Annotated in this window: 49 protein-coding genes; 27 read left to right on the top strand and 22 right to left on the bottom strand. The window is 57.9% G+C overall.

Features of this window, described 5'->3' with window-relative positions; genetic code table 11:
* Positions 1 to 350 precede the first annotated feature (350 nt).
* From fliL to AO068_RS19275, 22 genes are all read left to right on the top strand, one after another.
* Positions 351 to 851, top strand: coding sequence for a flagellar basal body-associated protein FliL (gene fliL / locus AO068_RS19380; protein WP_058402554.1), 501 nt, complete (start codon positions 351 to 353; stop codon positions 849 to 851).
* A 9-nt stretch (positions 852 to 860) separates the two neighbouring features.
* Positions 861 to 1829, top strand: a complete 969-nt coding sequence (gene fliM, locus AO068_RS19375) for a flagellar motor switch protein FliM (RefSeq protein WP_058402555.1) — start codon at positions 861 to 863, stop codon at positions 1827 to 1829.
* A 61-nt stretch (positions 1830 to 1890) separates the two neighbouring features.
* Entirely contained in the window at positions 1891 to 2349 is a 459-nt protein-coding gene (fliN, locus tag AO068_RS19370) for a flagellar motor switch protein FliN (protein ID WP_002554280.1), read from the top strand.
* Positions 2350 to 2790 carry a flagellar biosynthetic protein FliO gene (gene fliO / locus AO068_RS19365; protein ID WP_058402556.1) on the top strand — a complete coding sequence of 147 codons (441 nt, stop codon included), beginning with the start codon at positions 2350 to 2352 and terminating at the stop codon, positions 2788 to 2790.
* A complete protein-coding gene (fliP, locus tag AO068_RS19360; protein WP_058402557.1) occupies positions 2790 to 3542 on the top strand; it encodes a flagellar type III secretion system pore protein FliP in 753 nt (250 codons plus the stop codon). The genes fliO and fliP overlap by 1 nt, the downstream gene beginning before the upstream one ends.
* 25 nt (positions 3543 to 3567) lie before the next feature.
* Positions 3568 to 3837 carry a flagellar biosynthetic protein FliQ gene (locus AO068_RS19355; protein ID WP_002554277.1) on the top strand — a complete coding sequence of 90 codons (270 nt, stop codon included), beginning with the start codon at positions 3568 to 3570 and terminating at the stop codon, positions 3835 to 3837.
* A gap of 6 nt (positions 3838 to 3843) precedes the next feature.
* On the top strand, positions 3844 to 4629 hold the full coding sequence (fliR, locus tag AO068_RS19350; RefSeq protein ID WP_002554276.1) for a flagellar biosynthetic protein FliR: 786 nt from the start codon (positions 3844 to 3846) through the stop codon (positions 4627 to 4629).
* Between the two features lies 1 nt (position 4630).
* On the top strand, positions 4631 to 5767 hold the full coding sequence (gene flhB, locus AO068_RS19345) for a flagellar biosynthesis protein FlhB (RefSeq protein WP_057403000.1): 1137 nt from the start codon (positions 4631 to 4633) through the stop codon (positions 5765 to 5767).
* A gap of 450 nt (positions 5768 to 6217) precedes the next feature.
* The gene (flhA, locus tag AO068_RS19340) at positions 6218 to 8347 is read left to right on the top strand and encodes a flagellar biosynthesis protein FlhA (RefSeq protein WP_002554274.1); all 2130 of its coding nucleotides are present in this window, start codon (positions 6218 to 6220) and stop codon (positions 8345 to 8347) included.
* Positions 8348 to 8358: 11 nt separating this feature from the next.
* The gene (gene flhF / locus AO068_RS19335) at positions 8359 to 9687 is read left to right on the top strand and encodes a flagellar biosynthesis protein FlhF (RefSeq protein ID WP_058409194.1); all 1329 of its coding nucleotides are present in this window, start codon (positions 8359 to 8361) and stop codon (positions 9685 to 9687) included.
* Positions 9688 to 9802: 115 nt separating this feature from the next.
* Entirely contained in the window at positions 9803 to 10636 is an 834-nt protein-coding gene (gene fleN / locus AO068_RS19330; protein WP_003412391.1) for a flagellar synthesis regulator FleN, read from the top strand.
* Positions 10633 to 11373, top strand: a complete 741-nt coding sequence (gene fliA / locus AO068_RS19325) for an RNA polymerase sigma factor FliA (RefSeq protein WP_002554271.1) — start codon at positions 10633 to 10635, stop codon at positions 11371 to 11373. The genes fleN and fliA overlap by 4 nt, the downstream gene beginning before the upstream one ends.
* Positions 11374 to 11625: 252 nt before the next feature.
* A complete protein-coding gene (locus AO068_RS19320; protein ID WP_011169086.1) occupies positions 11626 to 12000 on the top strand; it encodes a chemotaxis response regulator CheY in 375 nt (124 codons plus the stop codon).
* Between the two features lie 19 nt (positions 12001 to 12019).
* A complete protein-coding gene (locus AO068_RS19315) occupies positions 12020 to 12805 on the top strand; it encodes a protein phosphatase CheZ (RefSeq protein WP_002554269.1) in 786 nt (261 codons plus the stop codon).
* Positions 12806 to 12838: 33 nt separating this feature from the next.
* A complete protein-coding gene (locus AO068_RS19310; protein ID WP_058402388.1) occupies positions 12839 to 15121 on the top strand; it encodes a chemotaxis protein CheA in 2283 nt (760 codons plus the stop codon).
* A 50-nt stretch (positions 15122 to 15171) separates the two neighbouring features.
* On the top strand, positions 15172 to 16332 hold the full coding sequence (locus AO068_RS19305; protein WP_058402389.1) for a protein-glutamate methylesterase/protein-glutamine glutaminase: 1161 nt from the start codon (positions 15172 to 15174) through the stop codon (positions 16330 to 16332).
* A complete protein-coding gene (locus tag AO068_RS19300; protein WP_054987607.1) occupies positions 16332 to 17072 on the top strand; it encodes a flagellar motor protein in 741 nt (246 codons plus the stop codon). The genes AO068_RS19305 and AO068_RS19300 overlap by 1 nt, the downstream gene beginning before the upstream one ends.
* Positions 17073 to 17078: 6 nt before the next feature.
* Positions 17079 to 17966, top strand: coding sequence for a flagellar motor protein MotD (gene motD / locus AO068_RS19295; RefSeq protein WP_004664478.1), 888 nt, complete (start codon positions 17079 to 17081; stop codon positions 17964 to 17966).
* A gap of 44 nt (positions 17967 to 18010) precedes the next feature.
* Positions 18011 to 18799 carry a ParA family protein gene (locus tag AO068_RS19290; protein ID WP_057403002.1) on the top strand — a complete coding sequence of 263 codons (789 nt, stop codon included), beginning with the start codon at positions 18011 to 18013 and terminating at the stop codon, positions 18797 to 18799.
* Positions 18800 to 18874: 75 nt separating this feature from the next.
* Positions 18875 to 19762 (top strand): CheW domain-containing protein, encoded by an 888-nt coding sequence (locus tag AO068_RS19285; RefSeq protein WP_058402390.1) that lies wholly within the window; start codon positions 18875 to 18877, stop codon positions 19760 to 19762.
* 57 nt (positions 19763 to 19819) lie between these two features.
* Positions 19820 to 20299 (top strand): chemotaxis protein CheW, encoded by a 480-nt coding sequence (locus AO068_RS19280; RefSeq protein ID WP_003370201.1) that lies wholly within the window; start codon positions 19820 to 19822, stop codon positions 20297 to 20299.
* The gene (locus AO068_RS19275; RefSeq protein WP_004644274.1) at positions 20300 to 20701 is read left to right on the top strand and encodes a DUF2802 domain-containing protein; all 402 of its coding nucleotides are present in this window, start codon (positions 20300 to 20302) and stop codon (positions 20699 to 20701) included.
* Between the two features lie 524 nt (positions 20702 to 21225).
* Here the strand turns inward: AO068_RS19275 and AO068_RS19270 are convergent.
* Positions 21226 to 21774: an adenine phosphoribosyltransferase gene (locus tag AO068_RS19270; RefSeq protein WP_002554260.1), complete on the bottom strand. Its 549-nt coding sequence runs from the start codon at positions 21772 to 21774 to the stop codon at positions 21226 to 21228.
* A gap of 61 nt (positions 21775 to 21835) precedes the next feature.
* Positions 21836 to 22570: a fumarate/nitrate reduction transcriptional regulator Fnr gene (gene fnr / locus AO068_RS19265; protein WP_005744587.1), complete on the bottom strand. Its 735-nt coding sequence runs from the start codon at positions 22568 to 22570 to the stop codon at positions 21836 to 21838.
* A 152-nt stretch (positions 22571 to 22722) separates the two neighbouring features.
* On the opposite strand from fnr, the gene AO068_RS19260 reads away from it, so the two are divergent.
* The gene (locus AO068_RS19260; RefSeq protein ID WP_058402106.1) at positions 22723 to 23193 is read left to right on the top strand and encodes a hypothetical protein; all 471 of its coding nucleotides are present in this window, start codon (positions 22723 to 22725) and stop codon (positions 23191 to 23193) included.
* A 14-nt stretch (positions 23194 to 23207) separates the two neighbouring features.
* Here the strand turns inward: AO068_RS19260 and hemN are convergent, their stop codons facing one another.
* The 8 genes from hemN to AO068_RS19220 form a co-directional block, all read right to left on the bottom strand.
* Positions 23208 to 24590 carry an oxygen-independent coproporphyrinogen III oxidase gene (gene hemN / locus AO068_RS19255; RefSeq protein ID WP_058409193.1) on the bottom strand — a complete coding sequence of 461 codons (1383 nt, stop codon included), beginning with the start codon at positions 24588 to 24590 and terminating at the stop codon, positions 23208 to 23210.
* Between the two features lie 96 nt (positions 24591 to 24686).
* The gene (locus tag AO068_RS19250) at positions 24687 to 25370 is read right to left on the bottom strand and encodes a sulfite exporter TauE/SafE family protein (RefSeq protein ID WP_058402108.1); all 684 of its coding nucleotides are present in this window, start codon (positions 25368 to 25370) and stop codon (positions 24687 to 24689) included.
* Positions 25363 to 25566: a cbb3-type cytochrome oxidase assembly protein CcoS gene (ccoS, locus tag AO068_RS19245; RefSeq protein WP_058402109.1), complete on the bottom strand. Its 204-nt coding sequence runs from the start codon at positions 25564 to 25566 to the stop codon at positions 25363 to 25365. Before ccoS ends, AO068_RS19250 begins: the two co-directional genes overlap by 8 nt.
* The gene (locus AO068_RS19240; RefSeq protein WP_058409192.1) at positions 25545 to 28019 is read right to left on the bottom strand and encodes a heavy metal translocating P-type ATPase; all 2475 of its coding nucleotides are present in this window, start codon (positions 28017 to 28019) and stop codon (positions 25545 to 25547) included. Before AO068_RS19240 ends, ccoS begins: the two co-directional genes overlap by 22 nt.
* A gap of 2 nt (positions 28020 to 28021) precedes the next feature.
* Positions 28022 to 28558 (bottom strand): FixH family protein, encoded by a 537-nt coding sequence (locus AO068_RS19235; RefSeq protein WP_058402111.1) that lies wholly within the window; start codon positions 28556 to 28558, stop codon positions 28022 to 28024.
* Between the two features lie 10 nt (positions 28559 to 28568).
* The gene (gene ccoG / locus AO068_RS19230; RefSeq protein ID WP_058409191.1) at positions 28569 to 29981 is read right to left on the bottom strand and encodes a cytochrome c oxidase accessory protein CcoG; all 1413 of its coding nucleotides are present in this window, start codon (positions 29979 to 29981) and stop codon (positions 28569 to 28571) included.
* Between the two features lie 64 nt (positions 29982 to 30045).
* Positions 30046 to 30498, bottom strand: a complete 453-nt coding sequence (locus AO068_RS19225; RefSeq protein ID WP_058409190.1) for a type II toxin-antitoxin system VapC family toxin — start codon at positions 30496 to 30498, stop codon at positions 30046 to 30048.
* A complete protein-coding gene (locus tag AO068_RS19220) occupies positions 30498 to 30749 on the bottom strand; it encodes a type II toxin-antitoxin system prevent-host-death family antitoxin (protein WP_002554250.1) in 252 nt (83 codons plus the stop codon). The genes AO068_RS19225 and AO068_RS19220 overlap by 1 nt, the downstream gene beginning before the upstream one ends.
* Before the next feature lie 514 nt (positions 30750 to 31263).
* Here AO068_RS19220 and AO068_RS19215 point away from each other — a divergent pair.
* Complete coding sequence (locus AO068_RS19215) at positions 31264 to 32901, top strand: metallophosphoesterase (RefSeq protein ID WP_058409189.1); 1638 nt, start codon at positions 31264 to 31266, stop codon at positions 32899 to 32901.
* Between the two features lie 71 nt (positions 32902 to 32972).
* On the opposite strand, the gene ccoP is transcribed toward AO068_RS19215, so the two are convergent.
* Genes ccoP through ccoN form a run of 4 tightly spaced genes read right to left on the bottom strand, consistent with a single transcriptional unit; the run spans position 32973 to position 36194 of the window.
* Positions 32973 to 33950, bottom strand: a complete 978-nt coding sequence (ccoP, locus tag AO068_RS19210; protein WP_058409188.1) for a cytochrome-c oxidase, cbb3-type subunit III — start codon at positions 33948 to 33950, stop codon at positions 32973 to 32975.
* On the bottom strand, positions 33947 to 34138 hold the full coding sequence (locus AO068_RS19205) for a CcoQ/FixQ family Cbb3-type cytochrome c oxidase assembly chaperone (protein WP_005744598.1): 192 nt from the start codon (positions 34136 to 34138) through the stop codon (positions 33947 to 33949). The genes ccoP and AO068_RS19205 overlap by 4 nt, the downstream gene beginning before the upstream one ends.
* A 5-nt stretch (positions 34139 to 34143) precedes the next feature.
* Complete coding sequence (gene ccoO, locus AO068_RS19200) at positions 34144 to 34752, bottom strand: cytochrome-c oxidase, cbb3-type subunit II (RefSeq protein ID WP_058409187.1); 609 nt, start codon at positions 34750 to 34752, stop codon at positions 34144 to 34146.
* Complete coding sequence (gene ccoN, locus AO068_RS19195) at positions 34752 to 36194, bottom strand: cytochrome-c oxidase, cbb3-type subunit I (protein ID WP_058409186.1); 1443 nt, start codon at positions 36192 to 36194, stop codon at positions 34752 to 34754. The genes ccoO and ccoN overlap by 1 nt, the downstream gene beginning before the upstream one ends.
* A gap of 666 nt (positions 36195 to 36860) precedes the next feature.
* Here ccoN and AO068_RS19190 point away from each other — a divergent pair.
* Positions 36861 to 37550 carry an alpha/beta family hydrolase gene (locus AO068_RS19190; RefSeq protein WP_058409185.1) on the top strand — a complete coding sequence of 230 codons (690 nt, stop codon included), beginning with the start codon at positions 36861 to 36863 and terminating at the stop codon, positions 37548 to 37550.
* A gap of 1 nt (position 37551) precedes the next feature.
* On the opposite strand, the gene AO068_RS19185 is transcribed toward AO068_RS19190, so the two are convergent.
* The 3 genes from AO068_RS19185 to AO068_RS19175 all read right to left on the bottom strand — a co-directional run bounded on the left by AO068_RS19185 (position 37552) and on the right by AO068_RS19175 (position 41626).
* Positions 37552 to 38010 carry a hypothetical protein gene (locus AO068_RS19185; protein WP_058409184.1) on the bottom strand — a complete coding sequence of 153 codons (459 nt, stop codon included), beginning with the start codon at positions 38008 to 38010 and terminating at the stop codon, positions 37552 to 37554.
* Between the two features lie 91 nt (positions 38011 to 38101).
* On the bottom strand, positions 38102 to 39694 hold the full coding sequence (locus AO068_RS19180; RefSeq protein ID WP_058409183.1) for a hypothetical protein: 1593 nt from the start codon (positions 39692 to 39694) through the stop codon (positions 38102 to 38104).
* 51 nt (positions 39695 to 39745) lie between these two features.
* A complete protein-coding gene (locus AO068_RS19175) occupies positions 39746 to 41626 on the bottom strand; it encodes a hypothetical protein (protein WP_058409182.1) in 1881 nt (626 codons plus the stop codon).
* Between the two features lie 765 nt (positions 41627 to 42391).
* On the opposite strand from AO068_RS19175, the gene AO068_RS19165 reads away from it, so the two are divergent.
* Entirely contained in the window at positions 42392 to 44257 is a 1866-nt protein-coding gene (locus tag AO068_RS19165) for an autotransporter outer membrane beta-barrel domain-containing protein (RefSeq protein ID WP_058409181.1), read from the top strand.
* A 64-nt stretch (positions 44258 to 44321) separates the two neighbouring features.
* Here AO068_RS19165 and AO068_RS19160 read toward each other — a convergent pair whose 3' ends face one another.
* From AO068_RS19160 to acnA, 5 genes are all read right to left on the bottom strand, one after another.
* Positions 44322 to 44846, bottom strand: coding sequence for a hypothetical protein (locus tag AO068_RS19160; RefSeq protein ID WP_058402125.1), 525 nt, complete (start codon positions 44844 to 44846; stop codon positions 44322 to 44324).
* 427 nt (positions 44847 to 45273) lie between these two features.
* Positions 45274 to 45939: a hypothetical protein gene (locus AO068_RS19155; RefSeq protein WP_063611884.1), complete on the bottom strand. Its 666-nt coding sequence runs from the start codon at positions 45937 to 45939 to the stop codon at positions 45274 to 45276.
* Positions 45940 to 46261: 322 nt separating this feature from the next.
* On the bottom strand, positions 46262 to 47827 hold the full coding sequence (locus AO068_RS19150) for a methyl-accepting chemotaxis protein (protein ID WP_058402127.1): 1566 nt from the start codon (positions 47825 to 47827) through the stop codon (positions 46262 to 46264).
* Between the two features lie 96 nt (positions 47828 to 47923).
* A complete protein-coding gene (locus tag AO068_RS19145) occupies positions 47924 to 48715 on the bottom strand; it encodes a CPBP family intramembrane glutamic endopeptidase (protein ID WP_058409180.1) in 792 nt (263 codons plus the stop codon).
* Between the two features lie 130 nt (positions 48716 to 48845).
* Entirely contained in the window at positions 48846 to 51590 is a 2745-nt protein-coding gene (gene acnA / locus AO068_RS19140; protein ID WP_058409179.1) for an aconitate hydratase AcnA, read from the bottom strand.
* Between the two features lie 192 nt (positions 51591 to 51782).
* On the opposite strand from acnA, the gene rlmM reads away from it, so the two are divergent.
* Positions 51783 to 52856, top strand: a complete 1074-nt coding sequence (gene rlmM / locus AO068_RS19135; protein ID WP_058409178.1) for a 23S rRNA (cytidine(2498)-2'-O)-methyltransferase RlmM — start codon at positions 51783 to 51785, stop codon at positions 52854 to 52856.
* Positions 52857 to 53044: the final 188 nt, after the last annotated feature.

Here is a 53044-nt window from a genome sequence, read left to right as displayed (position 1 = left end):
CTGTGTGACGCAGAGCGTCACGAAAGGCATTACCACGCGGAGCGTGGGAACGAGGATCTGGGCCGAACGCCAATCTACCTGACACCACAGAACCGCTGTGTGACGCAGAGCGTCACGAACGGCATTACCACGCGGAGCGTGGGAACGATAGTCAAAAGGGGGATTTGAGTCGTGCGCTCATATCACTGACGCAGCAGAACCGCTCCATGACCTAAACTCTCATAAGCCGCACGCCCAGCCACGTAACCGGTTGTGTCCAATACATCGTCATCTTGTACAACTCTGGCATAACACTTGCTCTGCCTCTGTCACGTATTGAAGAACCTCTTGAATAGTGACGGATTATTGGCATGGCGAAGAGCGAAGAAGTTAAAGACCCGGCAACCAAAGGCAAACTCAAGCTCATCATCCTCGCCGTTGTGGCGTTGCTGCTGGCGGTAGGTTTGTCGGTGGGCGCGACCTGGTTCCTCATGCACAAGAGCGAAAGCACACCAGACCCGGCTGCTGCCGCTGCCGCAGCCAACGTCAAGCCAGTGGCGGTGTTCGAACCCATGACCCCGGCCTTCGTGGTCAACTTCAACTCCAATGGTCGCCAGCGCTACATGCAGGTCAGTATCACCATGCTGTCGCGCAATGCCGCCGACATGGAAGCGCTGAAGGCGCACATGCCGCTGATCCGCAACAATCTGGTCATGCTGTTTGCAGCTATACCCTTTGAGTCACTGGCCTCGCCGATCGGCCAGGAAATGCTGCGTCAGAAAGCGACCGCGAGCATTCAGGAAGTGGCACAGAAAGAACTCGGCAAGACTGTGATCGAACAGCTGCTCTTCACTAACTTCGTATTGCAGTAGGACTCTCACATGGCCGTGCAAGACCTGCTCTCCCAGGATGAGATCGACGCGCTGCTGCATGGCGTCGACGACGGGATGGTCCAGACCGACACCGTCAGCGAGCCTGGCAGTGTCAAAAGCTACGACCTGACCAGTCAGGACCGGATTGTCCGCGGGCGCATGCCGACGCTGGAAATGATCAACGAGCGATTCGCCCGCTACACGCGTATCAGCATGTTCAACCTGCTGCGCCGCTCGGCGGACGTGGCGGTGGGTGGTGTTCAGGTCATGAAGTTCGGCGAGTACGTGCATTCGCTGTACGTGCCGACCAGCCTCAACCTGGCCAAGATCAAGCCGCTGCGGGGCACTGCGCTGTTCATCCTCGACGCCAAGCTGGTGTTCAAGCTGGTGGACAACTTTTTCGGTGGCGATGGCCGCCACGCCAAGATCGAAGGCCGTGAGTTCACGCCGACCGAACTTCGCGTCGTGCGCATGGTGCTGGATCAGGCTTTTATCGACCTCAAGGAAGCCTGGCAGGCGATCATGGAAGTGAACTTCGAGTACATCAACTCGGAAGTGAACCCGGCCATGGCCAACATCGTCGGGCCGAGCGAGGCCGTGGTCATTTCCACTTTCCATATCGAACTGGATGGCGGTGGCGGCGATCTGCACGTGACCATGCCGTACTCGATGATCGAACCGATCCGCGAAATGCTCGATGCCGGTTTTCAGTCGGATCTGGACGATCAGGACGAGCGCTGGGTCAACGCGCTCAAGGAAGACGTTCTGGACGTCAACGTGCCGCTCACCACGACCATCGCTCAGCGCCAGTTGCCATTGCGGGACATCCTGCACATGCGCCCTGGTGACGTTATTCCGGTGGAACTGAGCGACTCGCTGGTCCTGCGTGCCAATGGCGTACCGTCATTCAAGGTCAAGCTTGGCTCGCACAAGGGCAAGATGGCCCTGCAAGTAATCGAACCCATAGCGCGACGCTGACCTGTCTGGTCAACGTCGGAAATTGTTGCGTAACTGAAATACTGCGTGCAGAGGACAACTGATGGCTGATGAAAACGATATGACGTCTGCTGAAGATCAGGCGTTGGCCGATGAGTGGGCTGCTGCATTGGGCGAAGCTGGCGACAGTCAGGCTGATATTGATGCGTTGCTGGCGGCGGATGCGGGGAATTCGGGTAGCCGGATGACCATGGAAGAGTTCGGCAGCGTGCCGAAAAGCACGGGTCCGGTTTCTCTGGACGGTCCTAACCTGGATGTGATTCTCGACATCCCGGTGTCGATCTCCATGGAAGTGGGCAGCACCGATATCAACATTCGTAACTTGTTGCAGCTTAACCAGGGCTCGGTGATCGAGCTGGATCGCCTGGCTGGCGAACCGCTGGATGTGCTGGTCAACGGCACGCTCATCGCGCATGGCGAGGTGGTGGTGGTCAACGAGAAGTTCGGCATCCGTCTGACCGACGTGATCAGCCCGAGCGAACGCATCAAGAAGCTGCGCTAAGTGAGGCGCTGGCTGAGTGTTCTGCTGACCCTGCCGTCGCTGGCCTGGGCTGCCGAGCCCGCTGCTCAGGCCGCACCTGCGCAAGTGGCCAACACGGTATCCGGCGGTATGGGCGGGCAGTTAGTACAACTGCTTTTCGGTCTGATACTGGTGGTCGGTCTGATTTTCGTGCTCGCATGGCTGATGCGCCGCGTGCAGCGCGTGGGGCCAAACAATGGTCAGGTCATCGAATTGGTGAGTTCGCGCGCGCTCGGTCCGCGTGATCGGCTGGTGCTGGTGCAGATCGGCGGCGAACAGGTGTTGCTGGGTATCACGCCAGGGCGGATCACGCCCCTGCATGTGCTCAAGGAACCGGTACAGGTGCCTGTGCGTGAGCAGGCGACCCCTGAATTCGCTCAGCGCCTTATGGAGCTGATGGGCAAGGATAAGGACAAGAAGTAATGGGCGCGTTGCGTTTCCTGATACTGCTGTTGCTGGTCATGGTGACGCCTGCTGTGCTGGCGGCCGATCCGCTGTCGATACCGGCGATCACGCTGTCCAATGGTGCCGACGGTCAGCAGGAGTATTCGGTCAGTCTGCAGATCCTGCTGATCATGACCGCGCTGAGCTTCATTCCGGCGTTTGTCATGCTGATGACCAGTTTCACCCGGATCATCATCGTCTTCTCGATTCTGCGTCAGGCCCTTGGTTTGCAGCAGACACCTTCGAACCAGATCCTGACGGGCATGGCTTTGTTTCTGACCATGTTCATTATGGCGCCGGTTTTCGACCGTGTGAATCAGGATGCGCTGCAGCCTTATTTGGCTGAAAAACTCACGGCGCAGGATGCGGTCGCCAAGGCGCAAGTGCCAATCAAGGATTTCATGCTGGCACAGACCCGTACCAGTGACCTTGAGTTGTTCATGCGCCTGTCCAAGCGTACCGATATCCCGACACCTGATGCTGCGCCGCTGACCATTCTGGTTCCGGCGTTCGTGATTTCGGAGCTCAAGACAGCGTTTCAGATCGGCTTCATGATCTTCATTCCGTTTCTGATCATCGATCTGGTAGTGGCCAGTGTGCTGATGGCGATGGGTATGATGATGCTGTCGCCGCTGATCATTTCGCTGCCGTTCAAGATCATGCTGTTCGTGCTGGTAGATGGCTGGGCGCTGATTGTCGGCACCCTGGCTGGCAGTTTTGGTGGCGTATGAGCCGTTTCGCTGAGGAGTCTGCCCGATGACGCCGGAAGTAGCTGTCGATCTGTTTCGTGAGGCGCTGTGGCTGACCACCGTGCTGGTCGCGATTCTTGTGGTGCCGAGCCTGTTGTGCGGTCTGCTGGTGGCGATGTTTCAGGCGGCCACGCAGATCAACGAACAGACCCTGAGCTTCCTGCCGCGCCTGTTGGTCATGCTCGTGACCCTGATTGTCATCGGCCCCTGGCTGCTGAAAATATTCATGGAATACATGCTGTCGTTGTACACCAGTATTCCGACGCTGATCGGCTAGCGCCGCATGCAGCCGATGCTTGCGCTGACCGATATCCAGATCAGTACCTGGGTAGCGAGCTTCATGCTGCCGATGTTTCGTATCGTCGCGCTGCTGATGACCATGCCGGTGATCGGCACCACACTGGTACCCCGGCGCGTGCGCCTTTACCTCGCATTTGCCATCACTGTGGTGGTCGCTCCCGCGCTGCCAGCCATGCCGCCGGTTCAGGCGCTTGACCTCAGTGGGCTGTTGCTGATCGGCGAGCAGATCATCATCGGCGCCGGCATGGGGCTGTCCCTGCAGATGTTTTTCCATATCTTCGTGATCGCCGGGCAGATCATCTCGACGCAGATGGGCATGGGCTTTGCCTCGATGGTCGACCCTACCAACGGCGTATCTTCGGCTGTTATCGGCCAGTTTTTTACCATGCTGGTCACGCTGCTGTTCCTGTCCATGAACGGCCATCTGGTGGTGTTGGAGGTGCTTGTCGAAAGCTTCACCACGATGCCGGTGGGTGGCGGTCTGCTGGTCAATAATTTCTGGGAGCTGGCGAACGGGCTAGGCTGGGCGTTGAGTTCAGGGCTCAGGCTGGTGTTACCTGCTATCACTGCATTGCTGATCATCAACATCGCTTTTGGCGTCATGACCCGTGCAGCGCCGCAACTCAACATCTTCTCGATCGGTTTCCCGCTGACCCTTGTGCTGGGCATGGTCATTCTGTGGATGAGCATGGGCGATATTCTCAATCAGTATCAGCCGATTGCCAGTCAGGCACTGCAATCGTTGCGCGACATGGTGAGGGCTCGTTGAGATGGCAGAAAACGAGAATGGCCAGGACAAGACAGAAGACCCCACGGAAAAAAAGGTCAAGGACTCCAGAGCGGATGGGCAGATTGCGCGCTCCAAGGAGCTGACCACGCTGGTGGTCATGCTGATGGGGGCGGGCGGGTTGCTGATGTTCGGCTCAGGCATCGCGCAGATGATGTCCGAGCTGATGCGCGACAATTTTACGATCAGCCGCGAAACCCTCATGGATCAGTCATACATGGGCAAGGCGTTGCTCAGCTCCGGCCTGCACGCACTGGTCGTGATGTTGCCGTTTCTGATCGCCATGCTGGTGGCGGCGCTGGTGGGGCCGATCATGCTTGGCGGCTGGTTGTTCGCAACCAAATCGCTGATGCCCAAATTCAGCCGGATGAACCCGGCGGCAGGGCTCAAGCGCATGTTTTCACCGCATGCGCTGGTTGAGCTGCTCAAATCCTTCGGCAAGTTTCTGATCATTCTGGCGGTTGCGCTGGTGGTCTTGAGCAAGGAGCGCAATGATCTGGTGGCCATCGCTCATGAGCCATTGGAACAGGCGATGATCCACAGCCTGCTGGTGGTCGGCTGGAGCAGCTTCTGGATGGCCTGTGGCCTGATATTTATCGCTGCTGCCGACGTACCCTTTGTGCTGTATGAAGCGCACAAGAAGCTGCTGATGACCAAGCAGGAAGTGCGCGACGAGCACAAGAACAGCGAGGGCAGCCCCGAGGTTAAACAGCGTATTCGCCAGTTGCAGCGCGAAATGTCCCAGCGGCGGATGATGGCGTCGATTCCGGAAGCGGATGTCATCATTACCAACCCGACGCACTTTGCCGTAGCCTTGAAATACGATCCCGAGCAGGGCGGGGCGCCGATGTTGCTGGCCAAGGGCACTGATCTGGTAGCGCTGAAGATTCGCGAAATCGGCGCGCATAACCAGATACTGATTCTGGAATCTGCGGCGTTGGCCCGTTCCATCTACTACAGCACCGAGCTGGACCAGGAAATTCCTGCCGGGCTCTACCTGGCTGTGGCCCAGGTGCTGGCCTACGTCTACCAGATCCGCCAGTTCCGCGCCGGTCAAGGCAAGCGCCCGGATCCACTGGGCGACATCAAGATCCCGCCCGACCTGCAGCGCGATGCGTAGCCCTTTGCTTCGTCGCCAGCAGACCACCCTCGCGCCCGCGCTCCGCATGGGTATGCGGTTCCTGAAGCTCTGCGTCCGCTCTTGGGCGTGTGGTGCGGCGCAGATTTGTGACGCAGAGCGTCACCCACGGCATTCCCACGCTGGAGCGTGAGGAACGATCATCTCAACTATCGTGCGACGCTCCGCATTGCATGCCGTTCCAGGCGCTCTGAGCGTGAGGAACGATCATCTCACTATCGTGCGACGCTCCGCATTGCATGCCGTTCCGGGCGCTCTGCGTCCACTCTTGAAGATTTTCTGACTGCGCAAGGTATGCCGGTTTCACGTTAATTCTGCCTCTAAAGCCTTACCAGCACTGGCTTTGTAAAAGTTGGACAGCTTTTTGCAACAGGGTCGATACAGGTCGCCATCGGCGTCAATGTTTTGATCTAGTGCGCAGGTAAACAATCAGTGGATCGTTCTCAGATATTCAGTAGCGCACGCAGCAATATCACGGGCCTGGGCCGTGGTCAGCTGGGCGTTCCGCTGTTGTTGCTGGTCATGATGGCAATGATGATGTTGCCTATGCCGCCGTTCCTGCTGGACGTGTTCTTCACGTTCAACATTGCACTGTCCATCGTCGTGTTGCTGGTGTGTGTTTATGCTCTGCGGCCGCTGGACTTCTCAGTGTTTCCAACCATTCTGCTGGTCGCCACGCTGTTGCGCCTGGCACTGAACGTCGCTTCCACGCGGGTGGTCATGCTTCACGGTCAGGACGGTCACGCCGCTGCGGGCAAGGTGATTCAGGCCTTCGGTGAGGTGGTGATCGGTGGTAACTATGTCGTCGGTATCGTGGTGTTCGCGATTCTGATGATCATCAACTTCGTGGTAATCACCAAAGGTGCCGGCCGTATTTCCGAGGTCAGCGCGCGTTTCACCCTCGACGCGATGCCAGGCAAACAGATGGCAATCGACGCCGACCTCAACGCCGGTCTCATCGATCAGCCGGAAGCCAAGCGCCGCCGTGCCGAAGTCGCTCAGGAAGCCGAGTTCTACGGTTCCATGGACGGTGCCAGCAAATTCGTGCGTGGCGATGCGATTGCCGGTTTGCTGATTCTGTTCATCAACCTGATCGGCGGCATGCTGGTCGGTATTCTGCAACACAACATGACGTTCGCCGATGCAGGCCGCGTTTACACCCTGCTGACCATCGGTGACGGTTTGGTGGCGCAATTGCCATCACTGCTGCTGTCCACTGCCGCAGCGATCATGGTGACCCGCGCTTCCGGTTCGGAAGAGATGGGCAAGCTGATCAATCGCCAGATGTTCGCCTCGCCCAAGGCACTGGCAGTGTCCGCTGCGATCATGATCGTGATGGGGCTGGTGCCGGGCATGCCGCACTTCTCCTTCATCAGCCTTGGCCTGGTGGCTGCGGGTGGCGCGTATCTGCTCTGGAAGAAAGAGAACCAGGTGAAAGTCGAGGCGCTGGCCGAAGTGCAGCGCCAACAGGACCTGCTGCCTTCGCCGACCCGTGTTCAGGACGCCAAGGAGCTGGGTTGGGATGACGTTACCCCTATCGACATCATTGGCCTGGAAGTGGGTTATCGCCTGATTCCGCTGGTGGACCGCAATCAGGGTGGTCAACTGCTGGCGCGTATCAAGGGCGTGCGCAAGAAGCTTTCGCAGGAGCTGGGCTTCCTGATGCCGACCGTGCACATCCGTGACAACCTTGATCTGGCACCCAGCGCCTACCGTCTGACGCTGATGGGCGTGATCCTGGCCGAGGCCGAGATTTATCCGGATCGCGAGCTGGCGATCAACCCCGGTCAAGTGTTCGGCACCCTGAACGGCATCACCGCCAGAGACCCGGCGTTTGGTCTGGAGGCCGTGTGGATCGAAATCAGCCAGCGCAGCCAGGCGCAGTCGCTGGGTTATACCGTGGTGGACGCCAGTACTGTGGTGGCAACCCACTTGAACCAGATTCTCTACAAGCACTCTCATGAGCTGATTGGTCACGAAGAAGTCCAGCAGTTGATGCAATTGTTGGCCAAAAGCTCGCCCAAACTGGCTGAAGAGCTGGTCCCTGGTGTGCTGTCCCTGTCCTCGCTGCTCAACGTGCTGCAAGCGCTTCTGGCTGAGCATGTACCTGTGCGTGATATTCGTAGCATTGCAGAAGCTATCGCCAACAACGCCGGCAAGAGTCAAGATACCGCCGCTTTGGTGGCTGCGGTGCGAGTGGGTCTGAGCCGCGCAATCGTCCAAAGCATTGTAGGTGTTGAGCCGGAGCTGCCTGTTATCACTCTGGAACCAAGGTTGGAACAGATATTGCTCAATAGTTTGCAGAAGGCTGGTCAGGGTCAGGAAGAAGGCGTTCTTCTTGAGCCAAGCATGGCTGAGAAGCTCCAGCGTTCGTTGATTGAGGCCGCCCAGCGTCAGGAGATGCAAGGGTTGCCGGTAATTCTTCTGGTAGCAGGGCCTGTCCGGGCGATGCTGTCACGATTTGGACGATTGGCTGTACCGAACATGCATGTTCTGGCGTATCAGGAAATTCCGGACAACAAGCAAGTAACCATCGTAGCGACTGTCGGGCCGAACGGCTGAGGTAGTGAGTCATGCAAGTTAAGCGATTTTTCGCCGCCGATATGCGTCAAGCCATGAAACTGGTTCGCGATGAGCTGGGCGCCGAGGCGGCCATCATCGGTAACCGGCGCATTGCCGGTGGCGTAGAGCTGACTGCCGCTCTGGATTACAAGCTGTCCGCCCTGGCACCGCGTGTGCCGAACATGGAGCTCGAAGACGAGCTGCGCAAGACCCAGTCGCGCATCGTCTCCGCTCAGGCCGAATTGAACAACCGCAGCGACAGCGACGCGTCGATCAATCTTCAGCTGTTTTCCGGCAAACCGGTCAGCGCTGCCGATACGCACATCGAGCCGACGCTCGAAGAGCCGCCACGCCCATTCGCTTATACGCCGCCTGCGCCAGCAGAGCCTGCTGTTGGTCAGCGCGCCTATGATTCGATGCGCTCCGAATTGAACGGCCTGCGCGAGCTGCTGGAAGTCCAGCTTGGCTCCCTGGCCTGGAACCAGCTGCAGGGCAGTCGTCCGCAGCAGGCCAATCTGTGGCGCCGTCTGCAACGTGTCGGTTTGTCCGGCCCGCTGTCGCGCGATCTGCTGTCGATGATCCCGGAGATTGACGAGCCTCGTCAGGCCTGGCGCATGCTGCTGGCCCATTTGGCGCGCATGATTGCCGTGCCGGACATCGAGCCGCTCGAAGAGGGTGGTGTCATCGCCATGGTCGGGCCTGCCGGTATGGGCAAGACCACCACGCTGGCCAAACTGGCGGCACGTTACGTGTTGAAGTACGGTCCGCAGAATATCGCACTGGTGAGCATGGACAGTTTCCGCATCGGCGCACAGGAGCAGCTCAAGACCCTTGGGCGCATCCTCAACGTGCCGGTCACCCATGTCGATCCTGGCCAGTCGCTGGTTCAGGCGCTGGAGCCGCTGCTGCGCAAGCGCGTGGTGCTGATCGACACCGCCGGGCTGCAAGCCAGCGATCCTGCGCTGCGCATGCAGCTGGAAAGCCTGGCAGGGCGTGGCATCAAGTCGCGTAACTATCTGGTACTGGCGACCACCAGCCAGAAGCAGGTGCTGACCGCTGCCTATCACAGTTACAAACGTTGTGGCCTGGCCGGATGCATTCTGACCAAGCTTGATGAAACAGCCAGCCTCGGCGAAGTCCTGAGCCTGGCGATCAGTCATGAATTACCTGTGGCCTACCTCACGGACGGACCCCGTATTCCTGACGACCTGCACACCCCGCGTCGTCATCAACTGGTGAGCCGTGCGGTGAGTGTGCAGATGCAGGATGAGCCGAGCGAGGAAGCAATGGCTGATATGTTTGCTGACCTCTATCACACCCCTGGCAAGAGAGTGGGTTAAGTGATGGATATTATTGGAATGTCCCTGCGTCAACGGTCTGCCATGCGGTGTTCATTTGCGAACGTGCAGCCCTCGATGTGGTTTCGGTCTACGCAAGACAAGGTAAAGAAATAACATGGGCAGCATGCATCCCGTACAGGTTATCGCGGTGACCGGTGGCAAAGGTGGCGTCGGTAAGACTAACGTGTCAGTGAATCTTTCACTGGCCCTTGCCGAGCTTGGCCGTCGCGTCATGCTGCTGGACGCCGATCTGGGTCTGGCCAATGTCGACGTTCTGCTTGGGCTGACGCCTAAACGTACGCTTGCCGATGTGATAGAGGGTCGTTGCGAGTTGCGCGACGTTCTGTTACAGGGGCCGGGCGGGGTGCGTATCGTGCCTGCCGCCTCTGGCACCCAGAGCATGGTGCATCTGTCCCCGGCCCAGCATGCGGGTCTGATCCAGGCGTTCAGCGAGATTGGCGACAACCTTGATGTGCTGGTGATCGACACGGCTGCCGGTATCGGCGAATCGGTGGTCAGCTTCGTGCGCGCCGCTCAGGAAGTGTTGCTGGTGGTATGCGACGAGCCCACGTCGATTACCGATGCTTACGCCCTGATCAAACTGCTCAACCGCGACTACGGCATGAACCGCTTCCGGGTGCTGGCCAACATGGCGCAGAGCCCGCAGGAAGGGCGCAATCTGTTCGCCAAACTCACCAAAGTGACTGACCGTTTTCTTGATGTTGCGCTGCAGTATGTAGGTGCCGTGCCGTACGACGAGTGCGTGCGCAAGGCCGTACAGAAACAGCGCGCCGTTTACGAAGCATTCCCGCGATCCAAATGTGCGCTGGCGTTCAAGGCCATTGCCCAGAAGGTTGATACCTGGCCGTTGCCAGCCAATCCGCGGGGTCATCTCGAGTTCTTCGTTGAGCGACTCGTTCACCAGACCAGTGCAGGGCCTGTGCAATGACTGCGAGCGGCTACCAGATGTACAGCAAGGCTTCCCGTAATTCGCAATACGAGTTGATCGAGCGTTATGCGCCATTGGTCAAGCGTATCGCTTATCATCTGTTGGCGCGCTTGCCGGCCAGCGTGCAGGTCGAGGATCTGATCCAGGCCGGCATGATCGGTCTGCTTGAAGTCTCCACCAAATATGATTCAACCAAAGGTGCGAGTTTCGAGACCTACGCCGGCATTCGCATTCGTGGTGCGATGCTGGATGAAGTGCGCAAGGGCGACTGGGCACCACGCTCGGTGCACCGCAATACTCGCATGGTCAGTGACGCAATTCGTGCAATTGAAGCTAAAACCGGCCGTGACGCTAAAGATCACGAGGTTGCGGCCGAACTCCAGTTGAGTCTTGATGATTATTACGGGATTTTGAATGACACCTTGGGCAGCCGCCTCTTCAGTTTCGACGACCTGCTTCAGGACGGCGATCACGAAGGGCTGCATGAGGATGGCGCAAGCGGTTCGCTTGAGCCGTCGCGCGACCTGGAAGACGAGCGCTTCCAGGCAGCGTTGGCCGATGCAATTGCCAATTTGCCAGAGCGTGAGCGTCTGGTGTTGGCGCTGTACTACGACGAAGAGCTGAACCTCAAGGAAATCGGAGAGGTTCTTGGGGTCAGCGAATCGCGGGTCAGTCAGTTACACAGCCAGTGCGCAGCTCGTTTGCGGGGGCGTTTGGGGGAGTGGCGAGCGCGTTGACGGCAGTGCGCGACGTTTGTCGTGCGTTGTCTGCATGCCGGCTGTGCAAAGCGTTACGTGGTAGCAGGATGGACGAGGCAAGGGCCTGTCGGGCAATGTCTCGATGGGCTTTAGTCGCAGTCTTGACTGTCGTTGTGCCAAGCCCGTCGTCGTTTCGTATAGCTGGGGGTGTGCTGTGCCAGTATTGAGTGAACAGCGTGTTCAGGTGCTGAACGCGTTAAAGACTGCTTGGAGGTCGAATTGGACAAGAACATGAAAATCCTCATCGTTGATGACTTCTCAACGATGCGGCGGATCATCAAGAACCTTTTGCGTGATCTGGGGTTTACCAACACATCTGAAGCGGATGACGGTCTGACCGCATTGCCGATGCTGCAGAGCGGTGCCTTTGACTTTCTGGTGACGGACTGGAACATGCCTGGCATGACCGGTATCGACTTGTTGCGTCAGGTCCGTGCGGACGAGCGTCTCAAGAGCCTTCCTGTACTGATGGTTACTGCCGAAGCGAAGCGTGAGCAGATCATTGAAGCTGCCCAGGCCGGGGTGAACGGTTATGTAGTCAAGCCATTCACGGCTCAAGCGCTTAAAGAGAAGATCGAAAAGATCTTTGAACGCGTCAATAGCTGATGCATGCCGCGAGGGCGCTATGGATAACAATGATTCGATGGCCGACTTTGAGTCGACCTTAAAGAGACACGCGCAGGAACTCGTCACCAGCCTTGAAAAGGGCCGCTTCGGTGACGCTGTGCAGCTGATCCATGAACTCAACCAGACACGCGACCGCGGCCTTTATCAGGAAGTGGGCAAGCTGACTCGTGAGCTGCACAGTGCAATCGTCAACTTTCATATTGATCCGCACATGCCTCAAGCCGAGGAAGTGTCGCAGATCACCGACGCAACCGAACGCCTGTCGTATGTGGTGAGGCTGACCGAGAATGCGGCCAACCGTACTATGGACCTGGTCGAGGAAAGCACACCGCTCATGAGCGGTCTGAGCTCCGATGCCAAGGCATTGAGTGACGACTGGGGTCGTTTCATGCGCCGCGAAATCGGTGCTGAAGAATTTCGTGAGCTGGCCAAGCGGGTAGATGGTTTTCTGACGCGTACCGAGCAGGAGGCCGATAGGGTTTCCGGGCATCTCAACGATATTCTGCTTGCCCAGGATTACCAGGACCTTACGGGGCAGGTTATCAAGCGCGTGACGCAACTGGTTACGGAAGTCGAGAGCAATCTGCTCAAACTGGTGCTCATGGCCAGCCATGTCGATCGCTTCGCAGGCATCGAACATGACGAAGAATCCATCCTTGCTGAAAAAGATCCTAAAAAACATCTCGCCAAGGGTGAAGGTCCGCAGATTCATGCCGATAAACGTGAAGACGTCGTATCCGGACAGGATGATGTAGACGATCTGCTATCGAGCCTCGGCTTCTAAGATCTGTTGACGGTTAATTTTAGGGAGCACCCCATGAGCTTCGGCGCCGATGAAGAAATCCTTCAGGATTTTCTGGTAGAGGCCGGCGAAATTCTGGAGCAGTTGTCAGAGCAATTGGTCGAGCTGGAAAGCCGACCGGATGATGCTGATCTGCTCAATGCAATTTTTCGCGGTTTTCACACTGTAAAAGGGGGCGCCGGCTTCCTCCAGCTCCATGAGCTGGTGGAGTGCTGCCACATCGCCGAAAACGTGTTCGACATCCTTCGCAAGGGTGAGCGTCGCGTTGATTCCGAACTGATGGATGTGGTCCTGGAAGCTCTGGACACCGTCAACAGCATGTTCGGTCAGGTACGTGAACGGACTGACGTAACTGCGGCGACGCCAGAACTGCTGGCTGCGCTGTCGCGATTGGCCGAGCCACAATCTGCCGACGAAGTCGCAGCGCCCGAGCCTGAGCCCGAGCCGGTGGTTGAAGCCGCCGCTCCGGTTGCGGTTGCCGAGCAAGCGGCCGGCGATGACATCACCGATGATGAATTCGAGCAGCTGCTCGATTCGCTGCACGGCGCCAGTCCGGTGTCTGCGGCACCATCAGCGGCACCGGCTTCGGCACCTGCGGTCGCGCCAGCTGGCGATGAAATTACCGATCAGGAATTTGAATCCCTGCTTGATCAGTTGCATGGCAAGGGCAAGTTTGCGGCCGATGCTGTAGCCGCTCCAGCCCCTGCGCCTGCGGCACAGAGCAGTGGTGCAGCGCCTGCCGGCGATGAAATCACCGACGACGAATTCGAAGCCTTGCTTGATCAACTGCATGGCAAAGGCTCGTTTGACGGCGCCATAGCCGCTCAGGCGGCTGCTGCACCTGCGGCCGTTGCTGCCAAGGCACCTTCTGCTGCAGCGGCATCGGACGAAATTACCGATCACGAATTCGAAAATCTGCTCGACGAACTGCATGGCAAAGGCAAGTTCGAGCCTGATGCGGTCGTTGCCAAGGCACCTGCTCCGGCAGCCGCCGTAGCTGCTGCTCCGCCACCGGCTGCCAAGCCCGCTGCGGCGCCTGCACCTGCTGCGAAGGCTGAGCCCGCCAAGCCTGCTCCAGCGCCTGCACGTGCTCCAGCGCCCACCGGTGAAAAGCCGGTTGCGACTGAAGCCGAAACCACGGTTCGTGTGGATACCGCCCGACTGGACGAGATCATGAACATGGTCGGCGAACTGGTGCTGGTACGTAACCGCCTGGTGCGTCTGGGTCTCAACAGCGGCGATGAAGCCATGTCCAAGGCGGTTTCCAACCTGGATGTGGTCACCGCCGACCTGCAGACTGCGGTGATGAAAACCCGCATGCAGCCAATCAAGAAAGTCTTTGGCCGCTTCCCGCGTCTGGTTCGTGACCTGGCTCGCCAGCTCAAGAAAGAGATCAACCTGGAGCTGGTCGGTGAAGAGACCGACCTCGACAAGAACCTTGTAGAGGCGCTTGCCGACCCGCTGGTCCACTTGGTGCGCAACGCGGTCGACCACGGTATCGAAACGCCGGAAGAGCGCGAAGCCACGGGCAAGTCTCGTGGTGGTCGGGTGATCCTTTCGGCAGAGCAGGAGGGCGACCATATCCTGCTGTCGATTTCCGATGACGGCAAGGGCATGGACCCTAACGTGCTGCGCTCCATTGCGGTCAAGCGCGGTGTCATGGACAAGGACGCAGCCGATCGGTTGAGTGACACCGATTGCTACAACCTTATCTTCGCACCGGGCTTCTCGACCAAGACCGAGATTTCCGATGTATCGGGTCGCGGTGTGGGCATGGACGTGGTTAAAACCAAGATCTCCCAGCTCAACGGCTCGATCAACATCTACTCGACCAAGGGCCAGGGTTCGAAGATCGTCATCAAGGTCCCGCTGACCCTGGCGATCATGCCGACCCTGATGGTGATGCTGGGCAACCAGGCTTTTGCCTTCCCGTTGGTCAACGTCAACGAAATCTTCCACCTGAACCTGTCCACTACCAACGTGGTTGACGGTCAGGAAGTGGTGATCGTACGTGACAAGGCCTTGCCGCTGTTCTACCTCAAGCGCTGGCTGGTCAGTTCGGCGGCTCATGAAGAGCAGCGAGAAGGGCACGTCGTGATCCTGACGGTCGGCACCCAGCGCATCGGCTTCGTTGTCGATCAACTGGTTGGCCAGGAAGAGGTGGTTATCAAACCGCTGGGCAAGATGCTGCAAGGTACGCCAGGCATGTCGGGCGCCACCATCACCGGTGACGGTCGCATCGCCTTGATTCTCGATGTACCCAGCATGCTCAAGCGTTACGCCGCACGGCGTATCTGAACCCGGGGGTGCGGGCAGCCTGGCTGCCTGCAACACCTATTGGAGTGTTTATGGCAGTCAAGGTCCTGGTGGTGGATGATTCCGGTTTTTTCCGCCGCCGTGTTACGGAAATTCTTTCTTCGGACCCCAACATTGTAGTGGTCGGCACCGCCACCAACGGCAAGGAAGCGATTGAGCAGGCGCTGGCGCTCAAACCTGATGTCATCACCATGGACTACGAAATGCCGATGATGGATGGCATTACGGCAGTTCGCCATATCATGCAGCGTATCCCCACCCCGGTATTGATGTTCTCGTCGCTGACGCACGAAGGTGCGCGCGTGACGCTGGATGCTCTGGACGCCGGTGCGGTGGATTTCCTGCCCAAGAATTTCGAAGATATCTCGCGCAACCCGCAGAAGGTCAAACAACTGCTGTGCGAGAAAATCAACAGTATTTCACGCAGCAACCGCCGCTCAAGCGGTTTTGGTGCGGCGAGCGCTGCATCGGCTGCTCCGGCAGCGCCGACGCTGTCCAGCCGCGCACCTGCGCCCGCCGCCGCGCCAGCCCGTGCTGCGCCGACGCGCACAGCAGCGCCTGCCACGGCACCTGCGGCTCATGCTCACCATGCACCGGCGCACCCGACCACCTCAGGCACGCCCAAGCGCAAGGCTTACAAACTGGTGGCCATCGGCACCTCCACCGGCGGCCCGGTTGCGCTGCAACGGGTACTTACCCAGTTGCCGGCCAGCTTTCCGGCACCGCTGGTGCTGATTCAACACATGCCTGCGGCCTTCACCAAGGCCTTTGCCGAGCGTCTCGACAAGCTCTGCAAGATCAGCGTCAAGGAAGCAGAGGACGGCGACGTTCTGCGCCCTGGTCTGGCGTTGCTGGCACCGGGCGGCAAGCAGATGATGGTGGATGCGCGCGGTACGGTGAAGATTCTGCCGGGTGACGAGCGCCTGAATTACAAACCTTGTGTAGATATCACCTTTGGCTCTGCCGCCAAGTCCTACGGTGACAAGGTGCTGTCGGTGGTATTGACCGGCATGGGTGCCGATGGCCGTGAAGGCGCGCGCCTGCTCAAGCAGGCGGGCAGTACCGTATGGGCGCAGGACGAAGCGAGCTGCGTCATTTACGGCATGCCGATGGCAATCGTCAAGGCTGAGCTTGCAGATGCGATCTACAGTCTGGATGACATGGGTCGGCACCTGGTAGAGGCCTGTCTCTGATGGATGTACTGAGTCTTATTGGTCTGATCCTGGCGTTTGTCGCAATCATTGGCGGCAACTTTCTTGAAGGCGGACACCTCGGTGCATTGCTCAATGGCCCGGCAGCCCTGATCGTACTGGGCGGCACACTGGGTGCTTCGCTGTTGCAGTCACCGATGAGCGCGTTCATGCGCGCCATGAAAATCATCCGCTGGATCATTTTTCCGCCTCGCATCGATTTGCCCGGCGGTGTCGACCGGGTGATCGGCTGGAGCATGACCGCCCGCAAGGAAGGCTTGCTCGGTCTGGAAACGGTCGCCGATTCCGAACCCGACAGTTATGCCCGCAAAGGCTTGCAGCTGTTGGTCGATGGTGCCGAACCTGCAGCGATCCGGAGCATTCTTGAAGTGGATTTCATCACCCAGGAAACCCGCGATATTCAGGCTGCCAAGGTATTCGAAAGCATGGGCGGCTATGCGCCGACCGTGGGCATCATCGGCGCGGTAATGGGTCTGATTCACGTCATGGGCAACCTGGCTGATCCCAGTCAACTGGGCAGCGGCATTGCGGTGGCTTTTGTCGCCACCATCTATGGTGTGGCGACGGCCAACCTGATCCTGTTGCCAGTGGCCAACAAGCTCAAGGCCATTGCCCACCGGCAGTCGCGTTATCGCGAAATGTTGCTCGAAGGTCTGTTGTCCATCGCCGAGGGTGAAAACCCGCGCTCCATCGAACTCAAGCTGCAAGGCTTCATGGAGTAACAGTGCATGGCTCGCCGACGTCAGGCCGAAGAACACGAAAATCATGAACGCTGGCTGGTGTCGTATGCCGACTTCATTACCCTGTTGTTCGCCTTTTTCGTGGTGATGTACTCGATTTCCTCGGTCAACGAAGGCAAATACAAGATTCTGTCCCAGGCATTGGTTGGCGTGTTCAACGATACCGAGCGGACCATGAAGCCGATCCCTATCGGTGAGCAGCGCCCGGTTTCGGTCAAGCCTGCCGAGCCGTTGGTAAAGGACAGCGAACAGACCGATGCCGGCATTGGCCAGGCTTCTGATGATCCGCTGCAGACCATCGCTCAGGATGTGCGCGATGCGTTTGGCGACCTGATCAAGTCCGACCAGATGACGGTGCGCGGCAACGAGTTATGGATCGAGATCGAACTCAATTCCAGTCTGTTGTTCGTCAGCGGCGACGCCATTCCCAGTGACAAGGCCTTCACGATCATTGAAAAGGTCTCTGGAATCGTCAAACGCTTTGATAACCCGATACACGTTGAAGGCTTCACTGACGACCAGCCGATCAGCACTGCACAGTTTCCGACCAACTGGGAACTGTCTTCGGCGCGATCTGCCAGCATTGTGCGCATGCTGGCGATGGACGGAGTCAATCCGGCGCGGCTGGCCTCTGTGGGGTACGGTGAGTTTCAACCGATTGCGCCCAACACCACCGCCGCCGGACGCGCCAAGAACCGCCGCGTAGTGCTGGTCATCTCGCGAAATCTGGATGTACGCCGCAGCCTGACCAGTTCAGGGTCGGCCAATGTGCAGCCGGATGCTGCACTAAGGCGTGCTGGCACACAAACTGCACCGGTGCCAGCAAAGCCGCCGGTACGCGCGAACGCCGTCAATTCTCCGTCACCTGCCCCCTAACATCGTATCGGTATGGTCGTTGCTGTACGCAAGGAAAAACATCAATGAGAGTCTGGGCAGTAGCCAACCAGAAAGGTGGAGTCGGAAAGACCACCACGACCATCGCCCTGGCCGGCTTGCTGGCCGATGCGGGCAAGCGTGTGGTCGTGGTCGATCTGGACCCCCACGGCTCCATGACCAGCTATTTCGGGCATAACCCGGACGAACTGGAACACAGTGCCTTCGATCTGTTTCTCCACAAGGGTGCGGTGCCGGAGGGTCTTCCGGGCCAATTGCTGTTGCCGACCAGTGACCAGCGTATCTCGCTGATACCCTCCAGCACGGCGCTGGCCACACTGGAGCGTCAATCCCCTGGCCAGAGCGGTCTGGGCCTGGTGATTGCTAAAAGTCTGGCGCAGTTGTGGCAGGATTTTGACTATGCGCTGATCGACAGTCCGCCGTTGCTGGGCGTTCTTATGGTCAATGCACTGGCGGCCAGTCAGCAGTTGGCGATACCGGTACAGACAGAATTTCTGGCCGTGAAAGGCCTGGAGCGTATGGTCAATACCCTGACCATGATCAACCGTTCGCGCAAGGTGCCATTGCCTTACACCATCGTGCCGACTTTGTTCGACCGTCGTACCCAAGCGTCTATGGGCACCTTGAAATTGTTGCGCGACAGTTTTCCCGAGCACGTCTGGCAAGCCTACGTGCCGGTCGACACGCGGCTGCGCGATGCCAGCCGTCTGGGGCTTACGCCGTCGCAGAATGACAGCAAGAGTCGCGGTGTGATTGCTTATCGGGCATTGCTCAAGCATATGCTCGCCGAGCAGCTCAATGCTCAGGTGGCCTGACGTGAACGTCCATTCTTTCTACACAGTTTGCTCAAGTGATGCCTCAATGCGGCCGATAACTCTATCAGGTTGCACATGCTCCATTTTTTGTTGGGCCCCGGTATGAACCGCCCTGTAGAAGTAGCAACACGACCCAAACTGGCGTTGCAGTCCTATCTGGACGCATTGCTGTACGACGCGACTGAAGTGCTTGAAGAGCCTGTCAGCAGCATCGATGAATTTCAGGCGGCTGTGCTCGAAGAGCAGGCCTTTGATGCGCGGATGCAAGCGCAGATCAAACCGCTGGCGGTTGCGGTGGCCGCGCCGGCTCCGGTGGCTGTAGCAGTAAAGGTCGCAGCGCCTGCGCCCGTGATTGAAGTCGCTCCGGTGATTGTTGCCGAAGTGGTGAAGGTTGAAGAAGCAGTGTCGACCGTTGAGCTGGTCGAGCCGGTCGCCGAGTTGAGCACACTGGTGACCCAGCGCACGCCGACGCCGCCGCCGACCAGCGATGGTCGCCCGGCATGGGCCGCCGAGCCGTTCGAATGCCTGTTGTTCGACGTGGCCGGGTTGACGCTGGCAGTGCCGCTGGTATGCCTGGGGTCGATTTACCCGCTGGCAGGGCAGGAGCTGACGCCACTGTTCGGTCAGCCGGACTGGTTTCTCGGGATCCTGCCTTGTCAGGCAGGCAACCTGAAAGTGTTGGATACCGCGCGCTGGATCATGCCTGATCGCTACCGCGACGATTTTCGCCAGGGATTGCAGTACGTGATTTCGGTGCAGGGATACGAGTGGGGACTGGCGGTGCATCAAGTCAGCCGTTCGTTGCGTCTTGATCCGAACGAGATCAAATGGCGCACGCAGCGAGGTCAGCGTCCATGGCTGGCGGGCACGGTTATCGAGCACATGTGCGCGTTGCTGGATGTTGCAGAGTTGGCCGAGCTGATAGCCAGTGGCGCGGTCAAGCAGTTGAACAAGTCGAAATAATCATGGGTCGATGCCAGTGGCATCACCTGCAAAGAACACACGTGAGGGGTTGGGGTTATGAATAAGTCGTCTGCACAAGGTTCCGAAGATCCTATCCTGCAATGGGTTACGTTCCGCCTGGACAACGAGTCCTACGGCATCAACGTGATGCAGGTGCAGGAAGTGCTGCGCTACACTGAAATCGCCCCGGTCCCGGGTGCGCCAAGCTACGTACTGGGCATCATCAACCTGCGCGGTAACGTTGTCACCGTGATCGATACCCGTCAGCGCTTTGGCCTGGCTCCGGTTGAAGTCAGCGACAATACGCGTATCGTGATCATCGAAGCCGACAAGCAAGTGGTCGGGATTCTGGTCGACAGCGTGGCTGAAGTGGTTTACTTGCGTCAGTCTGAAGTCGAAACCGCGCCAAACGTGGGTAACGATGAGTCGGCCAAATTCATTCAGGGCGTTTGCAACAAGAACGGCGAACTGTTGATTCTGGTTGAACTGGACAAAATGATGTCCGAAGAAGAGTGGTCCGAACTGGAGAACATCTGATTGATCTTTGAGGTAGCTGTCGTCTTCCTGGGCATTCTCTGGGTAGTCACCCTGTTTATGTTCCTGGCCCATACCAGGCGTCAGCGCAAGCTCGACGCCGAGCGTGATGAGGCGGCTGCCTTGCGTGATCAGCGGATCAAGGAGTTGGCCAGACGCCTGGACAACTACCAGAACGGCACGGTGCGCATGGGCGAAGCGTTGCACGAGCTGCGTGCCATTGTTGCGCCGTTGCCGGACAAGCTCACTGCACTGGAACAGCGCGATCCCTCCACGCTGTCCTTTGCCCAGGCTGCACGCCTGGTCGGCATGGGTGCCAGCATCGATGAGCTGACCCAGTCCTGCGGCCTGACCCAGGCCGAAGCGCAACTGATGACCAAACTGCACAGTAATACTGCGAGCTAGTTTCTCTTTGGTACACGCGTGCGCTGCCCATTCAAGGTCTTACGCAGAGCGTCCAGAACTGCAACGATAATCTCAACTATCGTGCGACGCTCTGGACGCTCTGCGTCCGATTTTGAGTATGATTCTCGTTCCCACGCTCCGCGTGGTAATGCAGTTCGTGACGCTCTGCGTCACACAGCGGTTCTGCGACTTCAGATGCATTGAGGTTCGACTCAGGTCACCTTTTCGCCCCTCGGCGAGTTACTTTGACGGGCCAAAGTAACCAAACCCCCTCGCTCCTGTTTCCGGCCCGACTTCGTCGGGTTCCTTCGTCCTGTCACTGATCCGGGGGTCGCTGCAACGGGCCATCCATGGCCCGGTGCAGCTAGCCTGGCGTCCTGCCAGGCTACCCCCGGATCAGCGCCAGGACTCAGCCGTCACTAAGGTCGCACTCTGCGTCGTCAGTGCCATCGCGATAAAAAAGCGCATTTACGATAGCCGTGAGCGCTGGAGCATTTGGAACCTGTAACTCAGTCCCTGCGCCGTTACTGCTCGTCCAGCGCAAACTCGGTCAGACAGAACGTCGGGATCTTCAGGTCGTTAAGACGCTTGGAGCCGCCCAGTTCCGGCAGGTCGATGATCGCAGCGGCTTCATGTACCTCGGCGCCCATGCGGCGGATGAGGTTGGCGGCGGCGATCAGCGTGCCTCCCGTCGCGATCAGGTCATCGAACATGATGACTGAGTCACCTTCGCACAGACTGTCGGCATGCACTTCCAGATACGCTTCGCCGTATTCGGTCTGATAGGCCTCGGAGAGTACGTCGGCAGGCAATTTGCCTTGTTTGCGAAACAGCACCAGCGGCTTGTTCAGTTGATACGCCACCACCGAACCAATCAGAAAACCACGCGCGTCCATGACGCCGATATGGCTGAAATCGGCTTCTATATAGCGCTGCACGAAGCTGTCGATTACCTGACGGGTAGCCTTGGGCGACTGAAAGAGGGGAGTGATGTCGCGAAAGACCACGCCCGGCTTGGGAAAGTCTATGACCGGGCGTATCAGGGACTTGAAGTTCGATTGATCGAAAGTCATCAGGGGGATCCATGGCAGGTTTGGCCGATAGTTTAAGCCGACCCGCCACAGATCGCACGTATCAGCTTTGCATTGCGCCGCCCGCCAGCGCGCACAGCTCGATCGGGGCGAGGATATGAATCTCTTTGCCTTCTGCAGCAATCAACTGGTTTTGCTGGAACCGGGTGAATACCCGCGACACCGTCTCGACGGCCAGGCCCAGGTGATTACCGATTTCGTTGCGCGACATGCTCAGACGAAACTGATTGGCCGAGAAACCTCTGGCCCGGAAGCGCGCAGACAGATTGATCAGAAACGTGGCAATACGCTCATCGGCGGTCTTCTTCGACAGCAACAGCATCATTTGCTGATCTTCGCGGATCTCGCGGCTCATGACGCGCATCAACTGGCGACGCAGTTGCGGCAACTGCACCGACAGCTCATCCAGGCGTTCAAATGGTATTTCGCACACTGAAGTGGTTTCCAGTGCCTGCGCCGAGACCGGGTAAGCCTGGGCGTCCATGCCTGACATTCCGACCAGCTCGCTGGGCAGATGAAAGCCGGTGAGTTGTTCTTCGCCGTTGTCACTGATGTTGAAGGTCTTCAGCGCACCGGAACGTACTGCGTAGACCGACTCGAAGGTATCTCCCTGGCGGAATAGGAATTCGCCTTTTTTCAGCGGACGGCCCCGTTTGACGATCTGGTCAAGGCAGTCCATGTCTTCCGTATTCAACGAGAGGGGCAGGCAGAGTGGAGCGAGACTGCAATCCTTGCAGTGAGCCTGGTTTTGAGCGCGCAACTTTACTGGCTCGGACATCACTTAATTCCTTGTGGGAAAACACACATAAGCCGTAAGGGTAACTCACCCTTGCTTGTCGGGGCCAGCCTACAAAGACTTCTGCACCATCAAGGTTCCGCAGCGGCTGCCGATACGCCTGTATTCCCTTGGATGAACCAGGATGCCTTGGCATGTCAACGACACTTCCGTTGATCAACAGTATTACGATACGTACTGCGACCTCGCAGATTACGTACAGCAGCCAGACCAGCGAAAGCAGCGTCGAGGCGCCTGCAGGTGAGGCAAAGGGTGTAGAAGTCAATCTGTCGTCAGCGGGCAAGGCCGCAGCTGCGTCGTCTTCCAGAAACGCCGATATCGAGCAGAGCGGCCTGCCGTCTTCGGTGCAGAAGATCCTCAAGGCGATTCGCGAGCTTCAGCGCAGGATCGCGGAAACCATGGAGCAGATCCAGAAGGCTCTGAAGGACCCGAGTCTGAGTCCCGAGGAGCGCCGCACCAAAGCCGCGGCGCTACAGACCGTGCTCACCACATTGCAGGCGCAGGTGAGCAATTCCACGGCCGATTTGTCGACGCTGATGAATAGCCTGAACTCCAGCGACGCCGACAAGATCAAGGCGGGCATGCTGGTTCTGGCCAAAATGTAGAACCAGGCCGCTGGTCATATCACCCGCGAGAACTGCTGTCTGTTCTGCCGGGTCAGGTACGCATCGAAGACCATGCACACAGCACGCACCAGTAACCGGCCTGCCGGTCTGACTTCAATCCCAGCATCGCTCAACGCAATCAGCCCGTCCTTCTCCATGCCAAGCAGTTGTGGCCATGCGTCGCTGAAATAGCATCTGAAATCGATGGAGAATGCTTTTTCAATCTCGGCGAAATCCAGCATGAAGTGGCAGATCAACTGCTGAATGACTGCGCGTCTTATCCGGTCGTCAGCGCTGCACATCAGCCCTCGTCTGGTTGCTGGCTGGTCGCTGTCCAGCAGCCTTTGATAGTCGCTCAGGTCGCTGCTGTTCTGACTGTACAGCTCGCCAATCTGGCTGATGGCCGAGACGCCCAGCCCGATCAGATCACAGTGACCATGCGTGGTGTAGCCCTGAAAATTGCGTTGCAGGGTCAGGTCTTCCTGGGCGATCGCCAGCTCATCGTCGGGCAGGGCGAAATGGTCCATGCCGATGTAGCGATAACCGGCGTTGCCCAGTTGCTCGACGGTGCGCTCGAGCATGAGCAGTTTGCTCCGGGCATCCGGCAGTTCGGCCGTGTCGATGCGTCGCTGCGGCATGAAGCGTTCCGGCAGGTGGGCGTAGTTGAACACAGACAACCGGTCGGGCTGTAATTCGATGATTTCATCCACTGTGCGGCTGAAGGCTTGCGCGGTTTGTCTGGGAAGGCCGTAGATCAGGTCGATATTCACAGAACGAAACTGCAGCGTGCGGGCGGCTTCGACGATGGCGCGGGTTTCCTCCAGGCTTTGCATGCGGTTGATAGCCCGTTGCACGGTCGGGTCCAGGTCCTGCACGCCAAGGCTGACCCGGTTGAAACCCAGCTCGCGCAGCAGGCCCATGGTCGACCAGTCCGCTTCGCGAGGGTCAATCTCGATGCCATAGTCGCCGGAGTCATCTTCCAGCAAATTGAAATGCGCGCGCAGCTGCGCCATCAACCGACGCAGTTCAGCATGACTCAGGAAGGTCGGCGTGCCGCCGCCCAGGTGCAGTTGCTCCACTACCTGACCGGGAGCCAGGTGGCAGGCGAGCATCTGTATTTCGTGTTCGAGCCGCTGCAGGTAAGCCTGCGCGCGTCCGCGGTCCTTGGTGATGACCTTATTGCAGGCACAGTAGTAACAAATGTTCGCGCAGAAGGGCAGATGCACATAGAGCGACAGCGGGCGCAACGCCTTGCGGCTTTCCCGCAGAGCATGCAACAGGTCGAATGCGCCTACCTGTGTGTGAAGTTGCACTGCTGTCGGATAGGACGTATAGCGCGGTCCTGCTACATCATAGCGATGGATCAGGTCTGAATCCCAACGAATGGCGTCAAGCATGCGCACGTTTCCCGGTCAGGCTGGCGATGTCGCGAGCATACGCAGACGCTCAAGGGCGGGCGTTGACGTGGATCAAGCGGTGTGAGCTGCCCGGCCTCAGTGCCCCATCAGCCAATGCTGATGCGGCCCCGGCAAGGTCCAGAGGCCAAAGACGATTACCAGCAACCCTCCGGCCATGCGAACACCTCGTTTGCGCAGCAGGACAGTGGTGCGCTCGGCGGCAAGTCCGGTGGCCAGCAGAACGGGCCAGGTGCCCAGCCCGAAGGCCAGCATCAGCAAGGCGCTATGGAGAGGATTGCCCTGGCTGGCGGCCCAGAGCAGGGCGCTGTAAACCAGCCCGCAGGGCAGCCAGCCCCACAGCGCGCCGAGCAACAAGGCGCGGGGCAGGCTGGACACCGGCAGCAAGCGGCTGGCCAGCGGTTGCAGGTATCGCCACAGGCCTCTGCCCAGGCGCTCGATATGCGTCAGCCCGCTCCACCAGCCAGCCAGATACAGCCCCATCACGATCAGCAACACTGCGGCGATGACCCGCAGACCCGTTGCCAGCGGACTTTGCGCGACTGCCCAGCCGACCAGCCCGGAACCCAGGCCGGCAACCGTGTAACTGAGAATGCGCCCAAGGTTATAGGCCAGCAGCAGCCGGAATCGACGGCTGCGCTGTTCCTTGGGAATGGCCAGTGTCAGCGCTCCCATGAGGCCGCCACACATCCCCAGGCAATGGCCGCCGCCCAGCAGCCCGAGAATGAGTGCCGAGAGCAGCATCGAAGCAAGTTCAAACATCGTGTTTCTCGTCAGCGCCAGGCCGTTGCGGTTCTGACCGGGCATGATCCACCGGCGGCGGATCATCGAACAATATGCTGTGCGCCGGGCCTTCCATATCGTCGTACTGGCCGCTGTCCACCGCCCAGAAGAACACGTAGATCGCGACACCCACCAGCAGCAGCGCAGCAGGGATCATGATGTAAAGCGCGGGCATGAAACCTCCGGGGCAGATTGTGATATGAGGGCGCGGCGCGGCATACGGGTCAGGCGCAAGGCGTTGAGCACTACGGTCAATGAACTGAGCGACATGCCGATGGCCGCCCACACCGGGGTGATCCAGCCCAGTGCCGCGAATGGCAGCATGAGGCCATTGTACAGGCCGGCCCAGAGCAGATTTTCGATAATGACCCTGCGCGTGCGTCGGGCCAGATTCAGTGCGTCGATCAGCACCGGCAAACGGTTGCACAGCAGCACGGCGTCAGCGCTGGTTTTTGCAAGGTCGGTGGCCGAGCCCATTGCCACACTGATGTCGGCAGCGGCCATGACCGGGACGTCATTCACCCCGTCACCGATCATCAGCACTTTGCGTCCTTGGGCCTGAAGTTGTCGCAGCACCTCCAGCTTGTCGTCCGGGCGCATGCCGCCACGCGCTTCGTCTATCCCCAGCGCCTGCGCGACACTGGCGACCATCGGCGAGCTGTCTCCGGACAGCAGCAGCGTTTTCCAGCCTCGCGCCTTGCAGGTCTGTAACAAGGTGCTGGCATCGTCGCGCAGTTGATCGTCGAGTACCAGCCAGGCCAGCGGCCCTTGCGCATCGCCCAGCAATAGCCACTGGCCGGACTCATCGGTGATCACCGGCGCTTCAGTGCCGCTCGGCGCACAGACAAACGCCGCCTGGCCGATGCGCAGCAGTTTCCCGTCAACCCATCCTTCCAGCCCCAGTCCTGGTGTGCTGCGCACCTCTTCGGCAGCCCTTGACGCTCGACCAAAGGCGCGGGCAATGGGGTGCTCGGAACGGTTTTCCAATGCAGCCGCCAGCTCCAGGCAGCGGTTGGCGTCCAGTTCGCGTAGCGGGTGAATGCTGCGCAGCGCCAGACGTCCCTCGGTCAGGGTGCCGGTCTTGTCGAAGATGACTGTGTCGATCTGATTCAGGCCCTCCAGCACATGACCTCGGGTCAGCAACAGACCAAGCTTGTGCAGCGTGCCGGTGGCTGCTGTCAACGCGGTCGGTGTCGCCAACGACAGCGCGCAGGGGCAGGTGGCAACGAGCATTGCCAGGACAATCCAGAACGCGCGGGATGCGTCGATTTGCCACCAGACAACACCGATCAGTGCCGCCGCCATCAGCGAAAACAGCAGAAAGGTCTGTGCCGCCCGGTCGGCGATCTGCGCGAGACGGGGCTTCTGCGCCTGGGCGCGTTCGAGCAGGCGGACAATGGCCGAAAGACGGGTTTCCTGACCCAGCGCCGACACGGCAATGGTCAGCGGACTCTCGACATTCAACGTTCCTGCGGTGACCGCATCGCCCGCGCTGCGCACTTGTGGCAGGTACTCGCCGGTCAGCAGGGACTCATCGATGCTGGAATAACCTTCGAGGATCCTGCCGTCAGCCGGGATCACCGCACCGGGGCGCACCAATATACGATCAGTCAAACGCAGTTCGCTGAGCATGATGCGCTGGCTCCGGCCATCGTCACCGAGGCGCAGGCATGAGGCAGGCAGCAGGTTGACCAGCTGCGCCGTGGCTGCCGCCGTGCGCTCGCGGGCGCGGCGCTCCAGGTAGCGTCCGGCCAGCAGGAACAATGCAAACATGCCCACCGCATCGAAATACAATTCGCCAGCGCCGGTGACCGCAGTCCAGATGCCGGCGACATACGCCGCGCCTATTGCCAGCGACACCGAGACGTCCATCGTCAGTTGACGGCTGCGCAGGTCGCGTAATGCGCCGCGGAAGAACGGTGCGCAACTGTAGAACACGATCGGAGTGGTCAGAAACAGCGCCACCCATCGCAGGATGGTGTGCATCTGCGGGCTGAGATCGATGTTGAACTCCGGCCATGTCGCCATGGTTGCCATCATTGCCTGAAACCACAGCAGGCCAGCGACGCCCAGTTGCCGCAACGCCAGACGGTTTTCACTTGCCAGACGTTCAGCGGCGCGATCAGCCTGCCAGGGGTGAGCGACATAACCAATTGCGTGCAGCTCGCTCAGCAGTTGGCTGAGGGCAAGCTGGTCGCCGCGCCAGCGTACGTGCAGGCGATGGGTGGAGAGGTTCATGCGCGCTTCGGCCACTGCGGGCAAGCGGCTCAGGCGTTTTTCGATCAACCAGCCGCAGGCTGCGCAACTGATGCCCTCGACAAGCAAAGTGGCTTCTGACAAATCGCCGTCGTGGCGCACGAACGGTGCCTGTACTTCAGGGCGGTCGTAGAGTGCCAGCTCATCGATCAATTGCGTGGGCAGGCTTTCCGGGTTGGCCGAGGCCTCGCTGCGATGGCGGTAGTAGCTTTCCAGACCGCTGGCGACGATGGCCTCGGCCACCGCCTGACAGCCGGGGCAGCAAAGCTCTCGGGACTCACCGAGCACAACCGCCGTGAAATGGCCACCGGCTGGAACGGGCAGGCCGCAGTGGTAACAGCGCATTGGAGTGGCAGGGGGCAACGTCGCCATGTTCAGTCTTTCCGGCGTTGTGCGGCTTGCAGGGGTTCGTCGCCCAGGGTCAGGTCAGCAGCGCCGACCTGTTCTTCTTCGAACAGACGCCAGGTCTGGTCGCCTTCGACACCCAGCAGCTCCACAAAGCGCCGACCCTCGACCCGGTCCTGCAACTGCCCGATGTAACGGCCCGGTTCGGACGGACTGCGGGTCAGGAACACGCGGCGATCACTGTCGGGGCGCGTCGGGGAAATGAGGTTCAACTCCAGACGCTCCGGGTTGCTGTTGCCGCTCAGGCGCAGCTCGACTTCGCCGGTCAACTCGTCCAGATGTACACGGGCGTGCAGTTTGAGGTTTTGCGCAAGCATTTCCCTATTCAGCGAGCGATTGATGCCTTTGCCGGCCTCGTAGTAGTTATCGGTGACCAGCGGGTCAGGGTTGCTCACTGCGATGAACACCATCGACAGGCTCAACGTCACCGAGCAGGTCAGAATGGCGATGATGATCCATGGCCAGAGGTGCCTGTACCAAGGGCTTGCAGCAGTCGCAACGGGCATGACGGTGCTCTTAACGAAGAGGTGGGCCGATGAAACGGCTTTTGGTGTCGACATGCGTGTCGCTGTCGATGTCCTTGAGGGTAAAGGTGACTTCGTTGCTGTGTGCCGGGAGTTTTTCCGGCGCGCTGGACAGCTCCACCGGCAGGCTGACGATCTCGCCTGCCGGGACGCTGATTTCCCTGCGCCCCTGCAGTTTCAGGTCGGGCAGGCCGCTGGCCTCCAGCACATAGTCATGATCCACCTGATCCTTGTTCATCACTTTCACGGTGTAGACGTTTTCGATACGGCCTTCGGCGTTTTCCCGGAACAGCATGCGGTCCTTGCTGACATCCAGACCCACCAGGGTGCGCATGCAGAAGGCTGTGGTCAGTAGCCCGATCATCAGCAGCAGGACCAGTGCATAACCGATCAGGCGTGGGCGCAAGGTGCGGGTGCGCTGCCCGGAAAGATTGTGCTCGGTGGTGTAGCGAATCAGTCCGCGAGGGTAATCCATCTTGTCCATGACTGTATCGCAGGCATCGACACAGGCCGCGCAGCCGATGCATTCGACCTGCAGGCCGTCGCGAATGTCGATGCCGGTCGGGCAGACCTGAACGCACATCGTGCAGTCGATGCAGTCGCCCAGGCCCTGAGCACGGTGATCGGCTTCCTTTTTACGCGCCCCGCGGGTTTCGCCACGATTCGGGTCGTAGGAGATGATCAGCGTGTCCTTGTCGAACATCACGCTCTGGAACCGCGCGTAGGGGCACATATAGATGCACACCTGCTCGCGTAGCCAGCCTGCATTGAGGTAAGTGGCCAGGGTGAAGAAGCCGACCCAGAAATACGCCCAGCCATCCGCTTCGCCCGTGAACAGATCAATGCACAAGTCGCGAATGGGAGAGAAGTAACCCACGAAGGTCATGCCCGTGGCAAAGCCGATCAGCAGCCACAGGCTGTGCTTGGCGAGCTTGCGCGCCAGTTTGCCGGTGCTCATCGGGGCATGGTCAAGCCTGATGCGCTGGTTGCGGTCGCCCTCGGTGACTTTCTCGCACCACATGAACATCCAGGTCCAGACGCTTTGCGGGCAGGTGTAGCCGCACCATACCCGTCCGGCATAGACCGTGATGAAGAACAGCCCGAAGGCTGCAACGATCAGAATGCCGGACAACAGGATGAAATCCTGCGGCCAGAACGTCGCGCCGAAGATGTAGAACTTGCGTTGCGGCAGATCCCACCAGACCGCCTGGTGCCCACCTTTATTGAGCCAGACCGTGCCGAAAAAGATCAGCAGCAACACGGCACCGCCCAGCATGCGCACATTGCGAAACAGACCTTTGAACGCGCGGGTGTGGATTTTCTCGCGCGAGGCATAGAGGTCGATGAATTCGCCGCTTTTTTCGGATGGCGGTGTGATGTCGTGTACTGGAATCTGGTTGCTCATTGATGGGTCCAGCGGCGGTGGAGTAGCCCGGGCCGATACAGGTCAGGCAGGTTTACATCCGCGTTCAACGTGACGCACGTGAATAAACGGCCGCTTCTTCATTCAACTGGCTGACCCAAGGGTTGAGCAGCGCGACGCCGCATGACTGAAAGTCGATTGTGTTGCGTGTGACCATGGTCATGCCATGCACCAGCGCAGTAGCCGCGATCAACGCATCGCATTCGCTGCGCGGGTCGGGAACATGCAGTTGGGCGCAGCGCCTTGCGACCTGAGTGTCGACTGTCAGGATACGCCCGGCGAACGCTTTCAATACATGCTGGTCAAGCCACATTCGCAATACTGCGCCCTGTGCCGGGTCGCGGCGTTCGATACGCAGGATACCTGTTTCGAGCTCAAGAATCGTGATGGACGAGATGAACAGGCTGGAGGCCATCTGTGTTCGCGACCAGCGAAGCACATTGGTGTCTGCAGTGCGCTTTCTGAGCTCTGAAACCACGTTGGTGTCGAGCAGGAACATCAGGACAGATCAACCTGTCGCGGGGTGATCACGGCGCGCTGAGGCTCGAATTCGATATCGATGTCAGTGGGCATTATCAGCATGTCGGCGATGCTTGCTGCGCTGCCGGTCAGCTTCAGGTAATCCTCGATGCAAAGCAGCACATGGGCCGGGCGACCTCGGTCGGTAATGAACACCGGGCCTTCATTCGCGGCCTTCTTGGCCCCGCTGGTGTCTTGGTTGAATTCGCGGCTTGAGAGGGTAGTTGTCATGAAAGCGACCTCCGGAATGGGCAGACACATTGTTGTCATAATGAGCAATTCTAAGCGTGTAGAGATGTAACTACAATGCGTGCAGTGACGCAAATTACTACCGCGCACTGCTTGCCTGTATCCCGATGCTAAAAATCCACTGGGTCTGATGGTTCCTGACGCAGCGTATGGGTCAGCTTTGCTGACTACGGCGTATGCAGTGCATATCTGCATGCGCGTCAGTGCGCGTCGCCAGCTTCTCTTGGTATTTCAGATTGCAGAAATGCAAAATTTATTACCGAAGCCCGTCACGTAGGCGTGGAGTAATAAGCAGCCCCTATGACTGGGCTACTTATTAAACGTCGTGCCGTGTGTCACTCAAAGAACTGCCATCGGTATCTAACAGCCCACCTATCAGTTCTGATAGTAGAGTTTCAGCAGATGTTTGTAATAATGAGTACAGCCGAAATGCTCTGAGTAACGCTCTCTGTCCGTGTTTTGGTTCTGGGGTTTTAGTTTTCATGAGGGTTTTGATATGTCTAGCTACAGGCTTTTTCCTTGTGCGTTGTTCAGCACATTGTTATTAATGTGCGGGTGCGTTAGTGATGTGAAAAATGAAAGCCCAGACGCTATGGCGAGCGCGGTCGGGCCTAAGGGCATAATAAGGCATATTATATTTGCTTCTGACCCTCAATACCCTTGGTCAAAGGATAAAAAAAACACAGAGGACAGTCTGGGCGCTTTGCCGCACCGGCAATCGCAGGACGTCCTACTGCAATCCCGCTCCTCGGTTAACGAGGTTAGTACTGAAGACCTCATCAGAAATCAATATTCTGCGATACAAAAATGGCGTGCCGGAGCCATGGGCGGGGCCGGCAATAACCCGGTCATCATAAACGGAGACATGACGGCGTTTGGCCATGACAATGAAAGGGCATTTTTGTACGGGACACTGGATTCAATATTGTCGACGAATTGGTATTTTGGACTGGGTAATCATGATTACAAGAACAATATAGACGGCTGTGGAAATAATGGCTGCGCCCGAGACAATATGGAGGACCTTGTAGGCCGGATGGGCGGTAATCGGATGGATTATAGCGTTAATGAAAGCGGAATTATTCACACCACCAAAAAGTATTCAGGAAGCTTTGCGTACTTTAAGGACTTTGGAGGTGTGCGGTACATTCAGCTGAATTTGGACCCTTCGTATATAAGGTGGTTTTATTCTGGAGGTGTATGGACAACAAATGAGTTTGATATTTTGTCACCCGTTGAGAATGGCTGGCTGGAGAATCAGCTGATTCATGCAAGGGATAATGGAAAATTTGTCATTATTGGTATGCATGACGCAGAGGAATGGACCCGGACATCCGATCCACGTACTCAAGCTATCCTCACTAAATTTCGTAACCTGTTAAAGGAGTATGATGTCTCAGCCATTTTTGCAGGTCACTTTCACACCGCTGCCGGAATATATCCAAGTCCCTATGAAGGGGTGCCTGTTTTTCTGAGTGGTTCGGCAACTGAAGAGACTTTTCTCATCACCGATATTGATGAGAGCTCGAGAAAAATTTCCGTCTGGCTCGTTAGAAATAATACGCCCGAGACCGCGCAACATCTGGGTGTGTTCCCTCTCAAACAATCAGTTAAAACTCCACCAACCGACGAATATGACAATGCGGGGAGTTGGGGGACCTGGGGGCCATCGGCACTGTGTCCAAGTGGACTGTACATAAACGCTTTTGATGTAAAGGGGGAAAAATGGCAGGGCGACGATGACGATACGGCCGTCAATGCGATCGTTATGTACTGCCACGATGATGTCGGCCTGAGAAGCAAAGAAGGAGGATGGGGGACTTTTTCAGGATACAGGAAGTGCCCTGCCGACCGGGCGATCGTTGGATTTCAGTTGAAAATGGAGCCCCGTCAAGGGGACGGAGACGACACAGCAGTGGACTCTGTCAGGTTTGTTTGTGAAGGGGGACAGTCCATAGCCGCAGCCTATGACACAAGTTATGGCGTTTGGAAAAAAACTTACCGCTGTCCTGCCGGAATGGTCGCTATCGGTTTTGAAACACGCGTCGAAGACTATCGGGGGGACGATGATGATAAGTACCACGACGATACGGCTTTGAACGGCATGAGGATGAAGTGCGGTTCCAAGCCTTGATGTGTCGGCAATGGCAGTCGTGAGGGTTTCAGGCCGTCACGACGCCAGGCGCACTGTCTGTAAGAGCCGTATCACTCTTTTTCAGCAGGCTGCTCCTGGCGGGACAGGCTGTAAACATAGGCAGCCAGAATGTGAACCCGGTCATTGCCTTGCAGTGCCTGCTGAGCGGGCATCTGGCCCTGGCGGCCATCACGAATGGTCTGCTGCAACTGAGCGAAGCTGGAGCCGTAGATAAACGCGTTGGGGTGGGTCAGGTCCGGCGCGCCAAGAATCGGCATTCCCTTGCCCTCTGGCCCATGACAGGCAACGCACAGGCTGGCGAAGGTCTTCTGTCCGGCCACCGGGTCAGCTTTCGCATCCTCCGGTAGCGGGCGGGCGTCCAGCTGCGTCAGCACGTAGGCCGATACATCACGCACACCCTGTTCACCCAGCACTTCGCCCAGGGCGGGCATCACGCCCATGCGCCCGGCCATGATCGACGTCTTGATCGCCTGGGCATCGCCGCCCCAACGCCAGTCGGCATCGGTCAGATTGGGAAAGCCGTAGGCGCCTTTCGCGTCAGAGCCATGGCAGACCGAGCAGTTGGAGGCAAACAGGCGAGCACCGATTTTCAGCGCCTGCGGGTCTTTGGCCACCTCCTCGACGGGCATGGCGGCGTATTTGGCGAACAGCGGGCCGTAGTGTGCTTCGGCAACAGCCACTTCCCGTTCCCATTCGTGGACACTGCTCCAGCCTTGCCTGCCGTCGGAGAATTGCATCTTGCTGTCCTTGTCCCGATAGTCGTAACCCGGCAGCAAACCCTGCCAGTTGCCCAGGCCCGGGTACAGGACTAGATAGCCCAGCGCAAAGACGATGGTCGCTACGAATAGATAGAACCACCATCTGGGTAGTGGGTTGTCGTACTCCTCGATACCGTCGAACGTATGGCCGACGGTTTCATCTGTCGGTTCGTCGGGCTGACCTTTGCGCGTGGACAGCAGCAGCCAGAGCATGGCGATGATTGTGCCCAGCGTCAGGACCGCGACGTACAGGCTCCAGAACGTACTCATGGTTGGTCTTCCCGTTCAGCTCTGGCGCGCTCGACCTTGCCGATGGCCTCGGGGTCATCCGCGAAAGGCAACAGGGTCGCATCGTCGAAGTGTGCCTTGCGGGCAGGGCTGAATACCCACAGCATCAGGCCGATGAACGCCACCATCACGACCAGTGTGCCAAGGCCTCGAATCATTCCGATGTCCATCATGTTCACCGTTTGCTCTTGATGAGCGTGCCGAGGCCTTGCAGATAGGCCACCAGCGCGTCCATTTCGGTCTTGCCCTGCACGGCCGCCGCCGCACCGGCGATGTCTGCGTCGGTGTACGGGGTGCCAAGGGTGCGCAGCACTTGCAGCTTTTTCGCCGTCTGCGTGCTGTCGATCTTTTTCTCGGCCAGAAACGGATAGGCGGGCATGATCGACGTTGGGACCACGTCCCGAGGGTTATTCAGATGCACACGGTGCCACTCGTCCGAGTAACGACCGCCGATCCGTGCCAGGTCCGGCCCGGTGCGTTTGGAGCCCCACAGGAAAGGGTGATCCCAGACGCTTTCGCCTGCTACCGAGTAATGCCCGTAGCGTTCGGTTTCGGCGCGTAATGGCCGGATCATCTGCGAGTGGCAGCCTACGCAACCATTGGCGATGAACACATCACGGCCTTCTACTTCAAGCGCGCTGCGTGGCTTCATGCCTTCGATCGGTTGATTGGTCACATCCTGAAAAAACAGCGGGACGATCTGCGTCAGCCCGCCGATGCTCACGGCAACGACCATGAAGAAGGCCAGCAGGCCGATGTTTTTTTCGAGCACATCATGTTTCATCAATGCGCTCCCACGACGGAAATGCGCGCAGCGGCCTCGGCCGCTTGCGGGTCAGAGGCGCGCACGGTACGTATCACGTTGTAGGCCATCAGCAGCATGCCGCTGGTGAAGATGGCGCCGCCGATGGCCCGCACGATGTAGCCCGAGTGACTGGCCTGCATGGTTTCGATGAAGGAATAGGTCAGCGTGCCGTCGTCGTTCACTGCACGCCACATCAAGCCCTGGGTAATGCCATTGACCCACATCGAGGTGATGTACAGCACGGTGCCCACGGTCGCGAGCCAGAAATGCGTGTTGATCAGGCTGACGCTGTGCATGTGCGGACGGGCGTAGAGTTTCGGAATCATGTGATAAACCGACCCGATGGTAATCATCGCCACCCAGCCCAGTGCCCCGGCATGCACGTGACCGATGGTCCAGTCGGTGTAGTGCGACAGCGAGTTGACGGTCTTGATTGCCATCATCGGGCCTTCAAAGGTCGACATGCCATAGAACGCCAGCGAAACCACGAGAAAGCGCAGTATCGAATCGGTCCGCAACTTATGCCATGCACCCGACAGCGTCATCATGCCGTTGATCATCCCGCCCCAGCTGGGTACCAGCAGAATGATCGACATGACCATGCCCAGCGACTGCGCCCAGTCTGGCAGGGCGGTGTAGTGCAGATGGTGCGGACCGGCCCAGATATACAGGGTGATCAATGCCCAGAAGTGCACGATGGACAAACGATAGGAGTACACCGGGCGCTCGGCCTGTTTGGGCACGAAGTAATACATCATGCCGAGAAAGCCGGTGGTCAGGAAAAACCCTACGGCATTGTGCCCGTACCACCACTGAATCATCGCGTCGGTCGCTCCGGCGTAGGCCGAATAGGATTTGAACAGGCTGACCGGCAGCGAGATGTGGTTGACGATGTGCAGCATGCCGGTCACCACGATGAATGCGCCGTAAAACCAGTTGGCGACATAGATATGCCGGGTCCGGCGTTTGACGATGGTGCCGAAAAACACTGCAGCGTAGGCGGCCCAGACGATCGCCAGCAGAATCGCCACCGGCCATTCAAGTTCGGCATATTCCTTGGTGGTGGTATAGCCCATGGGCAGCGTCACGATGGCGCCGACAATTACGGCTTGCCAGCCCCAGAAGGTGAAGGCCGCCAGACCATCGGAAATCAGCCGCGTCTGGCAAGTGCGTTGCACCACGTAATAAGAGGTGGCGAACAGCGCGCAGCCGCCGAAGGCAAAGATCACCAGATTGGTGTGCAGCGGGCGCAGGCGTCCGAAGGTGGTCCATTCAAGTTCCAGGTTAAGCCCTGGCCAGACCAGTTGCGAAGCAATGAACACGCCCAGGCTCATGCCGATCACCCCCCAGACCACGGTCATGATGGCAAACTGGCGCACCACTGTGTAGTTGTAGGTCGTCGGACTGGTTGTTGTGTTCATTACAGACTTCCACGATTCAGATGTTGACCGCAGACGTAATCGGGCTCGGGCGATGCATCGCTGGAAATGGCATCGAAGCACACGAAAAGGCAGGGGCAGGAACAGACAGGCACATTAGCCAGCGTCAAATGGTTGCAGCAGACGTGTGTCGGCGAGTTTAGCTTTGAAAGAAGGGTGTGGGAAGCCGCAGCGCGGAGCGGATAATCTGCGTTGTATTGTCAGCGAGTATTCCGCACCCCGTTGCAGGGTGCGGAGTTCACGCATTGCCGCTGGATTGGCGCAAAACGGTGGCGACCTTCGCGTACAGACGAGTTGATCAGGACTCGCGCAAAGACTGTCACGTATGTTCAATCGGCGGCTGCATCTGTCATAGCCCAGCAAACTGGCCTGAGCAGGCATATGACTCTGGCGACCGACTCAGCGGTTCTGTTGCAATTGTGCGAGGCCAGTACCGTCAATGAAACCGCCCGGCGGTGTCAGGTTTGGGGCGCTCATCGCCTTGGTACTTTTACCTTATGCACCTTGGCAGATTAACCGGGCGGACCTGAATGGTGGCTGTCCGGCAGGGCCTGTCGGTGCGTCCACGCGCTCTGCGCTTGCGCTATTCACGCAGGATTCGCGGTTATAGTAGCGGGCTACTCTGAGACTCATCTGAACGAGGCAAGCATGAGCAAAAGCCCACAGTCCGGCATCGGCAAGGATCAATGGCTGCAACTGATCAACGAAAAAGGCTGGTTATGGACGCCCACCCTGCTGGCAGACCCGCAGGAGGCGCCCACCTTACTGCTGGCACACGGCGCAGGCGCACCGATGGACAGCGATTTCATGAACCGCATGGCCACTGATCTTGCGGCGCAAGGCATCAGCGTTTTGCGCTTCGAGTTTCCTTACATGGCCCTGCGGCGTCACGGCGGCAGCAAGCGTCCGCCCAATCCGCAGGCGCAATTGCTGGAATGCTGGCGAGAGGTCTATGCCTTGGTCAGGCCTTTTGTGGCTGGGCGACTGGCTGTTGGCGGCAAGTCGATGGGCGGGCGAATGGCCAGCCTGATCGCCGATGAGCTGGAGGTGGATGCGCTGGTTTGCCTGGGGTATCCGTTCTACGCCGTGGGCAAGCCGGAGAAACCGCGCGTGGCCCATCTGGCTGAATTGAAGACACCTGCTCTGATCGTTCAGGGCGAGCGCGATGCGTTGGGTAATCGCGAAGCAGTGGAGGGTTATGCGTTGTCCAGCGCCATTCAACTGCACTGGTTGCCGACCGCCAATCACGACCTCAAACCATTGAAAGTCGCAGGTATCAGCCATGAACAATGCCTGGTCGAGTCGGCGCAAGTGATTGCCCGCTTTCTGCGCACCTGATTTATCGGCAATGTACGTCGAAAAAGCCGTTGGTCACTTCGAAATTAATCGATGACATGCTGAAACTGAAGCGTCCGCGCAGGCGCAGAGTATAGGGATTGGCTTCCAACAGGCTCAGGGTGCCGTTTTGAAAGTGTGCTGAATGATAGAGGGTGTTCTGCCGGTGCTGCGTTTCGCTGTAAATCACTTTGATCTGGGCATGGCCTGGCAGATCGTGATCACCGGGTTTCAGGTTGCTGTCCAGAAACAGCCCGATAGTCGTTCGCTTTGTGCCCACCTTGCCGTCGACGATCAGCTTCCATACCCACTGCTCGGGGGCCTGCTCCAGCTCTGCCCGCAAGGTCAACTGGCCCGCCAGGGCAAGCACCTTGAACGGTCGCTTGTTGACGCTGGCCTGAAAACTGCCTTCACAGGACGGTGGACGAACAAAGCGTTTGGCTGGGGATGTGGTGTGGTGCATGGCCTGACTCTGTAGAACGTATGAATAGAAGCAGGGCGTTGCCCTCTCGGGTAACGCCCTGTTTGATGATTACAGGTTCATCAGTTTTCGATCATCTGATGCCAACGCCAAGACTGGAGTTGTGGCTCTTCAGCTTGAAGTTTCCGCCAGAGACCATGTTTTTCACGTAGTACCAGTTCCAGCCCCCGATGCCGGCGCTTGAAACAGTGGACGACCAATAATTACCGTTGCCCATCGGCCAGCGATTGCCGTACAGGTTATAGATCTCCACCAGTTCGTGAATGGTCGGAATCCTTGCGCCGTTGTTGCCTGCGTTTTTGCTGATCTGAGAAAAGCTCCCGCTGCCCAGGCCGATGCAATGGATGACGCCGACGACGGTGATCAGGTAGCTTTTACTCGCGCCCGAGGCATCGGACGCCGTAATGGTGGCCATGCCGTTGCCTCGAACCGAGGCCAGCCCGTTGCTGTCCACTTTCGCGACCAGCGGGTTGCTCGATGTGTACTGATAGGGTGCCTGTCCGCCGCTGGCCTGACGCTGAAGGGTGGTGTCGGCCGGGAAGTTCGGCAGCAGGTCCGGCGAGCCTGGAAGCAGATAAACCTTGCCGGCCAGCGTGACCGGCGAGGTGTCCAGCACCAGCTCGGGCTGCCCCATCAGAATCTGCAGCGCCAGTGTGTCGGATACCTGTACCAGACCATTGATGCGATTGACGACATAAGAAATCGCCACCGTCTGCCCGGCGTTTGCCGTTACCAGAGCAAACGCAAACAGCATCTCCAGCGTCTTGCCGGCTTCTGCGCTCGACAGGGTCTTTTCCTTGGTGTCACTGCCGTTCGGCCCTTGCCATTGCACGATCACCTGATCACCGGCTTTCAGGTTGGCGGTGGCGTCGATCACCACGGTTGCCCCGGATGGGGCGTTAGCCGGGTCTAGCGTGTTGCCGGTGGCTTCTTTTATGGTTGGGGTGGGCAGGGGCGTTGCTTGCGCGAGTTGCAGCTTCACGTCCACCGCCTCCGAGGCCATGGACAGATTCCCTGCCATATCTGTAATCGTGTAGTAAACCGGCGCCTCAATGTCGCCAATCAACTCCAGGAACGGTCTGGCGAAGTCGACCATTGTTCGCTTGAGACCCACGTCATCACTGCTCACCACCGCCATCGGACCGGGCAGATCATTCCAGTAGGTGCGGACAACATCACCCTCCTGCATGCCGTTGTAGCTGGCAATCGTCCCTGAAAGCACGTTACCCATGGTTTGCAGTTCTTCTGAGGTCAGACCGTTCTGTACCTGCGTGGGGAAAATGATGGGGGCGAGGAGTGGGTCGCCAGGTGGGGTAAGGTCTACGATGACAACTGTCTCGGCAGAAAACTCGACGACCATATTAATAGGGTTTTCGACCGCGTAAGCCACCGAGTGACGGCCTTCGGTCAACAGCTCGGATGGAATGTGCAGCATGAGGTCGTCACCTGGCATCTGCGAAAGCAGGATCTCTTTCTTGAGACCAATAAGCACGCCATCGAAGTACAGCTGATAGGTATAGCCGGGGCGCGCGCCTTGCCAGACGTTCAACAGCACTTCGAGGGGCGTGTTCAAACTGTCGATGGGTAATAGCCCATCGTTCAAGGCGGCTGCGATGACTGGCGAAGTCAGCACGTTTTCTTTTTTTTCAGTCGCAAGGTTATACATGGGCGTTCCTTATATGTGTAAAAGTTGCGGGCCTTGTGAGCCCGCAACGGTTTAGCGACTCAGACAGGTAAAGTCGGTAGGTTTAAGCATATGCACGATGACGCGAGTGACCGTGGAGTTTGCCGGACTTTGATTGCTGCCTTCGACAGGGTCGACGGTATAACTCGCCTCCGCAAACCCTGTGCAAATAAGCAGTGTGTTGATCTGAGGGACCTTGAATACATGCCCTTGCACAACATCCACTTCATCCAGCTTACGAGTCGTCACATAAGTAGCGGCTTCGATGGGATTATTGAAGTCGTCAAAACCCTTGAACGTGAAGGTGATCTTCTGGCCCTCGGCAATATTTACATAAGGTGAAACTTTTACATCGGCACCGTCCGGATTTTCATTGGGGCCCAGCACTCCGTTGGGCGTGAGATTGAACGTGGGCCCGGTCAATCCGTTTTCGCCCCCGGGTTGCTCTTCTCGAGACCGTACTGTTACAGGCTGAGTCGGACTCGTCATACTGTTTGGGTTTCCTGTGCGCGTGACTGTGAAGTACACCGGAATGGCCTCGCCGGTGCCTTGCAACTTCATCAGCTCGTTATCAATCGGAATAATCAAGTCTCTTGTCGCTGCAACGTCGCTAGACCGTATTTGATACCACTGCGTTTTTACCTGGTTACCCCAATACAGGTTCAGATCATCATTGATTTCGAACCCTGTATTCCAGAGTACTACTCCTCTGCCGTTCAACTCGTAATCGTCTTCGTCGATGAAGTTGTCCTGGGTGTTCGGGTTTTGTACGCTCGTTCCTTGTACCGTCAAGTTGCTCAAGGGGGTGGGGAAGGGAAGTGTTGTAAAAACGTCTATGTGGGTGTCCAGCGATGTGCCCGTCAGTTCGCCGTTGCGAGACACTTCATAATGAACCGCTGCGTCGCCTTGCGGACCTTGGGCAATGGCCTCGAATGGCAGCTTCAACGTGAGTATGACGGCTTCATCTTCGTCGCCAGGTGCAACGAAGACAGGGGTCAAGGGATTATTGGTGCCCCAGAACAGCTGGATGCTATCAAGCGCCGCTGCGCCCGGATAATGGGGGATGTCGACCAATACTCCGGCCTGAGCTTCCTGATAATCAATCAGATCGCCTAGCGCTTGATCAATCACAGGTGCCGGATAATCAGAAGGCAAGTCTTTCAGCCTTAATTTCACCGCTACAGTGTTCGAGAGGATTGAAGGGTTGCCCGCACGGTCGATGACCTGGTAACACACCTGCTTTTCTTCCTCCCCCAACGTTTGTAGAAACGCTCGTGTAAAAGTGACCGAGACCTTGTCCAGCCCCATATCGGTTTCGTTGACGACAGCAGTGGGGCCTACGATATCTCCCCACCTGGTCAGAATGCGGTCATGCTTGGCCATACCGGTGTAACCGGCAATCTGTACATCAAGTTGGCCACCCAGTTGATCGAGCTCGGCGGCAGTAAGACCGTTCTGGATCTCGGCTGGGAACTGTATGGCAGCAAGCTCCGGAGCGCCTGGCGCTGTCCGGTCGATCTGAATCCGGAAAATTTCCGATTTCTGTTCTACCTGATTGATCGGATTGACAACGACGTACGCGACATCGTGGAAACCTTCCAGCAACAGTTCGGCCGGGATCTGCAGGTGCAGGGGGTCTCCTGGTGCATGTGAGGGCAGAATCAGTTTTCGGGGACCGGTCGCGATACTGTTGAACAGCAGTTGATAGGTGTAACCAGGAAGTGCGGCTGGCCATACAACGAGATCGACCGTCAACGTTTGGGATGCGTCAGCGACCGGTATGAGCCCTGGCGTATCCTGATCATGAAATGCGACTGCAATATCGGGTGCAGTCAATACAAGATTCAAGTTTCGATGCCTGTTTCCGGAAACTGAAACAGGTGTTGGGAGATAGTTGTTTGAGCAATTTTTCATGTGTAGATGCCTTGTCATTAAAATTTTGTAGGGGATTTCCTACTTTTTCGAACGTGTTTCTGAATGAGGTTTTTTGGCTGGTACTTGGCGAAAGAGCTAATGATGTTCTCAGTCACAATTGGACGTAATAGGGTTTTAGTGGGTTGGTCAAGTGGTTGCGTGGGAATTATTTAATTGGTTTGCGAATTTTTTGCTTGGCGTCCATTTGGATGCTCGCTGTAAGAAAGTTCTTATATTATTTTGGGAATGCTCCTACGTTTTGGGTATTGAACAGGGCCAGAGTTTATGAATTAAGTGAGCTATCTTTCCACTCTCAAAAAAACGAGGAGATGGACGGTGTCTAGTAGAAAAAGTAATGTCGTTAAGTCGCGGGGTGGCGCGTTTCAACTTGCCGTGATTGCCTTTGGTGCTCTAGCTAATGTGCAGGCGTCGGCAGCGGCATCGAGCGATAATAATGGTCTGTCTTTAGACACTGAAGCAGTCACCGGATTGTGGCCGGATGAAGAGTTGCCAGATGAAACCGTTAGACGGGCTGAAATCATTACCGTAGGTCCTGATACTCCCTTCGATTCTTATCATATTGGTGATCAAAGTATTCTTAATATTGTCGGTGGGCGAGCAGACCAGGTGGTCGTGAGAGACTCTACGGTCAATATTCAGTCCGGCGTGGTTGAGAGCGGTATCAGCCTTTCCGATGCGCTGGGTAATCTCTCCAACGCTACCGTGAAAAACGCGACAGGTAGCGGCATCGTTCTTCATGGAGTGATGGGCTCTATCAACCCTGGCTCCACGGTATCGGCTCATTCAAGCGATGTATCGGGATCGGGCTACGGTATTTCAGTCGGGTTGTGGGGGGCGCTGAGTATTTTCAATACCGATGTGCGCGGGTTTGCGTCGCAAAGCAAAAGTGGGCAGGGGATTTTTGTTTCTGGCGCCAATGTGCTGATCGCCGACAACAGTCATGTGACAGGCGACATGAATGGAATCCATCTGGTAGATGGATCCCAAGCCGGAATACTGGTCGGAAACAAGTCCGTTGCTGTGATTGACCGATCGATAGTCCAGGGTTTGGCCGGGGCCGCCATCAAAGTAAACCAGCGCGCTGCGCTCGACATCGAGGCCGACATTGCTGTGCAAAACCATTCCGAGCTATGGGCCGGAAATGGCAACCTGCTGGAGGTGGAAGATCACAGCACTGTCAACTTCAACGTCGACAACAGCACCCTCTACGGCGACCTTGTCGCCGATGACACCAGCACCCTGAACATCACGCTGCAAAACGACGCGCAATTGAACGGCGACATCGTCAATGGCAACCGTCTGGCGATTACCTCGGGCAGTCACTGGCAGATGCAGGGCGACAATGCCGTCAGGTCGCTTTCCCTGCACGGGGGGAGGGTTTCGTTTGCTGGTGAAGGGTTCCATACACTTTCGCTGAATGAGTTGTCAGGGGGCGGCACGTTTGGCTTGCGCGTGGATCTGGACAACGGTGTCGGAGATCTTATAGACGTCAACGGCCAGGCCAGTGGGCAGTTCGGGTTGCGGGTGCGCAACACGGGGGTGGAGGTTGTCTCTGCTGACATGGCACCGCTCAAGGTGGTGCATACCGAAGGTGGTGACGCGCAATTCAGCCTGCTGGGCGGGCGTGTCGACCTCGGCGCCTATTCGTATCTGCTGGAGCAACAGGGCAATGACTGGTTCATCGTCGGTAAAGACAAGGTCATAAGCCCCTCGGCCCAGAGCGCGCTTGCGCTTTATAGCGCGGCACCTGCCATCTGGATGAGTGAGCTGTCTACCCTGCGTTCGCGCATGGGCGAGGTTCGCGCGAGCGGCAGGGCGGGCGGCTGGATGCGTGGCTATGGCAACAGGCTTAATGCCACGACCAGTGATGGTGTCGACTATCGGCAGAAGCAAAGTGGCCTGTCGCTGGGTGCCGATGCGCCTGTCGAGGTCAGCAGCGGCCAGTTGGTGGTGGGTGTGCTGGGAGGGTACAGCACGTCCGGTATCGATTTGAGCCGTGGCACCACGGGCAAAGTCGACAGCTACTATGCAGGTGCCTATGCCACCTGGCTGTCGGACGATGGCTACTACGTTGACGGGGTGCTCAAACTCAACCGCTTTCGCAACAAGGCAGATGTTGCCATGAGCGATGCAAGTAAGGCCAAGGGTGACTACACCAACAACGGGGTAGGGGGCTGGGTAGAGTTCGGCCGCCACATCAAGCTGGCGGACGATTACTTCCTTGAGCCCTTCGCTCAGTTGTCCAGTGTCGTCGTTCAGGGACAGGAGCTGCGTCTGGATAATGGCATGAAGGCGAAGAACGACCACACCCAGTCGGTACTGGGCAAGGTCGGCACCTCGCTGGGCCGCAGTGTTGCGCTCAAGGATGGCGGAGTGCTGCAGCCTTATGTGCGTGTCGCCATTGCGCAGGAGTTTTCGCGCCATAACGAGGTGAAAGTCAACGACGTGACGTTCGATAACAGCCTGTTCGGTTCGCGCGGCGAACTGGGCGCCGGGGTATCGGTGTCGCTGTCCGAGCGTATGAAACTGCATGCAGACTTCGATTACATGAAAGGTCGGCATATCGAGCAACCCTGGGGTGCGAATGTGGGGCTACGCCTGGCATTCTGATTCTTAAGGCCAGTGCCTGAGCAACACCAAAGCCCCCGGTGAGTGATCACCGGGGGCTTTTCAGTTATTGATCGGTAAACCTGCGTTTGCGTTGCCTCTGTCGGGACGTGACAGGCACCGCGTAGTTGACGTTCACCCGCAACACCGGCGATGTGCCGATCAGGCGATGATCACGATAAAGCTCGTAATACAGGTCAACCAGGCCGTACTGAACATAGGGCGTGAAGTTGTAGGAAATACACAGCACACGTACCACGCTGTTTTCGCCTACCCTATGGAAAAGCGTTGTCGATGACAGGTTTTTCCCCCAATAGAAATGGATTTCGTCACCCCAGCACATTTTGACTGACCCGGGGATATGAATGGTAATGCCCGCATGTGCCTGCTCGTGACTGATGGAATCAGGATCGATGTTAGGCAACACAGGTGCTTTCAGCGTACTGGAAATATCGGATGGAAGGTGGAGGGGGCTCGCCTGTCGGTAGAGACTCTCGTGAGGTGGGGCTTCTTGAACAGCACTCGCGCTTTTGGGATTGTTTTTTTCTTTTTGGGTGCGCGCCGCTACATCCGTGGATTGTTCTTTATCCATCGTAAACTCTTTTATTGACATTAAGTTGAGTTGTTATGTATATGCCGGCAGTTGTCGGCAGCGGAAATATTACAAGGCACATAAGTGTTCAGGTCAAGTGTCTGCCCATTTCAAAGCCATGCATAGGTTGTGTATGGTTGTGCAGTTACATTTTGTAGCATGTGCGTACTAAATTATTGATCATTAGTGTCAGGGATGCTGTAAATAAAGGGTAAAGCTGGGTGCGGGTGTTTTTCTGGAACTTTTTCTGCGTGAAATACCTGTAGGACGTTAACTACAGATAAGTCTTACAAAAGGTAAAAAACTGCGTTTTGTCTAGATTCCCACTCATGCATAGGAATATTCACTCAACTTTATCATTAGGGTCTCGCACGCATCAGCGTGCGAAACCGTCAAGGTTGTAGGCAAGAAATGTAGGTTGCTGTGCTTAAAGCTGCATTGACAGCGTCACGGAGTGCGAGAGCAGTGACACATTGCCCGCACGGTCGATGACCTGATAATTGATGGTAACGTATTGGCTGTCCAGACCAAGCAGGAATGCTTTGCTGAAAATGATCTGCATGGGAACGGTGGCAAGGTTTTCAGGCTCCACCACATGAACCGGGCCTTCTCTGTTATTGCAGAAGGTCTGGATGCAATCGCCCGCCTGCATGTCGGCGTAGCCGGGAAGCATGCCTTTCAGAGCTTCGCCGAAATTGACCTGATGGAAGATGATTGGCGCAAGCAGTGCTGCGCCTGGGGCGGTGCGGTCGATAATCAAGGAGGTAAACGGTGAGTCCTCTTGAGTTTGGTTGATATTGTTCGTGGTCGTAAAGCACAAGGTGTATGAACGATCTTCTGCCAAAAACTTTTCGTCCAGCTCCAGATAAGTTACGTCGCCAGGGCTGTTATCGTGAGTCAGGATTTTTCGTTCTCCCACCAAATGACCGTCCAGGTTCAGTTGGATGTCATAGCCCGGACGCATCTTGCTCCAAAGTCCAACCTCAACGCTCACCGGCCGGTTCAGGCTGTCAACTGGCATCAGTCCATCAATAGGGCTGGCTGCTGGAACACGTGGTGCGGAAAATTGATAGTGCTGGCTGGAATCTTTCATTTTTCTCTCCAGTTAAAAAGCCAGGCGCCACATGGCGCTGAGCTAAAGTTTTACTCAGGTGATAAACGATAGTTACAGGGGTAATAAATAACTACCGCATCACCTGAATTTCAACTAATCGGAGTATGCATTCGCTGTCAATGGTCAAGAGTGCAACATTGCTGTCGTCAAAGGTGTTAAAGAAATATCCTACGCAGTCTTCAGATCGCTTCTCAGATTCTGTCAGATTGATATTTAAAGCTAACCGCGCACAACACTGACACCCCATAAAAAAGCCCCGACCAACCGAAGTTTGTCGAGGCTTTGAGAACAGTCTCAAGTCTCAGCGATTAAACCGCTCCACCAGCGAATACTGCGAGTTTGCCGTATCGGTCAGTTCACCACTCAACACTGCCGAGCGATGGGCTTCGTCCGATGTCTGGTCAGCCAGGCTGGCGATGGTGGCGATATTGCGGTTGATCTCCTCGGCGACGGCGCTTTGCTCTTCAGTGGCGGTGGCGATCTGGGTGGTCATGTCAGTGATGTTGGCGACGGCCTCGCTGATGCCCACCAGTGCCTGGTCCGCTTCCAGCACCCGGGCCACGCCTTCTTCTGCCTGACGGCGACCTGTGTCCATGGTTTGTACCGCGTCGTTGGCGGTCTGCTGCAGTTTGGCGATCAGGCCATGGATCTGCCCGGTGGACTCGGCGGTGCGTTGCGCCAGCTGGCGTACTTCATCCGCCACGACCGCAAAGCCGCGGCCCATCTCGCCAGCGCGCGCCGCTTCGATCGCCGCGTTGAGAGCCAGCAGGTTAGTCTGGTCGGCGATGCCTTTGATCACATCGACCACGCCGCCGATTTCATCGCTGTCCTTGGCCAGTCGGGTAACGGTCAGGCCGGTTTCGCCCACCGAGGTGGACAGGCGCTGAATGGCTTCGCGGGTTTCACCGGCGATATCGCGGCCGCGACGCGTCAGTTGATTGGCCTGCTGAGTGGCATCGGCGGCACGGTTTACGTGGCTGGCGACTTCCTGGGTGGTGGCGGCCATCTGATTGATGGCAGCGGCAACCTGCTCGGTTTCCACACGCTGGCGCTCCAGCCCGGTCGAACTGGCATTGGCCAGCGAGTTGGACTGACGAGCCTGACTGGTCAAATGTTCGGCGGTGTCCTGCAAACGCGTCAGACAAGTCTTCAGACGTGCTTCCTGGCTGAGGATCGACATTTCCAGGCGCGCTTGTGGACCACGGCTGTCGGTATACATCTGTGCGATGAGCGGGTCAGAGGTCGTCTGCTCGGCCAGGCGCAACAAGCGTTTGGTGCCGCGCTGCTGCCAGGACAGCCCCAGCAGGCCCAGTGGCACTGAAAGCGCCGCCGCCAGGGCAAAGCCCCAATGCGAGTTGAGCCATACGCCGATCAGGAAGCTCAGTTGACTGACCAGAATGAACGGCAGCCAGTCCTGAAGTACCGGCAGCCACTTGTCGCGGCCTGGTATCGCGCTCTTGCCCTTGTTGATTCGAGCATAAAGCGCCTCGGCACGACGGATCTGTTCGGCGGTCGGTTTGATGCGTACCGACTCGAAACCCACCACTTTGCGGTTTTCCAGCATCGGCGTCACGTAGGCGTTGACCCAGTAATGATCGCCATTCTTGCAGCGATTCTTGACGATGCCCATCCACGGCTGCCCGGTCTTGAGCGTGGTCCACATGTGCTCGAAAACCGCAGGCGGCACGTCCGGGTGACGCACGGTGTTGTGCGCTGCACCGAGCAGTTCCGCCTCGCTGTAACCACTGATATCGACGAAGGCATCGTTGCAATATGTGATCGTACCGCGGGTGTCGGTGGTGGAGATCAGTCGCTGCTCGGCAGGAAAAGTCCGCTCATGTTGAGTGATGGGCTGGTTGTTGCGCATTGGGTTTCGATCCTTCGATCCGGAAGACTATGGTGTGTTATCGGCCGGCGTGTCGATAAATTGAGCGGTGCGTCACAAATGACCGGGCAGTCAGCATTACCGGCCAAGCATGGGGTAGGTGAAAAGCCCGAAGTGCACCAGATTCAGACCGAAGTGACTGATTATCGCCGCTTGCAGGCCACCAAAACGAAACGCGATGCCGTACCCCACACCTGCCACGCCCGCCAATACTATCCACTCCCAGCCGGCGCCCGTGTGAGCGAGCCCGAACAGGCTTGCAGCGAGGGTGATCGACAGTGCGGTCGCAAACCTAGAGCCCTTGAACAGGCGCTGCAGACCGCCTTGCAGATATGCGCGGAAAAACAGTTCTTCGGTCAGGGTCACCAGCAGCAGGTTGTTGAGCAGCCATATCAGGCCTTGATCAGGCCATTTGGGTGACCAGCCGACAACGTTGAGAACGACGGCTGCGGTCATGCAGAACGCTGACGTCACGATCAACGCCAGAACGCCGGTTTGCAGCGAATGGGTCATGTCCACCCTGGGCACGATCCACGGGCAGGCCAGTATCAGCCAGAAGCCGATCAGAGGCTTGTCCAGATAAAGCGACATGGAAAAAACCTGGGCATCGGCCGTGAATCGGGTGGCCTCGATGACTTGCGCACTATTGAAGCCGGGTGCCAGATGAAAGGCCAATGCGAGGCCCGTCACAATAAACAGCGCATGACCAAAAAGGCGGATGTATTGATGGGAGGGCAATGCCACGCATAACCAGGCGACGAGCAACAGGCCGAAACTTGCGGCCGCAGAAGGGGCAAGGCTGCCATAGGACAGTGCCAGCGCGTAGCCAGCACTCAGAAGAAAGAGAACCAGCCAGTGCCTCGTACTCATGAGATACATCCTGCTTCAAGAAGCGCAGGATTCTATCCGACGTCCAGCGATGCCGGTTTGAGCTTATACAAATCTTCATGCACGAGCCTGACCCCTGAGCGGGGGGCAGGCTGCGTGTCAGGCATGCGTGTCAGGAAGCGATCAGCTGTCGCAACACGTAATGCAGAATGCCCCCCGCCTTGAAGTATTCCACCTCGTTAAGCGTGTCGATGCGGCACAGCACGTCGACGGTTTCCTTGCTGCCGTCTTCGCGGTTGATATGCAGAGTCAGGCTCATGCCTGGTTGCACGTCTGCGTTGGTCAGCCCGGTGATTTTCAGCGTTTCCTTGCCGGTCAGGCCCAGTGTCTTGCGGGTCTGGCCGTTCTTGAACTGCAAAGGCAGCACGCCCATACCGACCAGATTCGAGCGGTGAATCCGTTCGAAGCTTTCGGCGATGACAGCCTTGACGCCTAACAGATTAGTACCCTTGGCCGCCCAGTCGCGACTGGAGCCAGTGCCGTATTCCAGCCCCGCGATGATCACCAGCGGCGTATTTTCTGCCTGGTAGCGCATGGCTGCATCGTATATCGCCAGCTTCTCGCCGGAGGGCACATGCAACGTGTTACCGCCTTCCTCACCGCCGAGCATTTCGTTGCGAATGCGGATATTGGCGAAAGTGCCGCGCATCATCACTTCGTGGTTACCGCGGCGTGAGCCGTAGGAGTTGAAGTCCTGATATTTGACGCCTTTTTCCTGAAGGTAGCGTCCGGCGGGGCTGTCGACCTTGATATTCCCGGCAGGGGAGATGTGGTCGGTGGTCACCGAGTCGCCCAGCAAGGCGAGGATGCGTGCGTTTTCCACGTCTTCGATAACCGGTAATGGACCACCGATGTCTTCGAAGAACGGCGGGTGCTGAATGTACGTGGAGTCGTCCTGCCAGACATAAGTGGCGGCCTGTGGCACTTCGATGGCTTGCCATTGTTCGTCACCGGCAAACACTTCGGCGTATTCCTTGTGGAACATACCGGTGTTGACGCTGGCCACCGCATCGGCGATTTCCTGCTGGCTTGGCCAGATATCGCGCAGGTAAACCGGTTTGCCGTCCGACCCTTCGCCCAGCGGCTCGCTGCTGATGTCGATGCGCACCGAGCCTGCCAGTGCGTAGGCGACCACCAGAGGCGGCGATGCCAGCCAGTTGGTCTTGACCAGCGGATGGACGCGACCCTCGAAGTTGCGGTTGCCCGAGAGCACCGAGGCCACTGTCAGGTCGGATTGCTGAATGGCTTTTTCGATAGGCTCCAGCAGTGGGCCGGAGTTACCGATACAGGTGGTGCAGCCGTAACCCACCAGATCGAAGCCCAGGGCGTCGAGGTATTGGGTCAGACCTGCCGCGTTGTAATAGTCGGTCACGACTTTCGAACCGGGTGCCAGCGAGCTTTTCACCCAGGGCTTGCGCTTCAGGCCTTTCTCGACAGCTTTTTTCGCCACCAGCCCGGCTGCCATCATGACGCTGGGGTTGGAGGTGTTGGTGCAGGACGTGATCGCCGCGATCACCACAGCGCCGTCTTTCAGATGATAGGTCTGGCCGTTGTATTCATATTGGGTTTCGCCGCTGACCTGGGCCTCGTTGCCAACCGCGACACCGCCACCGCCTTCGCTCTCCAGGCGACCTTCGTCGACCTTGGCGGGCTTGACCTGCAAACCGAGAAAGTCGCTGAATGCCTTGGATACATTCGGCAGCGCGACACGGTCTTGAGGACGTTTGGGGCCTGCAAGGCTGGCTTCCACGGTGCTCATGTCCAGTTCCAGACTGTCGCTGAACACCGGTTCCTGACCTGCCAGACGCCACAGGCCCTGAGCCTTGCAATACGCCTCGACCAGCTTGACGGTCTCGTCAGGACGACCGGACAGACGCAGGTAGTCCAGCGTCACCTCATCGACCGGGAAGAAACCACAGGTCGCGCCGTACTCCGGTGCCATGTTGGCAATGGTCGCCCGGTCTGCCAGTGGCAGATCAGCCAGGCCGTCGCCGTAGAACTCGACAAACTTGCCGACCACACCTTTCTTGCGCAGCATCTGGGTGACGGTCAGCACAAGATCGGTGGCGGTGATGCCTTCCTTCAATTTGCCGGTCAGCCTGAAACCGATGACTTCCGGGATCAGCATCGACACTGGCTGGCCAAGCATCGCCGCCTCGGCTTCGATCCCACCCACGCCCCAGCCCAGTACGCCCAGGCCATTGATCATCGTGGTGTGCGAGTCGGTGCCGACCAGGGTGTCGGGGAAGGCGTAAGTGCGGCCGTCCTCTTCCTTGGTCCACACGGTGCGGCCCAGATATTCGAGGTTCACCTGATGGCAAATGCCGGTGCCGGGCGGCACTACACTGAAGTTATCGAAAGCGCTCTGGCCCCAGCGCAGGAAAGCGTAGCGCTCCCCGTTGCGCTGCATCTCGATGTCGACGTTCTCGCCGAACGCCTCGGCGTTGCCAAACTTGTCGACCATCACCGAGTGGTCGATGACCAGGTCCACCGGGGACAGCGGGTTGATGCGCTGCGGGTCACCACCAGCCTTGGCCACGGCAGCGCGCATGGCGGCCAGATCGACCACTGCCGGCACACCGGTGAAGTCCTGCATCAGCACGCGGGCAGGGCGGTATTGAATTTCCCGGTCCGAACGGCGCTCGGTCAGCCAGTCGGCAATAGCCTTGAGGTCGTTGCCAGTGACGGTCTTGTTGTCCTCCCAACGCAGCAGGTTTTCCAGCAGCACTTTGAGTGACATGGGCAGCTTGTCGAGGTCGCCAAGGGAGCGGGCAGCTTCCGGCAGGCTGAAATAATGGTAGGTCTTGTCGTCGATTTCGAGCGTTTTCAGGCTCTTCAGGCTATCGAGGGAAGGCATGAATATCTCCTTTCTGGATTGTTCTCCGAACATCGGTTAACGGGCTCCATGTGCATCAGGTCGGGAGCGCCGCATCAGGCTTCAACTGCTGTGGACTGTTCTGCAGCACCAGTGGTTCCTGGATTGGGCTATCATGCGCGGCTTTCAAGTCTGCGGGGTTACGCCCGAGTGCCCATTGCCCAGGAGTAACCCATGAATACAATGTTTATGCATTGCAGACCCGGTTTTGAAGGCGAAGTCTGTTCGGAGATATCCGATCACGCTGCGCGCCTGGACGTTGCCGGGTATGCCAAGGCACGCCCCGATACAGCCTGTGCCGAATTCATCTGCACCGAGGCGGATGGTGCCGAACGATTGATGAATGGCCAGCGCTTCGACGCGCTGATCTTTCCCCGGCAATGGGCGCGGGGGATGTTTCTCGAGTTGCCGGAAACCGATCGCATCAGCGTGATTCTTGCGCAGCTTTCAGCGTTCCCGGCCTGCGGCAGCCTGTGGCTTGAGGTCGTGGATACCAACGATGGCAAGGAGCTGTCGAATTTCTGCAAGAAGTTCGAGGCACCGCTGCGCAAAGCCCTGATGCAGGCAGGCAAGCTGGTTGACGATCCGCGCAAGCCGCGTCTGTTGCTGACGTTCAAGAGTGGCCGTGAAGTGTTTCTTGGTCTGGCCGATGCGGACAACTCTGCCATGTGGCCGATGGGCATCCCGCGCCTCAAATTTCCCCGCGAGGCACCCAGCCGTTCTACCTTGAAGCTGGAAGAGGCATGGCACCATTTCATCCCCAGAGACCAGTGGGACGAACGTCTTTCCGGCGACATGACCGGCGTGGACCTTGGCGCCGCACCGGGTGGCTGGACGTATCAACTGGTGCGCCGCGGCATGCTGGTGACGGCCATCGATAACGGGCCGATGGCGGAAAGCCTGATGGACACCGGGCTGGTCCAGCACTTGATGGCTGACGGTTTTACCTACAAACCCCGGCACCCGGTGGACTGGATGGTCTGCGACATCGTCGAGAAGCCTGCGCGCAATGCCGCGCTGCTGGAAACCTGGCTGGGCGAAGGCCTGTGCCGCGAAGCAGTGGTCAACCTCAAGCTGCCGATGAAACAGCGCTACGCCGAAGTACGCCGCCTGCTCGACCGTATCGAAGAAGGCTTTCAGACGCGAGGGGTACGGGTGTCCATCGGCTGCAAACAGCTCTACCACGACCGCGAAGAAGTCACCTGCCACCTGCGCAGGCTTGATGTGGCCAAAGCGGCGAGAAAGTGATTTCTCACACTCGCGCCGCATGCTTCAGTGACTATAGGATTTCAGTGACTATCGGATTATCGTGCCAATGCTCCGCGTTGGTACGCAGTTCGTGACGCTCTGCGTCACAAATCATCGATACGAAACAATGCCATGCCTTACACGCAGTCGCTGCCAACGCATTGCTTTTCAACCGCGATGGCACTGAC

Source organism: Pseudomonas sp. ICMP 3272, from assembly GCF_001466905.1.
In the GTDB taxonomy this organism is placed as follows: Bacteria; Pseudomonadota; Gammaproteobacteria; order Pseudomonadales; family Pseudomonadaceae; genus Aquipseudomonas; species Aquipseudomonas amygdali.
Note: the sequence above shows the minus strand (reverse complement) of the source record. Positions and strands in the feature narration are given on the sequence as shown.

Coding starts and splice junctions, on each gene's coding strand:
- fliL (WP_058402554.1), top strand. CDS start 351: ATGGCGAAGAGCGAAGAAGTTAAAGACCCGGCAACCAAAGGCAAACTC.
- fliM (WP_058402555.1), top strand. CDS start 861: ATGGCCGTGCAAGACCTGCTCTCCCAGGATGAGATCGACGCGCTGCTG.
- fliN (WP_002554280.1), top strand. CDS start 1,891: ATGGCTGATGAAAACGATATGACGTCTGCTGAAGATCAGGCGTTGGCC.
- fliP (WP_058402557.1), top strand. CDS start 2,790: ATGGGCGCGTTGCGTTTCCTGATACTGCTGTTGCTGGTCATGGTGACG.
- AO068_RS19355 (WP_002554277.1), top strand. CDS start 3,568: ATGACGCCGGAAGTAGCTGTCGATCTGTTTCGTGAGGCGCTGTGGCTG.
- fliR (WP_002554276.1), top strand. CDS start 3,844: ATGCAGCCGATGCTTGCGCTGACCGATATCCAGATCAGTACCTGGGTA.
- flhB (WP_057403000.1), top strand. CDS start 4,631: ATGGCAGAAAACGAGAATGGCCAGGACAAGACAGAAGACCCCACGGAA.
- flhF (WP_058409194.1), top strand. CDS start 8,359: ATGCAAGTTAAGCGATTTTTCGCCGCCGATATGCGTCAAGCCATGAAA.
- fleN (WP_003412391.1), top strand. CDS start 9,803: ATGGGCAGCATGCATCCCGTACAGGTTATCGCGGTGACCGGTGGCAAA.
- fliA (WP_002554271.1), top strand. CDS start 10,633: ATGACTGCGAGCGGCTACCAGATGTACAGCAAGGCTTCCCGTAATTCG.
- AO068_RS19320 (WP_011169086.1), top strand. CDS start 11,626: ATGAAAATCCTCATCGTTGATGACTTCTCAACGATGCGGCGGATCATC.
- AO068_RS19315 (WP_002554269.1), top strand. CDS start 12,020: ATGGATAACAATGATTCGATGGCCGACTTTGAGTCGACCTTAAAGAGA.
- AO068_RS19310 (WP_058402388.1), top strand. CDS start 12,839: ATGAGCTTCGGCGCCGATGAAGAAATCCTTCAGGATTTTCTGGTAGAG.
- AO068_RS19305 (WP_058402389.1), top strand. CDS start 15,172: ATGGCAGTCAAGGTCCTGGTGGTGGATGATTCCGGTTTTTTCCGCCGC.
- AO068_RS19300 (WP_054987607.1), top strand. CDS start 16,332: ATGGATGTACTGAGTCTTATTGGTCTGATCCTGGCGTTTGTCGCAATC.
- motD (WP_004664478.1), top strand. CDS start 17,079: ATGGCTCGCCGACGTCAGGCCGAAGAACACGAAAATCATGAACGCTGG.
- AO068_RS19290 (WP_057403002.1), top strand. CDS start 18,011: ATGAGAGTCTGGGCAGTAGCCAACCAGAAAGGTGGAGTCGGAAAGACC.
- AO068_RS19285 (WP_058402390.1), top strand. CDS start 18,875: ATGCTCCATTTTTTGTTGGGCCCCGGTATGAACCGCCCTGTAGAAGTA.
- AO068_RS19280 (WP_003370201.1), top strand. CDS start 19,820: ATGAATAAGTCGTCTGCACAAGGTTCCGAAGATCCTATCCTGCAATGG.
- AO068_RS19270 (WP_002554260.1), bottom strand. CDS start 21,774: ATGACTTTCGATCAATCGAACTTCAAGTCCCTGATACGCCCGGTCATA.
- fnr (WP_005744587.1), bottom strand. CDS start 22,570: ATGTCCGAGCCAGTAAAGTTGCGCGCTCAAAACCAGGCTCACTGCAAG.
- AO068_RS19260 (WP_058402106.1), top strand. CDS start 22,723: ATGTCAACGACACTTCCGTTGATCAACAGTATTACGATACGTACTGCG.
- hemN (WP_058409193.1), bottom strand. CDS start 24,590: ATGCTTGACGCCATTCGTTGGGATTCAGACCTGATCCATCGCTATGAT.
- AO068_RS19250 (WP_058402108.1), bottom strand. CDS start 25,370: ATGTTTGAACTTGCTTCGATGCTGCTCTCGGCACTCATTCTCGGGCTG.
- ccoS (WP_058402109.1), bottom strand. CDS start 25,566: ATGCCCGCGCTTTACATCATGATCCCTGCTGCGCTGCTGCTGGTGGGT.
- AO068_RS19240 (WP_058409192.1), bottom strand. CDS start 28,019: ATGGCGACGTTGCCCCCTGCCACTCCAATGCGCTGTTACCACTGCGGC.
- AO068_RS19235 (WP_058402111.1), bottom strand. CDS start 28,558: ATGCCCGTTGCGACTGCTGCAAGCCCTTGGTACAGGCACCTCTGGCCA.
- ccoG (WP_058409191.1), bottom strand. CDS start 29,981: ATGAGCAACCAGATTCCAGTACACGACATCACACCGCCATCCGAAAAA.
- AO068_RS19225 (WP_058409190.1), bottom strand. CDS start 30,498: ATGTTCCTGCTCGACACCAACGTGGTTTCAGAGCTCAGAAAGCGCACT.
- AO068_RS19220 (WP_002554250.1), bottom strand. CDS start 30,749: ATGACAACTACCCTCTCAAGCCGCGAATTCAACCAAGACACCAGCGGG.
- AO068_RS19215 (WP_058409189.1), top strand. CDS start 31,264: ATGTCTAGCTACAGGCTTTTTCCTTGTGCGTTGTTCAGCACATTGTTA.
- ccoP (WP_058409188.1), bottom strand. CDS start 33,950: ATGAGTACGTTCTGGAGCCTGTACGTCGCGGTCCTGACGCTGGGCACA.
- AO068_RS19205 (WP_005744598.1), bottom strand. CDS start 34,138: ATGGACATCGGAATGATTCGAGGCCTTGGCACACTGGTCGTGATGGTG.
- ccoO (WP_058409187.1), bottom strand. CDS start 34,752: ATGAAACATGATGTGCTCGAAAAAAACATCGGCCTGCTGGCCTTCTTC.
- ccoN (WP_058409186.1), bottom strand. CDS start 36,194: ATGAACACAACAACCAGTCCGACGACCTACAACTACACAGTGGTGCGC.
- AO068_RS19190 (WP_058409185.1), top strand. CDS start 36,861: ATGAGCAAAAGCCCACAGTCCGGCATCGGCAAGGATCAATGGCTGCAA.
- AO068_RS19185 (WP_058409184.1), bottom strand. CDS start 38,010: ATGCACCACACCACATCCCCAGCCAAACGCTTTGTTCGTCCACCGTCC.
- AO068_RS19180 (WP_058409183.1), bottom strand. CDS start 39,694: ATGTATAACCTTGCGACTGAAAAAAAAGAAAACGTGCTGACTTCGCCA.
- AO068_RS19175 (WP_058409182.1), bottom strand. CDS start 41,626: ATGAAAAATTGCTCAAACAACTATCTCCCAACACCTGTTTCAGTTTCC.
- AO068_RS19165 (WP_058409181.1), top strand. CDS start 42,392: ATGGGCTCTATCAACCCTGGCTCCACGGTATCGGCTCATTCAAGCGAT.
- AO068_RS19160 (WP_058402125.1), bottom strand. CDS start 44,846: ATGGATAAAGAACAATCCACGGATGTAGCGGCGCGCACCCAAAAAGAA.
- AO068_RS19155 (WP_063611884.1), bottom strand. CDS start 45,939: ATGAAAGATTCCAGCCAGCACTATCAATTTTCCGCACCACGTGTTCCA.
- AO068_RS19150 (WP_058402127.1), bottom strand. CDS start 47,827: ATGCGCAACAACCAGCCCATCACTCAACATGAGCGGACTTTTCCTGCC.
- AO068_RS19145 (WP_058409180.1), bottom strand. CDS start 48,715: ATGAGTACGAGGCACTGGCTGGTTCTCTTTCTTCTGAGTGCTGGCTAC.
- acnA (WP_058409179.1), bottom strand. CDS start 51,590: ATGCCTTCCCTCGATAGCCTGAAGAGCCTGAAAACGCTCGAAATCGAC.
- rlmM (WP_058409178.1), top strand. CDS start 51,783: ATGAATACAATGTTTATGCATTGCAGACCCGGTTTTGAAGGCGAAGTC.